This window comes from Actinomycetospora aeridis (genome assembly GCF_037400275.1).
Classification (GTDB): Bacteria; Actinomycetota; Actinomycetes; order Mycobacteriales; family Pseudonocardiaceae; genus Actinomycetospora; species Actinomycetospora aeridis.
The window spans coordinates 725983-783653 of sequence record NZ_JBBEGL010000002.1 but is presented as its reverse complement, the minus strand read 5'-3'; the positions used below and the strand labels follow the sequence as shown (position 1 = coordinate 783653).

At 73.1% G+C, this 57671-nt stretch carries 56 protein-coding genes (2 of these 56 only partly in view); 38 read left to right on the top strand and 18 right to left on the bottom strand.

All coding sequences use genetic code 11. The features are described from left to right. The 14 genes from nhaA to WCD41_RS09280 all read left to right on the top strand — a co-directional run. Positions 1-647: the end of a Na+/H+ antiporter NhaA gene (nhaA, locus tag WCD41_RS09345; protein WP_337713123.1), read on the top strand. It extends 649 nt beyond the left edge of the window; the window shows 647 of its 1296 coding nt (coding positions 650-1296); its start codon lies off the left edge, out of view; it ends in the stop codon at positions 645-647. Positions 648-774: 127 nt separating this feature from the next. Next, positions 775-1821, top strand: a complete 1047-nt coding sequence (locus WCD41_RS09340; RefSeq protein ID WP_337713122.1) for a ParA family protein — start codon at positions 775-777, stop codon at positions 1819-1821. Continuing rightward, the gene (locus WCD41_RS09335; protein ID WP_337713121.1) at positions 1818-2555 is read left to right on the top strand and encodes a PadR family transcriptional regulator; all 738 of its coding nucleotides are present in this window, start codon (positions 1818-1820) and stop codon (positions 2553-2555) included. The genes WCD41_RS09340 and WCD41_RS09335 overlap by 4 nt, the downstream gene beginning before the upstream one ends. A gap of 503 nt (positions 2556-3058) precedes the next feature. Further along, positions 3059-3904: a hypothetical protein gene (locus WCD41_RS09330; protein WP_337713120.1), complete on the top strand. Its 846-nt coding sequence runs from the start codon at positions 3059-3061 to the stop codon at positions 3902-3904. Beyond that, positions 3897-5183: an SRPBCC family protein gene (locus tag WCD41_RS09325; RefSeq protein ID WP_337713119.1), complete on the top strand. Its 1287-nt coding sequence runs from the start codon at positions 3897-3899 to the stop codon at positions 5181-5183. Before WCD41_RS09330 ends, WCD41_RS09325 begins: the two co-directional genes overlap by 8 nt. A gap of 148 nt (positions 5184-5331) precedes the next feature. Beyond that, on the top strand, positions 5332-5682 hold the full coding sequence (gene gvpJ, locus WCD41_RS09320; RefSeq protein ID WP_373695093.1) for a gas vesicle protein GvpJ: 351 nt from the start codon (positions 5332-5334) through the stop codon (positions 5680-5682). Positions 5683-5693: 11 nt separating this feature from the next. Continuing rightward, positions 5694-6503 carry a GvpL/GvpF family gas vesicle protein gene (locus WCD41_RS09315; protein ID WP_337713118.1) on the top strand — a complete coding sequence of 270 codons (810 nt, stop codon included), beginning with the start codon at positions 5694-5696 and terminating at the stop codon, positions 6501-6503. Positions 6504-6513: 10 nt separating this feature from the next. Further along, positions 6514-6750: a gas vesicle protein GvpG gene (locus WCD41_RS09310; protein ID WP_337713117.1), complete on the top strand. Its 237-nt coding sequence runs from the start codon at positions 6514-6516 to the stop codon at positions 6748-6750. Next, positions 6747-7901, top strand: a complete 1155-nt coding sequence (gene gvpO, locus WCD41_RS09305; RefSeq protein ID WP_337713116.1) for a gas vesicle protein GvpO — start codon at positions 6747-6749, stop codon at positions 7899-7901. Before WCD41_RS09310 ends, gvpO begins: the two co-directional genes overlap by 4 nt. 37 nt (positions 7902-7938) lie before the next feature. Further along, positions 7939-8502 carry a gas vesicle protein gene (locus WCD41_RS31110; protein ID WP_373695092.1) on the top strand — a complete coding sequence of 188 codons (564 nt, stop codon included), beginning with the start codon at positions 7939-7941 and terminating at the stop codon, positions 8500-8502. Further along, positions 8499-9266 carry a GvpL/GvpF family gas vesicle protein gene (locus tag WCD41_RS09295; RefSeq protein ID WP_337713115.1) on the top strand — a complete coding sequence of 256 codons (768 nt, stop codon included), beginning with the start codon at positions 8499-8501 and terminating at the stop codon, positions 9264-9266. Before WCD41_RS31110 ends, WCD41_RS09295 begins: the two co-directional genes overlap by 4 nt. Further along, complete coding sequence (locus WCD41_RS09290; RefSeq protein WP_373695091.1) at positions 9263-9532, top strand: gas vesicle protein; 270 nt, start codon at positions 9263-9265, stop codon at positions 9530-9532. Before WCD41_RS09295 ends, WCD41_RS09290 begins: the two co-directional genes overlap by 4 nt. Next, entirely contained in the window at positions 9525-9827 is a 303-nt protein-coding gene (locus WCD41_RS09285; RefSeq protein ID WP_337713114.1) for a gas vesicle protein K, read from the top strand. Before WCD41_RS09290 ends, WCD41_RS09285 begins: the two co-directional genes overlap by 8 nt. Before the next feature lie 65 nt (positions 9828-9892). Then, complete coding sequence (locus WCD41_RS09280; RefSeq protein ID WP_337713113.1) at positions 9893-10378, top strand: Asp23/Gls24 family envelope stress response protein; 486 nt, start codon at positions 9893-9895, stop codon at positions 10376-10378. Between the two features lie 106 nt (positions 10379-10484). On the opposite strand, the gene WCD41_RS09275 is transcribed toward WCD41_RS09280, so the two are convergent. Then, on the bottom strand, positions 10485-11096 hold the full coding sequence (locus tag WCD41_RS09275) for a dTDP-4-dehydrorhamnose 3,5-epimerase family protein (protein ID WP_337713112.1): 612 nt from the start codon (positions 11094-11096) through the stop codon (positions 10485-10487). Positions 11097-11156: 60 nt separating this feature from the next. Between WCD41_RS09275 and rfbB the strand changes: the two genes are divergently transcribed. Both rfbB and rfbA read left to right on the top strand, forming a co-directional pair. Next, positions 11157-12152, top strand: a complete 996-nt coding sequence (rfbB, locus tag WCD41_RS09270) for a dTDP-glucose 4,6-dehydratase (RefSeq protein WP_337713111.1) — start codon at positions 11157-11159, stop codon at positions 12150-12152. Continuing rightward, positions 12149-13045, top strand: coding sequence for a glucose-1-phosphate thymidylyltransferase RfbA (gene rfbA, locus WCD41_RS09265; protein WP_337713110.1), 897 nt, complete (start codon positions 12149-12151; stop codon positions 13043-13045). The genes rfbB and rfbA overlap by 4 nt, the downstream gene beginning before the upstream one ends. On the opposite strand, the gene WCD41_RS09260 is transcribed toward rfbA, so the two are convergent. The 3 genes from WCD41_RS09260 to WCD41_RS09250 all read right to left on the bottom strand — a co-directional run bounded on the left by WCD41_RS09260 (position 13042) and on the right by WCD41_RS09250 (position 14050). After that, positions 13042-13437 (bottom strand): DUF2267 domain-containing protein, encoded by a 396-nt coding sequence (locus WCD41_RS09260; protein WP_337713109.1) that lies wholly within the window; start codon positions 13435-13437, stop codon positions 13042-13044. The genes rfbA and WCD41_RS09260 overlap by 4 nt on opposite strands. Positions 13438-13525: 88 nt before the next feature. Then, complete coding sequence (locus tag WCD41_RS09255; RefSeq protein WP_337713108.1) at positions 13526-13678, bottom strand: hypothetical protein; 153 nt, start codon at positions 13676-13678, stop codon at positions 13526-13528. 126 nt (positions 13679-13804) lie between these two features. Next, complete coding sequence (locus tag WCD41_RS09250) at positions 13805-14050, bottom strand: hypothetical protein (RefSeq protein WP_337713107.1); 246 nt, start codon at positions 14048-14050, stop codon at positions 13805-13807. Positions 14051-14199: 149 nt separating this feature from the next. Here WCD41_RS09250 and WCD41_RS09245 point away from each other — a divergent pair, with 149 nt between their 5' ends. The 4 genes from WCD41_RS09245 (at position 14200) to WCD41_RS09230 (ending at position 18529) form a co-directional block, all read left to right on the top strand. Next, positions 14200-14460, top strand: a complete 261-nt coding sequence (locus tag WCD41_RS09245; protein WP_337713106.1) for a hypothetical protein — start codon at positions 14200-14202, stop codon at positions 14458-14460. Between the two features lie 78 nt (positions 14461-14538). Then, the gene (locus WCD41_RS09240) at positions 14539-16491 is read left to right on the top strand and encodes an aconitate hydratase (protein ID WP_337713105.1); all 1953 of its coding nucleotides are present in this window, start codon (positions 14539-14541) and stop codon (positions 16489-16491) included. A gap of 173 nt (positions 16492-16664) precedes the next feature. After that, a complete protein-coding gene (locus tag WCD41_RS09235; RefSeq protein ID WP_337713104.1) occupies positions 16665-17837 on the top strand; it encodes a lipopolysaccharide biosynthesis protein in 1173 nt (390 codons plus the stop codon). Continuing rightward, positions 17834-18529, top strand: a complete 696-nt coding sequence (locus WCD41_RS09230; protein ID WP_337713103.1) for a class I SAM-dependent methyltransferase — start codon at positions 17834-17836, stop codon at positions 18527-18529. Before WCD41_RS09235 ends, WCD41_RS09230 begins: the two co-directional genes overlap by 4 nt. A 4-nt stretch (positions 18530-18533) precedes the next feature. Here WCD41_RS09230 and WCD41_RS09225 read toward each other — a convergent pair whose 3' ends face one another. After that, the gene (locus WCD41_RS09225) at positions 18534-21827 is read right to left on the bottom strand and encodes an arabinosyltransferase domain-containing protein (RefSeq protein ID WP_337713102.1); all 3294 of its coding nucleotides are present in this window, start codon (positions 21825-21827) and stop codon (positions 18534-18536) included. 133 nt (positions 21828-21960) lie between these two features. On the opposite strand from WCD41_RS09225, the gene WCD41_RS09220 reads away from it, so the two are divergent. From WCD41_RS09220 to WCD41_RS09200, 5 genes are all read left to right on the top strand, one after another. Next, complete coding sequence (locus WCD41_RS09220; RefSeq protein WP_337713101.1) at positions 21961-23106, top strand: glycosyltransferase family 4 protein; 1146 nt, start codon at positions 21961-21963, stop codon at positions 23104-23106. 26 nt (positions 23107-23132) lie between these two features. Then, positions 23133-23855, top strand: coding sequence for a class I SAM-dependent methyltransferase (locus WCD41_RS09215; protein ID WP_337713100.1), 723 nt, complete (start codon positions 23133-23135; stop codon positions 23853-23855). Positions 23856-23962: 107 nt separating this feature from the next. Continuing rightward, entirely contained in the window at positions 23963-24577 is a 615-nt protein-coding gene (locus WCD41_RS09210) for a methyltransferase domain-containing protein (RefSeq protein ID WP_337713099.1), read from the top strand. Next, positions 24574-25350, top strand: a complete 777-nt coding sequence (locus WCD41_RS09205; protein ID WP_337713098.1) for a glycosyltransferase family 2 protein — start codon at positions 24574-24576, stop codon at positions 25348-25350. Before WCD41_RS09210 ends, WCD41_RS09205 begins: the two co-directional genes overlap by 4 nt. Beyond that, complete coding sequence (locus WCD41_RS09200; protein ID WP_337713097.1) at positions 25350-25742, top strand: DUF2304 domain-containing protein; 393 nt, start codon at positions 25350-25352, stop codon at positions 25740-25742. Before WCD41_RS09205 ends, WCD41_RS09200 begins: the two co-directional genes overlap by 1 nt. Before the next feature lie 6 nt (positions 25743-25748). On the opposite strand, the gene WCD41_RS09195 is transcribed toward WCD41_RS09200, so the two are convergent. Genes WCD41_RS09195 through wsfD form a run of 4 tightly spaced genes read right to left on the bottom strand, consistent with a single transcriptional unit; the run spans position 25749 to position 31493 of the window. Continuing rightward, on the bottom strand, positions 25749-26768 hold the full coding sequence (locus WCD41_RS09195; protein ID WP_337713348.1) for a glycosyltransferase: 1020 nt from the start codon (positions 26766-26768) through the stop codon (positions 25749-25751). Then, a complete protein-coding gene (locus WCD41_RS09190) occupies positions 26765-28027 on the bottom strand; it encodes a hypothetical protein (RefSeq protein WP_337713096.1) in 1263 nt (420 codons plus the stop codon). Before WCD41_RS09190 ends, WCD41_RS09195 begins: the two co-directional genes overlap by 4 nt. Then, on the bottom strand, positions 28024-29961 hold the full coding sequence (locus tag WCD41_RS09185; protein ID WP_337713095.1) for a DUF6541 family protein: 1938 nt from the start codon (positions 29959-29961) through the stop codon (positions 28024-28026). The genes WCD41_RS09190 and WCD41_RS09185 overlap by 4 nt, the downstream gene beginning before the upstream one ends. Before the next feature lie 2 nt (positions 29962-29963). Further along, complete coding sequence (gene wsfD / locus WCD41_RS09180) at positions 29964-31493, bottom strand: glycan biosynthesis hexose transferase WsfD (RefSeq protein WP_337713094.1); 1530 nt, start codon at positions 31491-31493, stop codon at positions 29964-29966. Between the two features lie 177 nt (positions 31494-31670). Here wsfD and WCD41_RS09175 point away from each other — a divergent pair, with 177 nt between their 5' ends. Further along, positions 31671-32306 carry a class I SAM-dependent methyltransferase gene (locus tag WCD41_RS09175; RefSeq protein WP_337713093.1) on the top strand — a complete coding sequence of 212 codons (636 nt, stop codon included), beginning with the start codon at positions 31671-31673 and terminating at the stop codon, positions 32304-32306. A gap of 4 nt (positions 32307-32310) precedes the next feature. Here the strand turns inward: WCD41_RS09175 and WCD41_RS09170 are convergent, their stop codons facing one another. From WCD41_RS09170 to WCD41_RS09150, 5 genes are all read right to left on the bottom strand, one after another. After that, positions 32311-34386 (bottom strand): acyltransferase family protein, encoded by a 2076-nt coding sequence (locus tag WCD41_RS09170; protein WP_337713092.1) that lies wholly within the window; start codon positions 34384-34386, stop codon positions 32311-32313. A 60-nt stretch (positions 34387-34446) separates the two neighbouring features. After that, on the bottom strand, positions 34447-36042 hold the full coding sequence (locus tag WCD41_RS09165; protein ID WP_337713091.1) for an SGNH hydrolase domain-containing protein: 1596 nt from the start codon (positions 36040-36042) through the stop codon (positions 34447-34449). Positions 36043-36308: 266 nt separating this feature from the next. Beyond that, entirely contained in the window at positions 36309-38186 is a 1878-nt protein-coding gene (locus WCD41_RS09160; protein ID WP_337713090.1) for a glycosyltransferase, read from the bottom strand. A gap of 91 nt (positions 38187-38277) precedes the next feature. Next, positions 38278-39198, bottom strand: coding sequence for a class I SAM-dependent methyltransferase (locus tag WCD41_RS09155; protein ID WP_373695090.1), 921 nt, complete (start codon positions 39196-39198; stop codon positions 38278-38280). Between the two features lie 79 nt (positions 39199-39277). Next, positions 39278-39934: a hypothetical protein gene (locus tag WCD41_RS09150; protein ID WP_337713088.1), complete on the bottom strand. Its 657-nt coding sequence runs from the start codon at positions 39932-39934 to the stop codon at positions 39278-39280. 177 nt (positions 39935-40111) lie between these two features. Between WCD41_RS09150 and WCD41_RS09145 the strand changes: the two genes are divergently transcribed. From WCD41_RS09145 to WCD41_RS09120, 6 genes are read left to right on the top strand one after another with little or no spacing between them, the layout of a single operon-like run. Next, complete coding sequence (locus WCD41_RS09145) at positions 40112-40999, top strand: DMT family transporter (protein WP_337713087.1); 888 nt, start codon at positions 40112-40114, stop codon at positions 40997-40999. Beyond that, on the top strand, positions 40996-41784 hold the full coding sequence (locus WCD41_RS09140; RefSeq protein WP_337713086.1) for a hypothetical protein: 789 nt from the start codon (positions 40996-40998) through the stop codon (positions 41782-41784). Before WCD41_RS09145 ends, WCD41_RS09140 begins: the two co-directional genes overlap by 4 nt. A gap of 1 nt (position 41785) precedes the next feature. After that, positions 41786-45265, top strand: coding sequence for a lysine--tRNA ligase (gene lysS / locus WCD41_RS09135; protein ID WP_337713085.1), 3480 nt, complete (start codon positions 41786-41788; stop codon positions 45263-45265). Continuing rightward, positions 45262-45765: a hypothetical protein gene (locus WCD41_RS09130; RefSeq protein WP_337713084.1), complete on the top strand. Its 504-nt coding sequence runs from the start codon at positions 45262-45264 to the stop codon at positions 45763-45765. The genes lysS and WCD41_RS09130 overlap by 4 nt, the downstream gene beginning before the upstream one ends. Then, positions 45762-47183 (top strand): APC family permease, encoded by a 1422-nt coding sequence (locus tag WCD41_RS09125; protein WP_337713083.1) that lies wholly within the window; start codon positions 45762-45764, stop codon positions 47181-47183. Before WCD41_RS09130 ends, WCD41_RS09125 begins: the two co-directional genes overlap by 4 nt. Next, positions 47180-48307, top strand: coding sequence for an alpha/beta hydrolase (locus tag WCD41_RS09120; protein WP_337713082.1), 1128 nt, complete (start codon positions 47180-47182; stop codon positions 48305-48307). The genes WCD41_RS09125 and WCD41_RS09120 overlap by 4 nt, the downstream gene beginning before the upstream one ends. Before the next feature lie 32 nt (positions 48308-48339). Here WCD41_RS09120 and WCD41_RS09115 read toward each other — a convergent pair whose 3' ends face one another. Further along, entirely contained in the window at positions 48340-49308 is a 969-nt protein-coding gene (locus tag WCD41_RS09115) for a helix-turn-helix transcriptional regulator (RefSeq protein WP_337713081.1), read from the bottom strand. 94 nt (positions 49309-49402) lie between these two features. Between WCD41_RS09115 and WCD41_RS09110 the strand changes: the two genes are divergently transcribed. Further along, positions 49403-50839: an amidase gene (locus WCD41_RS09110; protein ID WP_337713080.1), complete on the top strand. Its 1437-nt coding sequence runs from the start codon at positions 49403-49405 to the stop codon at positions 50837-50839. Positions 50840-50890: 51 nt separating this feature from the next. On the opposite strand, the gene WCD41_RS09105 is transcribed toward WCD41_RS09110, so the two are convergent. After that, the gene (locus WCD41_RS09105; protein WP_337713079.1) at positions 50891-51331 is read right to left on the bottom strand and encodes an SRPBCC family protein; all 441 of its coding nucleotides are present in this window, start codon (positions 51329-51331) and stop codon (positions 50891-50893) included. A 55-nt stretch (positions 51332-51386) separates the two neighbouring features. Here WCD41_RS09105 and glf point away from each other — a divergent pair, with 55 nt between their 5' ends. Next, complete coding sequence (glf, locus tag WCD41_RS09100; protein WP_337713078.1) at positions 51387-52583, top strand: UDP-galactopyranose mutase; 1197 nt, start codon at positions 51387-51389, stop codon at positions 52581-52583. Between the two features lie 74 nt (positions 52584-52657). Beyond that, the gene (locus WCD41_RS09095; protein ID WP_337713077.1) at positions 52658-52909 is read left to right on the top strand and encodes a hypothetical protein; all 252 of its coding nucleotides are present in this window, start codon (positions 52658-52660) and stop codon (positions 52907-52909) included. A 16-nt stretch (positions 52910-52925) separates the two neighbouring features. Here the strand turns inward: WCD41_RS09095 and WCD41_RS09090 are convergent, their stop codons facing one another. Then, the gene (locus WCD41_RS09090; protein ID WP_337713076.1) at positions 52926-53537 is read right to left on the bottom strand and encodes a mycothiol-dependent nitroreductase Rv2466c family protein; all 612 of its coding nucleotides are present in this window, start codon (positions 53535-53537) and stop codon (positions 52926-52928) included. A gap of 91 nt (positions 53538-53628) precedes the next feature. On the opposite strand from WCD41_RS09090, the gene WCD41_RS09085 reads away from it, so the two are divergent. The 3 genes from WCD41_RS09085 to WCD41_RS09075 all read left to right on the top strand — a co-directional run bounded on the left by WCD41_RS09085 (position 53629) and on the right by WCD41_RS09075 (position 57190). Continuing rightward, entirely contained in the window at positions 53629-55668 is a 2040-nt protein-coding gene (locus WCD41_RS09085) for a glycosyltransferase (protein ID WP_337713075.1), read from the top strand. 179 nt (positions 55669-55847) lie between these two features. Then, the gene (locus WCD41_RS09080; RefSeq protein WP_337713074.1) at positions 55848-56447 is read left to right on the top strand and encodes a DinB family protein; all 600 of its coding nucleotides are present in this window, start codon (positions 55848-55850) and stop codon (positions 56445-56447) included. 50 nt (positions 56448-56497) lie between these two features. Next, positions 56498-57190 carry a hypothetical protein gene (locus WCD41_RS09075; protein WP_337713073.1) on the top strand — a complete coding sequence of 231 codons (693 nt, stop codon included), beginning with the start codon at positions 56498-56500 and terminating at the stop codon, positions 57188-57190. Positions 57191-57194: 4 nt separating this feature from the next. On the opposite strand, the gene WCD41_RS09070 is transcribed toward WCD41_RS09075, so the two are convergent. After that, a protein-coding gene (locus WCD41_RS09070) for an MFS transporter (RefSeq protein WP_337713072.1) crosses the window boundary here: on the bottom strand, positions 57195-57671 show its final stretch. Its footprint extends 855 nt past the window's final position; 477 of the gene's 1332 nt are visible here — the last part of the coding sequence; the start codon falls outside the window, past its right edge — the gene reads right to left on this strand; the stop codon is at positions 57195-57197.

Below are 57671 nucleotides of genomic sequence, written 5' to 3'. Positions count from 1 at the left end.
GGTGGCTGCTGCTGCCGCTCGCCGTGCTGACCTGGGTGCTCGTCCACGAGTCCGGGGTGCACGCGACGGTGGCCGGCGTCCTGCTGGGCTTCGCCGTGCCCGTGATCCGGCGCAAGGAGGGCCCCGGCCCGGGCCTCGCCGAGCACTTCGAGCACCGCTGGCGCCCGCTGTCGGCGGGGGTGGCGGTGCCGATCTTCGCGTTCTTCGCCTCCGGCGTGACGATCGTCGGCGGCGGGCTGGCCGCGGCGTTCGCGGACCCGATCACCCTCGGGATCGTCGCGGGCCTGGTGGGCGGCAAGGTCGTCGGCATCATGGGCGCCACCTGGCTCGTCCAGCGCGTCACCCGCGCCCAGCTCTCGGAGGACCTGGCGTGGACCGACGTCCTCGGCCTCTCGCTGCTCGCGGGCATCGGCTTCACGGTCTCCCTGCTCATCGGTGAGCTCGCCTTCGGCACCGGTTCGGCCGCCGACGACCACGTCAAGATCGGGGTCCTGACGGCGTCGCTGCTCGCCGCGCTGCTCGCGACGATCGTGCTGCGCTACCGCAACCGGGTGCACCGTCAGATCCACGAACGGGAGCGGGTCGACCTCGACCGCGACGACATCCCCGACGTCTACGAGCAGGAGGGACGCGAGCACGGCCCGTGACGCCCGCGCCGTCCGCCGCAACGCATTGCGCCGACGGCGTCGCAGGGCTGCGGCCGTGCAGAGCCAAGCGGGTGGCGTGGCGGGTGTCGGCCTTGCCGGGGAGGGAGCCGGGCCGCACCCTCGCCGCATGACCGGACCGGCGGGTCGCGCCGCCCGCAGCTCTTCCGGCCGGCGTCGGGGGACGCGGGCCGTCCGTCCGGTGGAAGCGGTGCCCCCGCCGCCACCGGAGGAACCGCCCCCGGGCGCCGACCGCGAGGCCCTCGCGCGGACCATCGCGATGGTCAACGACAAGGGCGGCGTCGGGAAGACGTCGCTCGTCGCCAACCTCGCCGGCCAGTTCGCCGCCGCCGGGTACCGCTGCCTGCTCGTCGACCTCAACCGTCAGGCCAACCTCGCCGACGACCTCGGTTTCCGCGACGGGCCCGCCGACGACCGCGGCGCCGGCCTGCTCGTGTCGATGGTCGCCGGGACGCCGCTGCGCCCGGTCGAGGGTGTGCGGCCCGGGCTCGACGTCGTGGCGGGGGGCGCGCGCCTGGTGGACCTGGTGCCGCTGATGGTCTCCCGGGTGCAGGAGCAGGGCCGCGACGCGTTCCTGGCCCTGGCCGAGGTCCTCGCGCCCGTCGCCGGCGACTACGACCTGACGTTCGTCGACTGCCCGCCCGAGACCACGATCCTCACCGACCTCGCGCTCGCGGCGGCCCGGTGGGTGCTCATGCCGACGAAGTCGGACGGCGGCGGCCTGGTGGGGATGCGCCTGGTCGGTGAGCGCTTCGCGCTGGCCCGCGAGCTCAACCCCGACCTCGGGCTGCTCGGTGCCGTGCTGTTCGCGACGGGGTCGCGCTCCCGCGTCGTGCACGCCGAGGTCCGCGAGGCCGTCGAGCGGGCGTTCGGCGGACACTCGCCGCTGTTCACCACCTCGATCCGCCACGCCGAGCGCACCGCCCAGGACGCGCGCCGGCTCGGCAGGCTCGCCCACGAGCTCGAGCAGGAGGTCGCGGCCCAGCCCGCCTGGTGGGCGGCCCTGCGCGACGGCGGGACCAACCCCCGACGTCTCTCGCCGACCGCCGCGAGCGTGGCCGGCGACTACCGCGACCTCGGCGTCGAGCTGCTCACGCTCCTGCGCACCACCGAGGAAGCCCCGCCCGCCCGCCCCGAGCAGGAGGCCACGCCGTGACCGCCGAGCCCAGCTTCACCGCCGACCGGTCCGAGGGCTCCGACCGCAGCTCCGACCTCAGCTCGGCCTTCGGGCGTCCCGCGACGTCGAGCCTGCGCGGGCTCCTGCCGCCCCGTCCCCGGCGGAGCCTCGAGCAGGCGCCGGAGGACGAGCCGGTCACCGACGAGCCGGTCATCGACGAGCCGGCCACCGACGGGCCGACCGACGACCCGGCGACGGACGAGGGGACCGACGACCGGATGGCCGGCGCCGTCGCGGCCGGCGAGGGCACCGCCGACGAACCCCACGCCCCGGTCGACGACGCGCCGTCCGCAGCGGCCGCCCGGGTCCCCCGGCCCCGCTCGGGACGCCGCGCGCCGGCACCGACAGGGACAGCGACAGCGACCGGGACGTCCGGCGCGAACCGCCGCTGGGGCACCGCCCGGGTGGCCTCGCGCGAGCACGTCGAGCTGCTCGTGCTCGTCGCCCTGCAGCGCGGACCCGCGGACGGCCGCGAGCTCGCCGCCCGGCTGCGCGCCGACAGCGGCGGCGACCTCGCCCCGCCGCCGACGACGGTGCAGCGGACCCTGCACCACCTCGCGCGCCACGCCCTCGTCGACCACGTCGACGACACCACCCGGCGCCGCTATCGATTGACCCCGCAGGGCGTCCGGACCGCCCGCGCACGGGTGCGTGCCTGGCGGGCGATGCGGCGCGCGGTGGACGCCGTCGTCCACGCCGCCGAGGAGAACTGACCCCTCCTTCACGCCCGGCAACCGGTCCATGGCCGGTTGCACCGTTCCGCCCAGGCGTGGTGCGGTGGGTCGGCCTCCCGAGGAGCGCCGGTCGACGCAACCCGTCGCGTACGGTCGCCGACCGCGGGTGGGGCCGCTCCGTCGCGGAGCGAGCGCGGGCGGTACGAACATGGCGCGTTCGGCTCAGCCACCCGTCGCGTTGCGTCCAACCCAACCACGGCATTCGGGTGCTGTGTTTTGAGCATTCGAATGACGACCGAATGCGTGACCTTGCTTCGTTCCTCGGTGATCGACAATTGCGTCGAACGGACCATGAAGAATTTGATCTTAGCGGTCTAGCGCTTTCCGGAACGACGCGATGTAATGTCCGGCTCGGATGGCGGCGGGCAGTGGTCCACCGCACAGGTGAGACCAAATCCGTTCGGAGGTGCACGGTGCCCGGAACCGGCCTGAAATTGGCCCTGGCGGTCATCGGCGGCTATCTGTTGGGCCGTACGAAGAAAATGAAGCTCGCCATCATGCTGGGTGGTGCGCTCGCGGGCAAGAAGATCTCCACGGACCCGGCGGCGATCCTCGGCCAGGTGTCCAAGCTCGTCTCGGCGTCGCCGGAGCTCCAGAAGCTCGACAGCGCGGTGCGCGGGCGGCTGATGGAGGCCGGGAAGGACGCGGCGCTCGCCGTCGCGAGCTCCCGCATGGAGGCGCTCACCGACAACCTCGTCAACCGCGTCGAGAACCTCGGCAAGCCCGCCACGGAGGCTGCGGGCGCCGCCGGGCAGGCGGTGGGCGAGACGGCCGGTGCGGCCGGGGACGCCGTCGGCCAGGCCGGCGGTGCCGTCGGGGACGCGGCGTCGACCGCCGGTGGCGCGGTCGGCGGCGCCGTGGGCGACACGGCGCGCGGTCTCTCGGGCCGCGGGCGCCGCAAGGGCTCGGCCGACCAGGCCGACGACACCTCGGGCGACGAGGGCGTCGACGTCGCGGAGGAGACCGCGGACGACGAGGACGAGGCCGACGACGTCGACACCGCGCCCGAGCCGGAGCGGGCCGCGGCGAGCTCGTCGAGCTCCTCGGGCTCCTCGGGCCGTCGTCGCTCGACCAAGTCGTCGTCGGGCAGCTCGTCGGGCAGCTCGTCGGGCAGCTCGTCGGGCGGGGAACGCCGCCGGCGCAGCACGACGTCGGAGGACGGCAGCTCCTCCTCGGGGTCCTCGGGCTCGCGGACGGGCAACGGCTCGACGCGCAAGAGCTCGGGCGGACGGGCCAAGTCGGCCTCGTCCTCCACCGAGGGCGGCAGCTCGCGCAGCCGCGCGACCGCCGGTTCCGGCGCGCGTCGGACGGCGAAGCGCGATGACTGAGGCCGCGACGGACGTCGCCTCGAACGGGCACCGTCCGGACACCGACGCGTCGGAGGGCTCCTCGTCGGGCTCGCTCACCGACATGCTGCCGACCGACCGGCTCAAGCAGGCGGCGCAGACGCTGCTGAAGGTGGCCACCGACAAGGCGGTGTCCGCGGCGCTCGACCAGGTCGAGGGCCTGACGAACAAGCTCACCGACGTCGCCGAGAACCCGAGTGTCGGCCTGCAGTCGGCGCTCGGCGCCGGTTCGTCGATGCTCGGCGGCGGCAGCGGCGTGGGCGGCGCGCTCAAGGGTGGGCTCTCGGCCGTCAAGGACAAGGCCATGGGAGCGCTCGGTATGGGCGGCGACGACGACGACGGCGACAGCGACGAGAGCGGCGGCAGCGGTGGGGGCGGCGGCTCCGACACCGGCCGCGGCAAGTTCAAGTTCATGAACATCTACGAGGTCCAGGACGTCGGGGTGCCGCTGCGCGTCGCCTACGACCAGTGGACCCAGATGGCCGACTTCCCGAGCTTCATGAAGAAGGTCGAGACGGTCAACCAGGAGTCCGACGAGAAGGTCACCTGGACCGCGAAGGTGTTCTGGTCGCGCCGTTCCTGGCAGACCACGATCCGGGAGCAGGTGCCGGACAGCCACATCCTGTGGGTCTCGTCGGGCGCCAAGGGCTCCGCGGACGGGATCGTCACGTTCAGCGAGCTCGCGCCGAACCTGACGCGCATCGTCCTGATCATGGAGTACTACCCCAAGGGCTTCTTCGAGAAGACGGGGAACATCTGGCGGGCCGTCGGACGCCGCGCGCGGCTGGAGTTCAAGCACTTCTGCCGCCACGTCATGATGGACACGCTGATCAACCGCGAGGAGCTCGAGGGCTGGCGCGGCGAGATCCGCGACAGCGAGGTCGTCAAGACCCACGAGGAAGCCCTCGAGGAGGAGCAGCGCGCCGCCGAGGAGGACGGCTCCTACGACGACGAGCTCGAGGGTGCCGACGAGGACGCCTACGACGACGAGGACGAGCTCGCCGACGAGGACGACGACCTGGTCGCCGAGGACGACGACTACGACGACGAGCTCGACGACGAGCTCGACGACGGGGAGTACGACGAGGACGCCGACGGCGCGCTCGACGAGGACCTCGACGACGACGACCTCGACGAGGTCGACGACGAGCTCGAGGACGACTCCGCCGACGACTCCGCCGACGACGAGGCCGCCGACGAGGAGCCGGCCGAGGACGAGCGTCCGCGGCGTCGCTCGCGCCGGCAGCGCACGCCGGCCTGATCAGGGCCCGATCACCAGGCTCCCGGTTGAGACCACAGCCGGGTCGACCACCACACGACCGATCGCGGCGCCGGCACCAGGCCGGCGCCGCACCCCGTCGTCGTAGAGAGGGGGCACGGTGACCGTCAGCCAGCGACAAGGCGGAGGCGTGCAGAAGGAGCCCCAGGGTGGGCTCGCCGAGGTCCTCGACCTGATCCTGGACAAGGGCCTGGTCATCGATGCGTTCGTCAAGGTGTCGCTGGTGGGGATCGAGATCCTCACCATCGACGCCCGCATCGTCGTGGCCAGCGTCGACACCTACTTGCGGTTCGCCGAGGCGACCAACCGGCTCGACCTGCACGCCAAGGGCGGCAAGGACCTCGGGCAGGTCGTCGGCGGCATGACCGAGGGCGCCACGCAGGGTGGGGCGAAGGGCAAGACCAAGGGCGTGCTCGACGCCGGCAAGGAGAAGTGGGACGAGGTGCGCGGAGAGCGCCAGAGCCGTCGCGAGCAGGCGTGAAGGAGGCCGGCGTGACCACCACCGAGGACTCCGCGAAGGGCTCGCAGGGCACCGCCCGCGCGTCCTACATCTACGGCATCGTGCCCGCCGGGGTGCGCATCCCCGACGGGCTCGACCCCATCCCCTACGGCGAGGACGGCAACCAGCTCGGCCTCGTCACCGAGGGGCGGCTGGCCGCGGTCGTCAGTGACGTCGCGGCCGACCGCGCGCTGGGGACGCGCAAGGACCTCATGGCCCACGAGGCCGTGCTCAACGCGATCGCGCAGGACACCCCGGTGCTCCCGATGCGGTTCGGGGCCGTCGTCACCGACGACGACGCCGTCGCCGAGGAGCTGCTCGCTCCGCACCAGGACTACTTCGTCCGCGCGCTCGAGCAGCTGAAGGGCCACCTGGAGTTCCGCCTGCGCGGCGACTACGACCAGGACGCGGTGCTGGAGCGGATCATCGAGGCCGACCCGCGCATCCAGCAGATGCGGGAGAAGATCGCCGGGGTCGACGAGGACGCGAGCTACTACGACCGCATCCGTCTCGGCGAGGCCATCTCCAAGGCCATGGACCAGCTCCGCGCCGACGACGCCCAGGCGAGCGTCGACGCGCTGTCGAAGTTCGCGGTGGCGACCGAGGTCAAGGAGGCGGGCGGCGAGAACGGCGCCGTGCACCTCGCGTTCCTCGTCCGCACCGATCACCGCAGCGACTTCGAGCGGGCGGTCGACGAGCTCGGCGACGCCTGGTCGGGACGGATCGAGCTCCGTCTCATCGGCCCGACCGCGGCGTTCGACTTCCTGCCCGAGTTCGACGCGCCCGACGAGGCGCAGGCCTGAGGGCGACGACGTGGGTTTCTTCACCGAGCTGCTGCTCCTGCCCCTGGCGCCCGTCCGCGGGGTGGCCTGGGTGGGCGAGAAGATCGCCGACCAGGTCGACCACCAGATGAACGACCCCGCGGTCATCCGCGCCCAGATCGACGAGCTCGACGCGGCCTTCGAGCGTGGAGAGATCACCGAGGCCGACCGTGACGAGCAGCAGGAGGTCCTGCTGCAGCGCCTCGTGGGTGGCGGGGGTGGCGGGTGACGCGCTCCGCTGACCGCGAGGCGGCGCCCGACGACACCGACGAGCCGGACACCCCTCCGCTCACCGACCAGGAACGGCCCCGCCGCCGCCGCTCGAACGGCAGCTCGAACGGCACGGGCGCTGACGCTCCGGAGTCCGGCGGCGAGGAGCCGCGCCGCCGACGCAGGCCCGCGCAGGGTGGGTCGGAGGAGAAGCCGCGGCGTCGTCGTCGGTCGGCGGACGAGGGGTCGGACGGTGCGGCGGAGAGGCCGCGGCGTCGCCGTCGCCCCGAGAGCGAGGGCTCGGAGGGTGCCGCGGAGGAGAAGCCGCGGCGCCGCCGTCGCCCCGCGGACGAGGGCTCGGAGGACGCGGCGGAGGAGAAGCCGCGGCGCCGGCGTCGGGCGCCGGACGAGGGGTCGGACGGTGCGGCGGAGAGGCCGCGGCGTCGCCGGCCGCCGGAGGACGCCGAGAGCGACGGTGACGAGCGACCCCGCCGCCGTCGGGCGGCGGACACCGGGGACTCGGCGGACGGTGACCGCCCGCGCCGGCGTCGACCGGCGCAGGACGCGCCGGCGGAGGAGCGCCCGCGCCGCCGTCGCCGCCCGGCCGAGGATGCCGAGCCGGCTGAGTCGTCCGAGGCCCCCGAGCCGTCGAAGCAGGAGCGCCCGCGCCGCCGCCGTCGGTCCGCGGACGGTGAGGCGACCGCGGAGCAGGAACGGCCGCGTCGTCGTCGCCGACGCGAGGAGCCGGAGCCGGAACCCGAGGACGTCGACGAGCCCGAGGACGACGAGCTCGAGGACAGCGAGGACCAGGACGACCAGGACGACGAGGACGAGCTCGAGGACGACGACGAGCTGGACGACGACGTGGCCGACGAACCCGAGCCGGAACCCGAGCCCGAGCCAGAGCCGAAGAAGATCCCCGCCCGCAAGATCGCCCGCTGGGCGGCCGAGCAGGTGCAGGAGATGAGCGGCAAGGAGACCGAGACGATCACCTCGGTGCGGCGCACGGACGACGGCTTCGTCGTGGGGCTCGAGGTGGTCGAGAGCCGCAAGATCCCCGAGACTGCGGACATCCTCGCGACCTACGAGGCCGAGATGGACTCCGACGGCGAGCTCATCAGCTACCACCGGGTCAGGCGCTACACCCGGGGTCGCGGCGACGACGAGTGACGGTGGGGGACGCGGGGGACACGAGAGGAAGCAACCCATGAACGACCCGGTGCGCTGGACCGGGCAGATGCCGTCGACCCCGAACCAGGCGGCAGGCGGGTCGCCCGCCCGGCAGGGCGGCGGTGGCGACGGCACGAACCTCGCCGACATCCTCGAACGGGTCCTGGACAAGGGCATCGTCATCGCGGGCGACGTCCAGATCAACCTGCTCGACATCGAGCTGCTGACCATCAAGCTGCGGCTGGTCGTCGCGTCGGTCGACCGTGCCAAGGAGATGGGCATCGACTGGTGGGAGCGCGACCCCACCCTCTCCTCCGGCCACCAGGAGCTCGAGGAGGAGAACCGGCGGCTGCGCGAGCGCCTCGAGGCGCTGGAGGGCCGCAACGGCCACGCACCCGCACTCGAGGGCGGCGAGGAGGAGCTCGAGGGCGAGGAGCTCGACGACGATCCCGACGACCTCGAGGACGCCGAGATCGTGGACGACGACACCGACGCCCCCGAGCAGGACGAGCCCGAGCCCGCACCGCAACCGGTACGCCGCAAGCGCTCGAGCGCGCCGAAGCAGGGACAGGGCCAGCGGCGCCGGCGGGCCGACGGGTGAGCGACACGCTGACCTACGTCTACGCGCTCGCCCGTGACGTCGACCCCGCGGCGGTCGGTGTCCTCACCGGCGTGGGCGGCGGTCCTGCGCGCGTGCTGGCGACCGACGGCGTCGCGGCGATCGTGAGCGACGTCGATCGCGCCGAGTTCGAGGAGCGGGCGCTCGAGGAGCGCCTGGAGGACCTCGAGTGGCTGGCGGCGACCGCCCGGGCCCACCACCACGTCGTCGACACCCTCGGGCGTGACCACCTCGTCGCCCCGTTGGCGCTCGCGACCGTGTACTTCGACGACGACCGGGTGCGCACCGTGCTGACCGAGGGCCGGGAGGCGTTCGGCGTGGTGCTCGACCAGCTCGCCGGCCGTGCCGAGTGGGGCCTCAAGGTCTGGGCCCGCCAGGGTGGCGCCGCCGCGGCGGCGGGCGAGGTCGCGAAGCCGCGCTCGGGCGCCGACTACCTGCGGCAGCGGCGCAAGGCGCTCCGTGACAGCGAGACCTCCCTCGACGACGCCCGGGAGGCCGCGGGGGAGGTGGACGCCGCCGCCACGGCCCTCGCCGCCGCGACGCGCGCCCACCGCCTGCAGGACGCGCAGCTGTCCGGGCGCACCGAGCCGATGGTCCTCAACCAGGCCTACCTGCTGCCGGTCGAGCGGGCCGACGACCTGCGCGCGCTCGTCGCGTCCCTCGCCGACCACCCCCGCATCCGCGTCGAGCTCACCGGTCCCTGGGTGCCGTACTCCTTCGCCCAGGCGGCGCAGGGCGCCTCGTGACGGGCCCGGGCTCGGGTGAGCTCGAGCCGCGGGCGACGTCGCTGTTCGGGGACGAGGAGGTCGCGCTCGTCGACCTGCTCGACCGTCTCCTCGCCGGCGGTGTGGTGCTCGCGGGCGACCTGACGATCTCGCTCGCCGGGGTCGACCTCGTGCGCATCTCGCTGCGCGCGCTGATCGTGTCGATCGCGCCGGTGGAACGCCCGGGGACGCTCGCGGCCCGGGCCGAGCGGGCCGAACAGGCCGAGCTGGAGGCCGGGCGTGGCTGACCAGGAACCGGGCCCGAGGGCCAATCGGATCGAGATCGACAAGGACGCCGTCCGCCGCGACCTCATGAAGCTCGTCCTGACGATCGTGGAGCTCCTCCGCCAGCTCATGGAACGCCAGGCGATCCGCCGGGTCGAGCAGGGTGACCTCACCGAGCAGGAGGAGGAGGACCTCGGCACGTCGCTGATGCACCTCGCTGACGCGATGGACGAGCTCACCGAGGAGTTCGGGCTGACCGCGGCGGATCTCAACATCGACCTCGGACCGCTCGGGCCGTTGCTGCCGCGCGACCGCTGAGGCACGGGCGCCGACGCACCGAACGAGGCGGACTCCGTGACGTCCCGGCGGGGTACTCGGCTCGCATGACCAGCGCTCAGCGTCCGGGCAGCACCCCGTCCAGCCCGACCCCCACCGCCACCTCCGTGCCCGGCGCCGCCGGCGACCCGACCACCGTCGAGGGCACCACCGAGGTGCTGCCCTCGGTGATCCAGAAGGTGACGGCGTTCTCCGCTCGGGAGATCCCCGGTGTCGTGGCGCTCGGCGGGAGCACGTCGCGCGCCGTCGGCGCCGTGCGTCAGACGCTGACCGGCAACACCGAGAACACCGCGGGCGTGCGGGTCGAGCTCGCCGACCAGAAGGCCCACATCGGCCTCGACGTCGAGATCGAGTACGGCGTCGGCGCCCGCGAGCTGGTCCGTGCGCTGCGTCGGCACGTGCCGAAGGCCGTCGAGGAGATCGCCGGCGTCACCGTCGTCGAGCTCAACATCGTGATCACCGACGTCCACCTCCCCGGCGCGGACGTCGACGCCGACGCCGACCCGGTCGCGCCGCCGGCGGCCACGATCTGAACCGGCCGCCTCAGGGCGTCCGACGCCTCGTCGCCGCTCGATCGCCGGTCTGGTGACGACCGATGTCAGATGTGACACCGATCGTCACCGAGACCGCGATCTCGACCTAACGGCCGCGCAGGCCCTCCACCCACGCCCGGCAGGCCTCCGCCGTCGGCAGGGCACCCGCCGCGCCGGCCGCCGCGAGCGACGGCGCGGCGCGGTCCTTGGCGGAGAGCACGAGCTCGTCGGCCGGCAGGTGCTCCGTCCACGGCAGGCCGAGCGCGGGATCGAGCGGGTCGATGCCGTGCTCGGCGCCGGGGTCGTACGGCGTCGAGTTGAGGTAGCTGGTGACGGTGTCGTCCTCGAGGGCGAGGAACGCGTGCCCCAGCCCCTCGGAGAGGTAGACCGCGGACATCGTCGCGGGCTCGAGCCGCACGGCGTCCCAGCGGCCGAAGGTCGCCGAGCCGACGCGGAGGTCGACGACGACGTCGAGCACGGCCCCCGCGACGCAGTGCACGTACTTGGCCTGCCCCGGCGGGACGTCGGCGTAGTGGACCCCGCGCAGGACCCCGCGGCGGGAGACGCTGGTGTTCGCCTGCGCCACCGCGAACGCGTGTCCGACGGCGGCCCGCACGTGCTCGCCCTGGAACGGCGCCGCGAAGAACCCCCGCTCGTCGGGGAACACCGGCGGCGTGAACTTCCAGGCCCCGGGGACGGCCAGCTCCTCGGTCTCCACGGCCGTGGAGCCTAGGCAGGCGCGTGGCAGGATCGCCGTCACGCCCGGCCGAGGGAGACGATGAGTACGGTTCTGGTGACCGGTGCCGCGGGGTTCATCGGGTCGAACTTCGTGCGGCACTGGCGTGCGGCCCACCCCGGGGATCGGGTCGTCGGGCTGGACGCGCTGACCTACGCCGGGGTGCGCGGGAACGTCGAGGGTCTCGATGGTGTGGAGTTCGTGCACGGCTCGATCGCGAACACCGAGCTGGTCGAGCACCTGCTGCGGACCCACCGGGTGGACGTGGTGGTGAACTTCGCGGCGGAGTCGCACAACAGCCTGGCGATCCTGCGCCCCGGCGACTTCTTCGCGACCAACGTGATGGGCACCCAGGGCCTGCTGGAGGCCGTCCGCCGGGTGGGGGTCTCGCGGTTCCACCACATCTCGACCTGCGAGGTCTACGGCGACCTCCCCCTCGACGTCGACGACGCCTTCACCGAGGACTCGCCCTACCTGCCGCGGACGCCGTACAACGCCGCCAAGGCCGGCGGGGACCACGTGGTGCGGGCCTACGGGCTGACCTACGACGTCCCGGTGACGATCACGAACTGCAGCAACAACTACGGGCCCTTCCAGTTCCCGGAGAAGGTCATCCCGCTGTTCACCACCCGGGCGCTGGCCGGGGAGCCGCTGCCGCTGTACGCCTCGACAAAGAACCGCCGCGAGTGGTTGCACGTCGACGACCACGCGGCGGCGATCGACGCGGTGATCCACCACGGCACGGTCGGGGAGACCTACAACGTCGGGTCGGGGGTGGAGGTCGACATCGAGGGGATCGCGGACTCGGTTCTCGGCGCCCTGGGTCTCGGTCCCGAGTTCAAGACGATCGTCCCGGACCGGCCGTCGCACGACCGTCGCTACCTGCTCGACTCCACCAAGCTCCGCCGCGAACTCGGCTGGGCCCCGCGGGTCGGGTGGGACGAGGGCATCGCCGCCACGGTCGACTGGTACCGCGCCAACGAGGCGTGGTGGCGGCCGCTGATCGGCCGGAGCCCCGTGGTCGAGGGGGACTGGTGAAGGGCATCGTGCTGGCGGGCGGGAGCGGCACCCGCCTGCACCCGGTGACGCGGGCGGTGTCGAAGCAGCTGCTGCCGGTCTACGACAAGCCGATGATCTACTACCCGATCTCGGTGCTGATGCTGGCCGGGGTCCGCGACATCCTGGTCATCTCGACGCCGGTGGACCTGCCGGCGTTCCGGCGGCTGCTCGGTGACGGGAGCGAGCTGGGGGTCGAGTTCTCCTACGCCGAGCAGGCCGCGCCCAACGGGCTGGCGGAAGCGTTCGTGATCGGCGCCGGGCACGTCGGCGACGACACCGCGGCGCTCGTGCTGGGCGACAACATCTTCCACGGCCAGGGCTTCGGGCGGCTGCTCGGCGACGCGGTGGGCACGCTGGAGGCCGAGAAGGGCTGCGTGCTGTTCGGCTACCCGGTGCGCGACCCGGGCCGCTACGGCGTCGGGGAGGCCGACGAGACCGGCCGGCTGCTCTCGATCGAGGAGAAGCCGGCGAGGCCCCGGAGCAACCGGGCGATCACCGGGCTGTACTTCTACGACAACGACGTGCTCGACATCGCCGCCGGACTGAGCCCGTCGGCGCGCGGCGAGCTGGAGATCACCGACGTCAACCGCGCCTACGTCGAGCGCGGCGACGCCCGCCTGGTCGACCTCGGCCGCGGCTTCGCCTGGCTCGACACCGGCACCCACGAATCGCTCATCGAGGCCAGCCAGTACGTCCAGGTCCTCGAGCACCGCCAAGGGGTGCGGTTCGCCTGTCTCGAGGAGATCGCGCTGGTGAAGCGCTGGATCACCCCCGAGCAGGCCTACGCGCTCGGCGAGCGGCAGGCCAGCTCCGGCTACGGCGACTACGTCATGGACGTCGCCCGCCGCGCCGGAGCAGCCGCGACCGGTTAGTGCTTCTCGACCGGCTCCGTGCCCAGGAAGTCCTGGAAGTCCTTCGGGAGCTGGCTCGTGAAGTTCCGCCACTCGCCGTCGGTGAGCGCGGTCTCGAGCCCCTTGGCGATCGCCCGCGCGTGCTGCCGGGCCTGGGCGACGGTCACGCCCTCGCCCTCCTGCTCGGCGATCCGCTGGTAGAAGGTGTCGACGTCGAACCGCTCGCCGGCACCCTGGTCGGGCAGCGCCTCGGCGAGGCCGCCGGGCAGCTGGGAGGCCAGATCCTTGGCCTCGCCGCCCTCGAGCCGCTGCCCGAGCACGGTCAGCGTGGCGCGCACCGCGCGCTCGGCGCTGCGGTTGTCGGGGAGATCGAGGCTCTCCTTGACCGCGCTGACGAATTCCTGCTGCTGCATCGTTCTCCTCTCGTGACGGTGTCGGGCGCGGGCTGCCCGGAGGGGCGCGGCGTTCACACGTCGCCGCGCCCGGACGAGGAGGAGAGGGTCAGACGAGGGCGCTGAAGAACGTGACGATCGACTGCGCGAAGCTCGCGAGGATCGCCAGGATGCTGGTCACCGTGTTGGCGGCGCTGGTGGGTGCGTCGATGATCCAGAACAGCACGAGGGCCAGAGCGATGAGCCCTACCACCCGTTGCATGTGTCAGACGGTAACCGGCGCGGTCGTGTCCGTCACGCTCCGGTCGCCCGGCGGGCCCCGACTTCGTCGCGACGGGGCAGCCCGGTGCTCCGGACGTCGCAGATCCGGTGCGGTCAGCTGCCGGGGCTAGTCGTCGAGTCGGGCGCTCAGCCCGCGATTGAGCTCGGAGACCTCGAGGGTGCGGGGCCCCTCCGAGAACGTCACCGAGGCGATGACGCCGTAGTTGACGAGGACGGCCTGGTTGTCGGTGAGCACGTAGCGGTGCACCTCGCCGTTGGTGATGAGCTCGTGGAACCGTTCCATCACCGCGTCGAGGGGCTCCTCGAACTTGAGCGTCAACGGGATCTGCGGCAACGACACGTAGACGGTCACATTTCCTCCACGTCGATCCGTCCGGCGGCGGCACATTCGGCCGGGCGCCGCACCGAAAATGCTCCGAGTGCCGCGCGTAGGGAGGACGGCGGCCACCGATCCTAGATCGGAAGGCGCATGTCGGGGGCTCGACGGGGAGGCGGTTCGTCATGGAGATCGACGGGGTCGAGGTCTTCGAACAGGCGGAGGACTACGGCTATTCGTGGCACTGGGACGACCCGCGCGGATTCCAGTCGGAAATCCTCTGGCACCGCGAGGTCGGTCATCTCAGCCTCGGTACCCGGCTGCTGCCGGGCGGCTGGACCCACAACCGCCTCGACGCGAACGCCTGGGGCAGCGCCCGCACGATCTACGAGGCCCGCCAGGTCGTGGAGAACTACGTGACGCAGGCGGCGGCGAAGCCGGGCTGATCGCACGGGTGATCACGCGTGCCACCCCGGGCCGGGCGGGTACCACTCCCGTCATCACGGCCCCGGGGGAGGCACCTCATGGCGCACGGCGTCGCACACCAGCTCATCGCGTCCCACCTGGTCGACGGCGAGATGACACCGGGCGAGGAGATCGCCCTGCGGATCGACCAGACCCTCACACAGGACGCCACCGGCACGCTGGTCATGCAGGAGCTGGAGGCGCTCGGGCTCGACCGGGTGCAGACCGAGGTGTCGGTCCAGTACGTCGACCACAACCTCCTGCAGGCCGACGAGAAGAACGCGGAGGACCACGCCTACCTGCGCTCGGCCGCCCGCCGCTTCGGGCTCTGGTACTCCCAGCCGGGCAACGGCGTCTCGCACCCGACGCACATGCAGCGCTTCGGGAAGCCGGGCAAGACGATGATCGGCTCGGACTCGCACACCCCGGCCTGCGGATCGCTGGGGATGCTCGCGATCGGCGTCGGCGGCCTCGAGGTGGCGATGGCCATCACCGGCAAGCCGTTGAGCATCCGGATGCCGGAGATCTGGGGCGTCGAGCTGACCGGCGAGCTGCCCCCGTGGTGCTCGGCCAAGGACGTCATCCTCGAGATGCTGCGCCGTCACGGGACGAAGGGCGGCACCAACCGCATCATCGAGTACCACGGCGCGGGCCTGGCGAACCTGACGGCGATGGACCGGCACGTCATCACGAACATGGGCGCCGAGCTCGGGGCGACGACGAGTGTGTTCCCCGCGGACGAGGAGGTCCGCCGTTTCCTCGCCGGCGAGGGTCGCGAGGAGGACTTCACGGAGCTCGTCGCCGAGGACGGCGCCTCCTACGACGTCACCGAGCACATCGACCTCTCCGAGCTCGAGCCGCTGATCGCACAGCCGTCCTCACCCGGCAACGTCGTGCCGGTCCGCGAGGTCGCGGGCACGCCGGTGGGCCAGGTCGTCATCGGGTCGTCGGCCAACCCGGGCCTGCGGGACTTCGCGATCGCCGCCCGGATCGTCGCGGGCCGCCAGACCCATCCCGGCGTCAGCTTCGACGTCAACCCGACCTCGCGGCCGATCCTCGCCGACCTCACCCGCTGGGGCGGGACGACGTCGTTGATCGCCGCCGGCGCCCGCCTCCACCAGTCCGGCTGCCTCGGCTGCATCGGCATGGGCCAGGCCCCGGCCCCGGGCACGAACTCGTTGCGCACCTTCCCGCGCAACTTCCCCGGCCGCTCCGGCGGCGGGCCCGACGACCAGGTGTGGCTGTGCTCGCCGGAGACGGCGGCCGCGAGCGCGCTGCGCGGGGAGATCACCGACCCGCGGACCCTCGCCGAGGAGCTCGACCTCACCTGGGGCGACCTCGAGCTCCCGGAGCCGACCGTGATCCCGGGCATGCTCGAGGAACCGCCGCCGGCGGACGAGGCGCGGCACGAGGAGCTGGTCAAGGGCCCGAACATCTCCGGGCTGCCGGACTTCGAGCCGTTCCCCGACGCCTTCGAGGTGCCGGTGCTGCTCGCCGTCGGCGACGACATCTCCACCGACGACATCTCGCCCGCGGGCGCCGAGGCGCTGCCCTTCCGCTCGAACGTCCCGGCGCTGGCCCGTTTCGCCTTCACGCGGATCGACCCCGACTACCCGGCGAACGCCGAGGAGATCAAGGACACGACCGGTCACGCCATCGTCGGCGGCTCGAACTACGGGCAGGGCTCCTCGCGCGAGCACGCCGCGATCTGCCCGCGCTGGCTCGGCCTGCGTGTCGTCGTCGCCGAGTCGTTCGCGCGCATCCACTGGCAGAACCTGGCCAATTTCGGAATCCTCGCGCTCGAGTTCACCGGCGAGGACGACCGCGAGAAGGTGGCCCAGGGCGCGACGCTGTCGTTCTCCGACCTCCACGACCAGCTGCAGCAGGGCAGCGAGATCGTGGGGCAGGTCGACGGGACGGAGTTCACCTTCCGCCACCAGCTCTCCGAGCGTCAGGTCCGCATGGTCCTCGACGGCGGCCTGATCCGGCAGCTGGCCGAGGACAAGGCCTGAGCCCGCGTCCTCGGCGCGCCCCGGCGCCCGGATAGTGTGCGGGCATCCGGATCACCAGTGAGGAGCGCCGCGTCCGACCGCCCCGGGGCCGTCCGAGCGCGCGGCGACTGATCGGCAGCGCCGGCGTCGGCGTCGTCGTCTCCGGCCTCGTCGTCAACGTCTACCTGGCGGTGGTGGCCCGGATCCTCCCGCCCGCCGAGTACGCCACCTTCGGGGCGTTCTGGGCGCTCGCGATGGTGCTCGGCTTCGGGGCCTTCCTGCCGCTCGAGCAGGAGCTGGCGCGCCGGCTGCCGCAGCTCGGCGACCGGCGCTCGGTGCTGCGGGCCGGGGCCGGGGCGGCCGGTGTCCTGGCGCTCGTCGCGCTCGGGGTCCTCGCGCTCGCGAGCCCGCTGGTGCTGCGCTCCTTCGACGGCAACGTGTCGTCGTTCGTCGCGCTGGCCGCGCTGTGCGTGGTGTCCGCGGGGCAGTTCCTCGTGCGCGGCGCCGTCATCGGCACCGACCGGCTTGTGCGGCACGGCGGCATCATGGTGCTGGACGCGCTGCTGCGGCTGGGCCTCGCCGTCCTCGTGTTCCTGCTCGGGGGCGCCGACAGCGCCGCGCTCTGCTGGGCCCTCGTCCTCGCCGTCGCCCTCGCGCACCTCCCGCAGCTGCCGGCGGTCTGGCGCCGTGCCGTGGCCGACTCGCCGCCGTCGGCCCCCGACGAGGGCGTCTCCCCCCGCCGGTTCGTGGCCGCCTGCCTGCCGCTGCTGCTCGGCTCGGTCTGCGCGCAGCTGCTCCTGAACGGCCTGCCGGTGCTGGTGGTCGCGCAGTCACCCGAGACGGCGGAGGCCGCCGCCGGCGCGTTCGTCGCCGCGTTCACCCTGGTCAAGGCGCCGCTCGCGATGGTGGTGCCGCTCCAGTCGGCGATCGTCCCGACCCTGACCCGCCTGATCGTCGCGGGCCGGCGTCCCGAGGTGCTGGCGCTGCTGTTCAAGGGCGGCGCGGCCCTGCTCGGGCTGATCGCGGTGGCGGTGCCCGTGATGGTCTGGCTCGGCCCGCCGGTGATCGCCCTGGTGTTCGGGGACGACTACGCGATCGGCGGGGGCGACCTGGCCCTCATGGCGGCCGGCGTGCTCGCCCACGTCGGGCTGGTGGTGGTCACCCAGGTGCACGTCGCCCGCGGCCGGCACGGCGTCGTGGCCCTGAGCTGGGCCGCGGCCCTCGCGACCGCCGGCCTCACCTGGGCGCTGGTCCCCGCACCGGTGCTCGGCGCGGAGCTCGCCTTCCTCGCCGGGTCGGTGGCCGGCGCGGTGGTGAGCGGCGCGGCCCTCATGATGCGTCCCGAGCGACCGGGAAGGACCCCGTGAACCCCGAGCACACCACGTACGACGAGGAGTACTACCGCTCCAACGGGCAGGCCGACGACCGCCCGGCCCTGCGGTTCTACACCCGTCTCGTGCGCCGCTACGCCGACGCCGGCCCGTACCTCGACTTCGGGTGCGGCACCGGACACCTCGTGCGGCGGCTCTCGGGGCTGGGCGCGGCGTCGGGCTTCGAGGTGTCCGGGTACTCGGCCGCGACGGCGCGGCGCCACGCCCCCGGCTGCGCGGTGTACACCGACACGGCCGACCTGCCCTCGGCGTCCTTCGGGGCCCTGACCGCCATCCACGTGCTCGAGCACCTCACCGACGAGGTCGCCGCGGACACGATGGCGACCTGGCGGCGCGTGCTGCGGCCCGGCGGGCACGCCCTGGTCGTCATGCCGGACCCCGCCGGGCGCGGCCGGCGGCTCGCGGGCGAGGCCTGGATGGGGTTCGCCGACCCCACCCACATCAACCTCAAGCCCCACGCCGACTGGCGCGCGTTCCTCACCGACCACGGCTTCACCGTCGAGCGGGAGGGCAGCGACGGCCTGTGGGACGTGCCCTACTCGCGCCTGCCGAAGCTCCTCGACGCGGGCCTGCACGCCGTGCCCGCGTTCGTCCAGTTCCTCGCCGGCCGCATGCTGCTGCGCCCCGGCAGCGGGGAGTCCTCGCTGTTCGTGATCCGACGCCCGTAGCGCGTCAGGGCCGGCCGGACACGGTCTCGCGGTTCCGGATCAGCGCGTAGCCGTCGGACGGGTAGGGCTCGCGGTACTGCCAGACGTGCACGTCGTCGACCTGCTCGCCGACGTCGCGCACGCGGGTGATGAGCAGCGAGACCTCGGCCTCGCGCTGCGCGTGGCCGAGCAGCCCGCCGCGCTCGGGGCTGAACGTCCAGTCCGCGAGCGCCGCCTCCGGGGTGACACCGAACCCGATCGCCGCCACGGCAGGCTCGGTGATCCCGGCCTGCTGGACGGGCTGGCGCTGGCAGGGGAACAGCGACTTGATCTGCCACGCGACGCCGACGGCGCCACCGGGCGGCAGGAACTCCTGCAGGGGCACCCACCGGCGTTCGACGGGCGCGCTGAACGCCAGCCACCCACCGGTGTCGGTCGCCCGGTCGTCGGCGACGAGGCGCACGGCGTCCGCACCGTCCGGGGGCTCCGCCTCGTCGACCAGGGGGACGGTCCGCCACTCGACGGTGTTCTCCTCGTCCCCGATCGACCGGCTCCCCAGCGGGGCGAACCCGCCCGGGGTCTCGCGCCCGTACTCGACGCGCAACGAGACGTCGTCCTCCCGCAGCCGACCCGAGACGGCGACGGCGAGCCCCTGATCGGCCGCCGAGGGGTTCAGCCGGTACCAGTCCGTCGTGGACGTGCCGGTGCGCGCGTCGGCGTCCGCACCGAGCCGGGGCACGAGGAAGCTGCCGAACACCGGCACGTCGGGGGGCAGGTCGTCCGGCGGCGGGCTGTCCGGGAGGAACGCTCCGGGGACGAACGCCTCGGGACGGTCCTCGGGCGCCGGCGCGTCCGGCGCGTCGACGCCCACCAGGGGCGGCGGGGGAGCGGCACCGGGGAGGACCGCCGGGGCCAGGGCACGCGCGCCGCGGTCGTCGAGGACGTCGATCTGCCCGGCCAGCCCGCACCGCGTGCCGGTCGGGTCCCGCCAGGCGTCCACCTGCGGCGACCACGTCGTCGCCGTCCGGTCCGCGGCGCGCACGAAGTCGCCGACGGTCCACACCGTGATCGCGAGCAGGAGGACGACGACCGTGACCGGGACGGCGCCGGCGAGGGCGAGACGGCGGCGGTCCGGGGCGAGCAGGTGCAGGCCGAGGACGACCAGCCCCGTGACGACGGCGAGCACCAGCAGCCACCACAGCGGCTGGTCGAGCTCCACGCCGCCCACCGACGGGTAGTTCCCGTCCGCGGGCTGACCGAGCCCCCACCCGTGGGGCCACATCGCCCGCCCGTGCCAGGCCAGCGCTGCGACGAGCACCGTCGCCACCCCGGCCCCGACCAGCGCGGCCTGGGGCACACGCCGGGCGCGGTCGAGGGCGGCGAGCAGCTGCGGGCCGAGGACGAGGAGCAGCGCGAGGAAGACCGCGCCGAGGCCCGCGAACGCGCCGAAGTGGTGGGTCGGCTTGCTCGGCGTCGGCAGCAGCAGGGCGAACGCCAGGAGCGTCGACCAGCCGGCGAGGGGGAGCCGGGCGGGCACGCGCAGGTCGCGCGCCCGGGCGGCGACGAGCAGCACGAGGAACCAGACGAGGGCGAGCAGGCAGACCACCACCGCGGCCCGCCGCGCGTACGACCCGAAGTGGTTGTCGGTGCTCAGGAGGACGGCGTAGCGGCCGAGCTCCTCGTACCAGGTGGTGGCCCGCTGGATCGGGGCGAAGATGTCCTGGCTGCGGACGAAGTCGCGGTAGGCGCCGTCGGAGAACCCGAGCAGGCTCCCGACCGCCCCCGGCGCGATGATCACCACCCACCGTCCGGCGACGGCGAGCCAGGTGGCCGAGCCCTCCCGCACCAGCCGCCACGCCGCGGGGGCGGCGACGAGCAGCGGGGCCAGCGTGATGAACCCGGTGGGCGCGGCCATCAGCCCGGCCGTGCCCAGACCCACCGCGAGCCCGAGCAGGGCGAGCCGGCGACGTTCGAGACCCACGGCGACGGCCAGCAGCGTCGCGACCGTGAAGAACGCGACCACCGGCTCGGGGCGCGTGCCCATGTCGTAGGGCAGCCACCAGGAGAGGTAGGCCACGGCGAGGACCAGCAGCGCGACCGTCGGCAGCCACCGGCGCCCGCCCGCCACGGCGCGGTGCACGAACGCCCGCGCCACGAACCACGTCGCGATCCCGAGGACCAGCGCGGGGATGCGCAGGGTCACCGATCCGACGCCATTGGTCTCCTGCCACCACGACAGCGCGTAGTACGGCCAGGAGAACGGCGTGAAGCCCTGGTTGTAGAGCTGGTAGACGTTCGGCACGTAGCCGGAGAACGGGACGTTCGCCGCCATCGCGCTGTAGTAGCCGTCGTCGTCGGTGATCGGCGCCAGGTACAGCCAGGCCACCAGCACCCCGACCACCACGAGGTCGAGCAGCAGCGGCGGCAGGGCCCAGGGCGTCAGGCGGGGCCGGAGCCACGCGACGACCCGCGCCCCCGGGGGCCCCCGCTCGCGGTCGGTCCACCGGGGGTACGCCGCTGCCAGCGCCAGGACGGTCATCGCGACGGCCCCGACGACGAGGGCCAGCACGATCACCACGATGAGCGCGGACTTCACCCCCGACGGGGAGTGGTCGAACGCGTCGTCCGCCGTGAGGCGCACCGAGAGGTCGTCGGCGGTCAGGTCCGGGCCCGGCGGCACCGAGCTGCGCAGGGCGTCGACGTCCGGCAGCGGCGTCAGCAGCTCGGCCTCGGGCTCGGCCTCGGGCAGCAGCTCGTCGCGCTCCTCCGGCGTGATCTCGTCGGCCGGGATCGGCTCGGGCAGGCGGCTGCGGACCTCCGAGACCACCGCGCCGTCGAGCGCGACCCGCATCGCCGCAGCGTCGCCGGACACCACGAACCGGCAGTCGCCCTCCGGCAGCGGGCCGGCCCACAGGTCGTCGCCACCGCTGCGGACGGTCAGGCCGTCGGGCCGCGAGCGGATCGTCAGCGCGTCCGTGCGGGCGTCGCGGGAGTCCGGGCCCATCGTCGAGAGGACGACCCCGTCCGGCGTGGCCGCGGCGGCCCGCGCGGCCCGGCAGCTGAACCGGACCTCGAGGTCGGCCGGCTCGTAGGCCGTGAGCATGAGCATCGTGGGGGCCGGGTCGCGGGGGTCGACCGGCCAGCGGACCTCGGGGGTGCTCACCTCGACGGGGGCGAACGGCAGGACGAGCGCGCCCACGATCGCGACCAGCCCGGCGATCACCGCCACCGTGCGGCACGCCGACCGGAGACGGTCCCGCGGGGGCCGGGGGAGATCGTCGTCGACGGCCTGCCACTGCGGCCGTACGTCCGTGCTCACGCCTCCCGCTCCCACCTCATCGCCGGATCCGCCACGCTAACCGCCCCCCGCCGGGGCGCCGCCCGGCCCCCCGTACGGTCGTCGGAGGGGGATGGAACGGGACGCATCGGACGAGGTGAACGGGAGGCGATCGGTGCCGGAGGGGCTCCCGCCCGACACGAGCGATGACGCCAACGACGTCCTCATCGTCCTGACCTACTACTGGCCCTACGTCTCCGGTCTCACCAACGTCGCCCGCGACGTCGCCGAGGGCCTGGCCGCCCGCGGCTGGCGCGTGTGCGTCGTGACGAGCAAGCACGACCCGGCGCTGCCAACCCACGACGAGCGGAACGGTGTGCGGATCGTGCGCGCCCCGGTGCTGGCCCGTGTCGGCAAGGGCACGATCGGGATCAACCTGACCCGCATGGCCGTGCGGGAGATGCGGCGCTCGCGGGTGGTCAACCTGCACCTGCCCCTCATCGAGGCCGGGGTGCTGAGCCGCCTGTCGCCGGTGCCGGTGGTCTCCACCTACCACTGCGACGTCACGCTGCCGCCCGGCGTCGTCAACGACCTGCAGCGGCGCGCGATCGACCGGGCGAGCGCCGGGGCGCTGCGCCGCTCGGTGACCACGGTGGTCAGCAGCGAGGACTACGCCCGGCACAGCCGGCTGTGGCCGGTGATCCACCCGACGATGGCCGCGATTCCCCCGCCCTGCCTGCCGCGCGGTGCGGGACGGCCGACCTTCCGCGACGGGAGCGGCTTCCACGTCGGTTTCCTCGGGCGGCTGGTGGAGGAGAAGGGTGTCGAGCACCTCGTCGACGCCTTCCGCGCGCTCGACGACCCCGACGCCCGGCTGCTCGTGGGCGGCGACTACCTCGGCGTCGCGGGCGGCAGCGTCGTCGACCGGATCCGCCGCCACGCCGGCGACGACCCGCGGATCTCGCTGCTCGGCTTCCTGCCCGACGAGGACCTCGACGACTTCTACGCCTCGCTCGACGCCTTCGCGCTGCCGTCGGTGAACGCGTTCGAGGCGTTCGGCATCGTGCAGGTCGTCGCCATGCGCGCCGGCGTGCCCGCGCTCGTCAGCGACCTCCCCGGGGTGCGCACGGTGGTGAGCACGACCGGGTTCGGCGAGGTCGTGCCGCCGGGCGACGTCGTGGAGCTCACCGCGGCGCTGCGGCGCACGCGCGACGCACCGCCCGACGCCGACGCCGGTCGGGCGGCCGCCGACGAGCACTACGGCGTCGACGCGGTGCTCGACGCCTACGAGGCCGTGTTCACCAAGGCCGCCGACCGGTGAGCCGACCGCACCGGGAGGAGCGTCCGTTGGGTACCGAGGGCATCGACGAGGTCTCGAGGACCTGGACCCGCCTCGGCGAGGAGGACCCGATGTGGGCGGTCCTCACCGACGCGGACAAGGCGGGCGGCCGCTGGAGCGCCGCGGACTTCCTCGCCACCGGCGTCGAGGAGATCGCGGCGGTGCTCGCCCGGCTCGCCGAGCTGGGACTCGAGCCCGGCCGCGACCGCGCCCTCGACTTCGGCTGCGGCGCCGGGCGGCTGAGCCACGGCCTCGCGCAGGCGGGTTTCGCCGACGTGGTCGGGCTGGACATCTCCCCGACGATGCTCGCGGCGGCCCGCCGCACCGTCGAGGCGCCGGCCTGCCGGTTCGAGCAGGTGACCGGCGCCGACCTCGCCGCCGTGCCGAGCGACTCGGTCGACCTCGTCTACTCCTGCCGGGTCCTGCAGCACATGCCGCCGCCGCTGGCCCACGGCTACGTCCGCGAGTTCCACCGCGTGGTCCGCCCGGGCGGTGTCGTCGTGTTCCAGATGCCCACCGCGCCGGCCCGCACCCCTGCCGGCCTGGTGCTGCGTCTCCTGCCGCAACCGGTCGCGGTCCGCCTGCGCCGGGGCATGGAGATGCACGGGACGCCGGAGCGCGACGTCCGGGCGCTCGTCGCGTCGCTGGGGGCGCGGGTCGTCACGGCCGATCCGGACACCAGCGCCGGGGAGCGGTGGCAGAGCCGGCTCTACGTGACCACGGGGCGCTGAGCGGGATCTCTCCACTCGACGCGCCTCGTCACGGTTCGGCGACGGCCCGCGACCACGGGCGGAGAGTCGACGCAGGGCCGCACACTGGAGCGGGCTACCCTCCCGGGGTGGCATCCGGCACCGGAAGCACCGAAGACCGGTCGTACACCGAGCGCCTGACACGGCTCGGCGGTGCGCGCTGGAAGCAGGTGCTCGACGTCCAGGCTCCCTATCGGTGGAATCTGCGCCGCCACCTCGGCGGTCGGACCGTCCTGGATGTGGGCTGCGGCATCGGTCGGAACCTCCAGCACCTGGACCCGAGCAGCGTCGGCGTCGACCACAACGCGGAGTCCGTGGGCCTGTGTCGGGAGGCCGGCCTGAGAGCGATCACCACCGACGAGCTGGAGAGCTCGGAGGAGATGATCCCGGGTCGTTTCGACGCACTCCTCGCTGCACACCTCCTGGAGCACCTACCCGAGGGCGCGGCGGCCGACGTGCTTCGCCCGTACCTCCGGTTCCTCGCTCCCGGCGCCCGTCTCGTCTTCATCTGCCCGCAGCAGCGGGGGTTCCGTTCCGACGCCACGCACACGGTCTACTTCGACGACGACCTCCTCGCACGCACGATGCGCGAGATCGGCGGGGAGGTCGTGGATCAGTCCTCGTTCCCGTTCCCCCGAGCTGCCGGGCCGTGGTTCACCTACAACGAGTTCGTCACGGTCGGGCGACTCGCCGATCGGCGATGATCGGCGCCGCGACCGCCGGGGTGCCCACGCTCCGTCCGGTGGCCGATCTCCTCGTGGTGCTCCCTGCCCTCAACGAAGAGGACTCGGTCGGCCGCGTGGTCGACGAGGTCCGTCGAGCTCGACCCGACGCCGATGTGCTGGTCATCGACGACGGCTCGACCGATGCCACGGCAGCACGGGCCAGGGACGCCGGCGCACGGGTGATGGTTCTGCCGTTCAATCTCGGTGTCGGTGGGGCGATGCGAGCGGCCTATCGCTATGCCCACGACCGTGGCTACCGCTATGTCGTCCAGGTCGATGCGGACGGTCAGCACGACCCCGCCGACCTGCGTCGGTTGCAGGAGCGGATGAGCGACACGGACGTCGTCGTCGGGGCTCGTTTCGCCGGCATCGGCGAGTACGAGGCGCGTGGGCCCCGTCGATGGGCGATGAGACTGCTCGCCGCCGTCCTGAGCCGCCTGACCAGCGTTCCGCTCACCGATCCGACCTCCGGCTTCCGCATGGTCAACCAGCGAGCCCTGTCCCTCTTCGCGGTCGAGTTCCCGGAGGAGTATCTCGGCGACACGGTGGAGGCCCTGGTGCTCGCGCACCGCGCCGGCCTCCGGATCGGGCAGGTGCCGGTGGCGATGCGGGAACGCACGACGGGCCAGGCAACCCAGAACGTCTTCCGTTCCTCCGCCTACCTTCTGCGGGTCGTCGCCGCGATCGGGCTCGCGGTGGCCCGTCGGGCCCCGGAGATCGTGAGCGCGCCGGAGCGTCACGAGGTGAAGTGATGGCCCGCCTCACGATCGTGACGATCGTGATCGCCGTCGTCGCGTTCGCCTTCGTGTTCGAACTGCTCCGTCGGCGTCGCCTCCGAGAGAAGTACGCGGTCCTGTGGGTCGTCGTGGCAGGGCTGACGGTGATCCTCTCGATCTTCCCGTCCCTGCTGGTGCGTTCGGCCGCCCTGATCGGCGTCGCGACTCCGAGCAACCTGCTCTTCCTCGTGTCGCTGTTGATTCTCTTCGCGGTGTCGCTCCAGTTGTCCGGAGAGGTCGGCGAACTGGAGGAACAGAGCCGTCGACTCGCTGAGCAGGTCGGAGCGCTCCAGCTGCGCCTCGAGGACCTCGAGGCGCAGGCGACGGACACCGGTGGAAGCGACGAGACGCGGGACACACCGGGCTGAGCCGGCCTACACGAGGCGGCGCACGAGCCTCCAGTAGGTCGTGACGACCGCGTTGACGACACGAGTGGCCGCCGCGGAACCGATGACGTGGTCGGCAAACCTGGTCGTCAGACGCTCCATCCACTCCTGCTGGGGCACGGCCCGCTCGGACTGGAGGATTCGTCGGCGCGCCCGGACATGAGCGGTGTTGCGGGCGAGCCAGAGCCACCCGGCGACCTTCTTCGGACCCCAGCCCTGGGCGAAGGCGAGCAGGGTGAGTGCGATCTCGAAGGCGATCAGAAGCGGTGCGAGCAGCAACAGAGCTCGCTTCGGCCACATCGTCGCGAGCAGCAGCAGGCGGTTGCGCTCGAGGAGGTACATCTTGGTGGGGTTCCGGGAGAACTCGTAGTGATGTCGAGCGATAGCGGTCGGGACGCATCGCGGAACGAGGCCCCACCGCCGGCAGCGCAGACTGAGCTCGGTGTCCTCGAGATACGCGAAGTAGAACTCGTCGAAGCCTGCGAGCCTCGACCACAGCTCGCGTCTCAGGACGAGGCAGGCGCCGCTGGCGCTCGACACGTCGTACGGCTCGGTGCGGTGCTCCGTCTCCTCCAGGCCTCCAGCCCAGCAGATTCCGAGGAGGTGAACCGGGTTCCCCGAGCTGTTCAGGACGTCCGGGCGCTCCGCGAACCGGATGCTGGCCATGACCGGGCCGGCGTCGGGCCGACGAGCTTCCGAGACGAGCTGGGCCAATGTTGTCGCGTCGAGGAGGCAGTCGGAGTTGACGAGGGCGAGGTACTCGCTCGTCAGGTGCTCCGCGCCGAGATTGCATCCGCCGGCGAAGCCGGTGTTCGTGCCGGGTTCCAGGACGACCAGGTCCTGACGGTGGCGCAATGGGCGGATGTCTTCCGGGGCGGCCGAGTTGTCCACCACGACGAGTTCGACCTCGACGCCCTCGGAGGCCAGCACGCTGTTCACGCACTCGGTGAGCCAGGGCTCCGCGCCGTGCGCCAGGACGATGACGCCGACCGATGTCCCCGCCGTCACGCGCGTCCCCGGCGCAGCAGCACGGCGATGGCGGTCAGCGCTGTTGCAGTGGCCCCCAGCTGACCGCAGGCGGCCGCCCACAGCGGGTCGATCGGGAGGACCGAGCCCGCCAGCAGCACACCCAGGGCCGCGGCCCACGTCAGGGCCACGGCCGCGGACCGACCTCGAGCCAGCAGTTCGGCCTGCCCGAGCTGTGCGATCGTGCCGAGGAGGATGGACGCAGCGAGCATCGCCACGATCCCGCGTGACGGCGTGCTGTCGATGGCGAAGAGCCAGGAGACGACGGGGTCGGCGAGGGCGACGGCCAGCACCATCCAGAGAGCCCCGCCCCCGACGGCCGCCACGATGTACCGGGCCTGCCGGCGGTGCGAGCCGGCGGCGCCGTGCCCACCGACCTGAGCGCGCGCGAGACGAGGCAGGAGGAGCGCCTGGATCGCCGGGAAGGCCATGACCGGAGCGCGGAGCAGGACCGCGACCGCCGCGAAGCCACCTGCCGCGGCGAGGAACGCGTCGGCCCGCGCGGTGGCGACGACCGGGGCCAGGTTCCAGACGCCCTGTGAGCAGAGGAAGAGGACCGAGCCCCACATCAGCGCGGGCACGGTGGTCGCCAGCTCGCCGGGTAGAGGCGCGTGCGACCGCGTGGCGCGGACTGCTGCCGCCGCGCCTCCGCCGACTCCCACGACGACGACTCCGGCGAGCGGGGAGAGGGCCAGGAGCCCGATCCACGCCAGGAGGGACGGGGTTCCCGTGAGGAGCAGGACCACGGCGCCGCCGAGCACCACGACGGCCTCGGCGGCCAGAGACGCGGCGAACAGGGCGTAGCGCCCGGCACCGGCGAGTGGGCCGCGCAGGAAGGACGACGCGGCGAGCCCGACCGCCGAGGCACCGAGCAGCAGGACCGCGCCGCCACCTCCCACCGCACGGGCGAGGAGAGGGCTCGTCGCCGCCAGGACGACGAGGACCGCGGCGAGGAGCAGCCCGGCCCGAGGTAGCGCCGAGCGGCACACCGCGAGCGTGCTGGTGCCCCGTTCGAGGGCGCGGGCGACGCCTCGCGTCAGTTCGAGCTCGAACGCCGCGAAGGTTCCCCGTCCCACGGTGTTCGCGAGGAGGTAGAAGGAGCTCAGACCGGCGAAGGAGGCCGCGGGGAGTGCGCGGCCCCCGGCGACGAGGGCCAGATAACCGGCTGCGGCGAGGCCGACGAGCGAGAGCGGAACCGCGAGCGCCGCGGCGCGGCCCCGGACGGACGTCGTGGCCGTCACGACGGAGCGAGCCGGTAGATCGTCATGTCCGGATTGCGGTACACCACCTGGAGGGCCCGCACCGTGTCGAGCTCCCGCAGCCCCGGCTGACGCACGGCGTCCTCGCGCAGGAAGCCCCGGTCGACGACGACCCAGCTCACGCCGAGCCGCTGCGCAGCGGCCCGGACCGCGGCGTCGGTGTCGTAGTCGTCGAAGCGCTCCTCGAGCAGGGTCGCGTCCGGCGTGACGCCGGCTCCGATGTAGTGCCCCGCCACGGGACGGACCCCGTCCAGCGCGTACATCCAGACCGAACCGTCCCCGCGGTCGTTCATCACCCGTTGGGTCGGACCCACGAGCGTGCTCAGGACGCGGAAGCCCTCGATCTCGGCGGCGGAGACCGCCGGTCCGTCGCCGACGTTGCTCTGCATCCTGATCTCGTTGCGAGCGAGGTAACTGCCTCCGGACACGAGGAGATACCCGCCGAGCACCGCCGCCGCCGTCGCGGCGGCCACAGGCAGCGCGAGGGGCCGCGACCGGGTCGCGGGGACGACGCGCCGGACCGCGTCCGCGAGCCCGCGTGCGCCGGTGGCGATGCCGTGACCGGCGACGACCGCCAGCGGGAGCGCAGCGATACCGATGAGGCGGTAGCGGTCGTTCCACCAGGGCCGGGTGACCGCCTCGACGAGCGGGGCGTCGGAGGCGGCCGCCAGGACGAACAACCCGGCGAACACCGCCGTGGGGACGATGATCCAGCGGAGCGGGCCCAGCCGCGTCAGGGCCAGCGCGCCCACCACGAGTGCGCCCGCCAGCCACAGCTGGCGGCTCTCAGCACTGTGGGAGAACAGCAGGACCCAGCCGACGGCGCCCTCCGGCGTCGACACCGCCGGCCAGTCCACCGACGCCTCGGCGGCGCTGGCCAGGGACCCGAGGACGTGGGGCACGACGACGGCGATGGCGAGGACGCCGCACGCCGCGAGGGCGAGCATCTCCGAGGCCAGACGGCGCGGCGTACCCCACCAGCGGGAGACGAGCATCGGCACGGCGAAGACGATGGCCGCGATGAGCGCGCCCGGGTGCAGGGCGAGGAGGCCGGCGGCGCCGAGCGCGAGAACGATCCCGCTCGGTACCCGGTCTCGCAGGGGGTCGGGCCGGAGGAACTCCTCGACCGTCACCAGCAGGGCCGGGATGAGGGCGATGCCCATCGCGAACGGGAGGAGCGGTCCGCGCCACAGCATGTCGTAGAAGGCCGTGATGCCGACCAGGACCACGGCGCTCGCTCCGGCCAGGATCGCCGATCCACCGACGACACGAACGAGTCCGGCCAGCCCCAACGCGGCCACACCGGCGATGAGCGCGGTGTTGGCGTTGAGGACCGACGGGATGTCCCGGCCTGTCACCTCGGTCACGGTCGACGCCAGCAGGTGATAAGCGTTCGGGTAGTACTGCGAGGTCGTCGTGCCGTACCAGTTGACCTGGCTCATCCCGCTCAAGCTGCCGTCGCCGGTCTCGACGATCCAACGGATGCCGTTGGCGTGGTAGGCGGCGTCCCAGTCCTGCGGGAGGGCGGTGAGGGTCTTGATGCCGACGAGGACCGCCAGGGCACCGATGGCTGCTGCGAGGGCGACACACGCCCCGACGGCCGCGTGTGCGGCCCGGTGCCACGGCGGCGGGGAAGGGATGGGCCCGGAGGTCGCGAGCCGGCGCGCGCCACCGACCACTGCGGCGACGACGATCGTGATCAGCGGCAGTGTCCACCAGCGCCACGGCATGCCGAGGGCGGCCACGATGGGTCCACCCGCTCCGGCGAGCCCGTAGGTGAGCAACGGGGACGCGACGGCCAGGAACCATCCCCGGGCGCCGGCAGCCGCCAGGACGAGTCCGCCGGGAACCCAGAGCACGACGCCGTAGAGGATTAGCAGTCCTGTGTCCGCCCACGTGAGCGCAGGTAGGACCATCGTTATCTCCTCGGTACCGGTCGAACCGGAACACTACTGCGCGAGTCGTCCTCGGCATCGTCCCCCTCGCGCCCGGGCACCGGGCGCCCGCGGCGGTGGAGGAGGCAGGCCGCGGCCGTGGCGACGCCTGCGAGCAGGCCCACGAGGCCGAGGTAGGAGGCGAGCCAGACGTGCTTGGCGATCTCGAAGTAGCCGTCCCCGGCGACGGCGGCGGCGACGACGAGCGCCCCGCCGGCGACGGCGGCGGCACCGGCGGCGGCCAGTGCCGTGGCCGCGCGGCCGCATCGTCGCCGCCCGCGGATCACGACCACCGTCTGGGCCACACCGGCCGCGAGGACGACGATCGAGGGGACGATCGATCGTTCGCCGAGCCAGCGCTCCAGCGTTGGGCGGTCGGCGCCCTGCTCGCCGACGGGGACCGTCGGGATCGGCGTCGGTCGGGCGGAGGGGTCGTCGGCCCGACCCGAGGGCAGATAGGCCAGCGAGGGGTCGGTGGCCGCGCGGAGTCCCGTGTCCGCGAGGGACGAGGCCGTGGCGGGGTGCGTCAGGACGTACCCGACGGCCTCCCCGCGCAGTCGGGGCCACTGCTCCCCGACGACGCCGTCCCAGTCCTCGAAGGCGGACGGCCCCGACGGGAAGTAGGCGGTGCCGAGGTACGCCCGGTACGACGCCGGCAGGCCGAGGTGCGCCAGTGCGTCACCCCCGCTCGCGGGCCCGACCGCCGTGAGCACGAGGTTGTGGGTGTTGACGGCCCCGTACGCCTCTTGCTGCCACTGCAGAGCCGCCCCGACCGGCCACGCGACCGCGGCGGTCACGGCAACGGCGATGGCGGCCCCGGCGAGCCGGGAGCGGGGAGCCCGCGTGAGGGCGCCGACGCCGAGAGCCACCAGGGCGAGCACGGCGTAACCCGGTTTCGCGGTCGCGGCGGTGGCTCCGCCGAGCAGCGTGAGGGCCAGGCCGGCGAGGCGCGGCCACGCCGGTCCGTCGGCCGCCGCGGCGACCGTCACCACGCCGCTGAGCAGGATGACCGCGCCCAGCAGCCCGGTCGGCTCGCTGTAGGTGGAGAGGAAGAACCGGGAGAACCACGGCAGCGCGAGCGGGACGACGATCGGGAGGAGCAGCAGCACCATACGGGGGCGGATGCGCGCGAGGGCGGCGGCCGCCGCCAGGAGGCCCACGGTGGTGAGCGCGACGTACAGCGTGGCGAGCGAGCTCAGGTCCCAGGGGCCGACCTGCCCGGCCACGGCCAGGCGCAGCGGTAGCAGCGCCGACGTCGGCAGGGGCGACGGGCACGGCTGGTCGGTCGCGACGAACGACGTGACGACCACGCCCTTCCAGGCCGCGCTGCCGTCGACGGTGTCCGGCGTGAGCCCGGCTCCGCAGTAGAGACGTGCACCGTCCCCGTTGTCACCCGCTCCTCGGCCGGCACCGGTTCCCAGACCGGTCCCGAGCAGCAGGCAGGCCACCGTCACGACGCCGAGCGCGGCGACGGCCGCCCATCGTCGCGCAGCCGAGGCTCCGGCGGGTGTCACCCGTGCCTCCCTCGCCTCGCGATCGGCGCGAGAGGGCTCACGCCGCGCCCTGCAGGCTAGAGAGCCGATCCGTCGACCCGTCCGAGGCGGGTGGCGTGGAGGCTCGACATCGGACATCGGGCATCATCGAGGACCGCCGTCCGGCGGTCGACGCCGGATCACGTTGAGGGGGACACCGTGGGACTCGGTGCAGCTGTTCGTCGTCGACTCGGGCCGCTCGAGTCGCCCGCCGCAGAGGCCTACCGCTCGATCTTCATCGACCTCCGCCGGTTCGCCGACCGTCTCGCGGCGCGACGCTCGGCCGAGCGCATCCTCGAGATCGGTTGCGGCGACGGATCGACCGCCGACCAGCTCTGCCGGGCGTTCCCGAACGCCGAATACGTGGGCATCGACGTCGCGCCCGATCCGGGCCGTCGATGCGGGGTGAGCCCCGAGAGGACCTCGTTCAGCGCCATCACCAGCAGCGACCTGCGACGCACCGGCCCTCAGCCCTTCTCCCTCGTCGTCCTCGTCGACGTGCTCCATCACATCCCCGACGATGCCGATCGCAGGACGGTGCTCGCCGACGCGGTCGCGATGACCGAGCCCGGCGGCACGCTCGTCATCAAGGAGTGGAGCGGTCACCGCTCCCTCGGCTACGGCCTGGCATACGCGGCGGACCGCTACGTCTCCGGCGATCGCGACGTCCGCTTCACCACCGAGGCCGAGCTCATGGCTCTCTTCGAGGACGCGCTGCCGGGGTGGACCGTCGCGTGGCGGGACGTCGTCCGACCGTGGGCCAACAACATCGTGCTCGCCCTCGAGCGGCGCTGACGCCTCACCACCCCAGGACGCGGACCGCCTCGGGGCCGACCGCGGGGGACATCGACCGCGCGTAGGTGGCGGTCAGATGGTTGTTGTCCAGGTACACGAGCGTGTTCCCGACGACGGGCGGGCAATCGGTCGGGGTGCAGAGCAGGTTGCTGACGTCGAGGAACGCGACGTTGGCGGGTACGTCAGGGACTCGCTCGTAGGACGGCGATGCGGGGTAGAGCTCGCTGCGGGGATGACTGCACGGAACGTCCGGGGAGAGCTGTCCCTCGACGCACGCCGGCGGCGAGTAGTCGAAGCGCGGGTTGTCGCGTACGGCGAGGACCTGCACACCTCGTGCCTCCAGCGCCTTCCACCCCTCGACGAACGATGCCGGCGTGTCCTCGGTGAGGCCCACCCGCACCTGGCGGGAGGCGAGGGTGACGACGGCGTCTGGCTGCTCTGCCTCTACCTCTCGCAGGGCCGCCTCGTTCCACTCCCCGCAGTTCGGGTCCTCCTCGGGTGGGAGCTGACCCAGACCGAACGAGCACGCGCCCTTGAGGATGGAGGTGACCCGCCACCGCTGCTCGGCTGCATAAGGCAGCAGCGCCGAGAGGTACTGCTGCATGTGGGAGTCGCCGATGACGAGCAGATGGCGTGCCGGCACCCCGTCGACGGCTGTCGAACAGACCTGCATCGACGACTCGAACGTCGACGTCCGGCATTGCGGCAGCGGCTGGGTCCAGTCCTGGCCGACGGTGGTGAAGGACGGGACCGGCGCCAGATCGGGTGTCGGTGCCGGGCCGCCCTCCACGAGCGCCATCGCACCCGGGTGGTCCGCGGCATCCGCGGTGGCATCGGACTGCTGCCCGAGGGCGACGATCGCCTGCCAGCTGAGGGCCAGGATCAGCACCGGAACGATGAGCATGACCGCGGCGCGGTGATTGCTCCATCGGCTGCGGCCCCCGAGGGAGGAGAGCGGCACCTCGATGAGGTGACGGGTCGCGACGGCGAGCACGACAGAGACCGCGATGACGAGGAGCCCTGCTTCGGGACCAAGGGCGCTCTCTCTCGTCAGCGCGAGCGTGAAGAGCAGGACCGGCCAGTGCCATAGGTACAGCGGAAAGCTGATGTTGCCGAGGTACTGCATCGTCGCCGAGGACAGGAAGCGGTCAGCCCCCCAGCGATGGTCGGTCCGGCCGGCGGCCAGGATCGCGAGAGCGCAGACGACGGGCCACAGCGCGAGGTAGCCGGGGAATCCGCCCTCGACGTCGAGAAGGACCCCGCAGAGCACGAGCGCGATGACGCCGAGCCAACCGGCGAAGAGTCTTGTGCCCCTGCCGAAGCGGAGCCGCTCGATGCCGAGGGCGAGGAGGCCACCGAGGGTGAACTCCCAGAGCCGGGTGGCCGAGTGGAAGTAGGCGTACTGCTGATCGAGCTGTGTCAGCACGATCGACCAGGTCAGGGAGCCGAGCGAGACGATCGTCAGGGTCGTGACGACGACACCCCGGACCGACCAGCCTGCGCGCCGGGCGAGAAGGGCGACTGCGGCGATGACAACCGGGAAGACGAGGTAGAACTGGCCCTGGATCGACAACGACCATAGGTGTTGCACCACGCTCGCGGTGTTGTGGGCGGCGTAGTAGTCGACCGAGTCGGCAGCGAGTTGCCAGTTCTGGAAGAAGAGGGCGGAGGCGAGGACCTCGCGCGATGTCTGCGCCCAGCGTGACTCCGGGAGGATCGCGAGGGATGCGACGACCACCCCGACGAGCACGACGGCGGTCGGAGCGAGGAGCCGCTTGGCGGTCTTGCCCCAGTAGGCGCTGAGATCGATCCCACCGCGCTCCGCAGCACGCGTCATCTGACCGGCGAGGAGGAACCCGGAGATGACGAAAAAGACGTCCACGCCGCCGGAGACGCGTCCGACCCAGACGTGATAGATCACGACCAGGCCGACGGCGAGAGCTCGCAACCCCTGGAGTTCGGGACGGAATCCGCTCCTCGTCGGTGGTGGATCGACCCGATGCCGCCCGGCGGACGGGGACGAGATCGGCGTCGTCACCGCGGCCGCACGGAACGGCCTGGTGGCTTCGCTCGCAGTCATCCGGCTCCCAAGCGTGTCGATCCGTACACCTGACGTTACGGCGCCAGACCAGTTGCTCAGTCAGTACCCCGGGCTTGTCCGTTCCACGGCACGCAGGAGTGCGGGCGCGACGAACGGGGCCAACGTTCCGCCGAACGTCGCACTGACGTGGTTCGAGTCCAGGTAGATCAGGACATTGCCGGTGACGGCGGGACAAACGTCGCCGGTGCAGTAGGCGTCGCTCAGGTCCAGGGTGACGACGTTCTGTGGGAGATCGCCCGCCCACGTCCACGGGAGACGTGTCGCCACGAGCGGGCCCCGCGGGGCTGCGCAGGTGTCCCCGTCGGCGGGACGGGCGTCGACGCACTCGGTCGGTGAGAAGGGAAGTCGCGGGTTGTCCCGGATGGCGAGTACCGGCACGCCGACCCGGTCGAGTGTTCGCCAGGCGTCGACGAACCCCTTCGGCGTCTCCTCGGTGAGGGCGGACCGCACATCGCGTGAGGCGAGGGTGACGACGACGGCAGGCCTCATCGCCACGATCTCCGCCATCGCAGCGCGGTTCCACTCGGTGCACCCGGCGTCTCCGAGCACCGTGTCCGAGGTGGTCGAGAACGGGCAGGCTCCGCGCAGCATGGTCACGACCTCGCCCCGACGCTCCCGGACGATCGGGCGCAACGCCGGCAGGAGCTGTTCGATGTGGGAGTCGCCGACGACGACCACGCGGAAGGCGGGATTCGCCATCTGCTCTCCGCAGAGTTGCAGAGCTGGATCGAGACCAGAGGTGGCGCACCGGGTGCCTCCGGGTGCCCAATCCGCGTCGCGGGCCATGGGTCCGGGCGTCACCCCGGACTCGGGGACGTCGCCGTATCCCGGCAGGCGTGCGACGGCACCAGGGTGCGCAGGGTCGGAGACGTCGACGAAAGCGCCGGGCCGCAGTGTCGCCGCGCCGTGCCACGCGACGGTGACCACCAGGAGCGTGGCAAGGGCGAGTCCGAGAACCCGCAACCTGTATGCGCTCTCAGACCGGCGGGCCGCGCGACCGCCGAGCGCCGAGGCGACCGCCAGGACGAGTGCCAGGCCGAGGACCGAGGCAGCACCGCGCAGGCCGACCTCGGGACGATCCCGCCACGCCAGATAGAACCCGAGGACCACGCCGGACCAGAGGTAGAACGGGAGGGCGAGCGCGGCCAGGAGCCGGAGGAGGACCTCGCCCGGGACCCGCGAAGGGCGTGAGCGCGCGGTAGCGAAGATCGCGATCAGGCCGCCGACCGCGAAAGGCCAGACTCGGGTGGCCGTGTCGAGTGCGGCGAGTGGCGCTGCATCGATCGATCGCGTCGCCGCCCATGCGGCGGAGGCTGCGGTGGCGAGCAGGAGCAGGGCGGCGAGCACGGTCGTGACGGTGCGCCCGGTTACCCGAGCGAGGCGGACCGCGGTACCCACGAGGAGGAGAGAGACGAGGCCGAGCTGACCCAGGATCGCTACGAGCCAGAGATGGGCGAGTGGCCCGGCGAGGACGCCGTTCGGCGCAGTAGCCGGGGCGACGGCGACCACGTACCAGTTCTGGACGAACAGAGCGGAGGTTACTGCCTCGGCCTGCAGCTGAGGCCACCACGAGGACGGCAGGGCGAAGGCTGCGGCCAGGAGAGCCACGGCGAGCACCAGGAGCGTCGTGGGCACGAGGGTCCGGGCGCCCCGGGCGAGCTCGCGGACGGCCGACCACGCGCGGTCGGAGACGTCGGCGAGCTGTGTGCCGAACGCCAGGAAGCCCGCGATGACGAGCAGGACGTCGACCAGGATCGACGCGGGAGCGACCTCGTCCACGCCCCACATCACGGTGAGAACGGTGAGGACGAGCCCGCCGAGGCCGCTCACGGCCGCGAATGGGTCGGATCGTCCGCTACCGTCCGCGATGACGACGCCGGCGTCCTCGCGGGTTGCCGAGCTCACGCCCCGTCGAGGCCGAAGAGACGCTTCCAGCTGTCGGCCGTGGTGAGGGCGGGACGCGCTGCACGCCACCGCTCGGCGGCGTCGCCGCCCTCCCGCGCCAGCCGCCACAGCGTCCGCGCGCCCTCCCGGGAGAGCGCGCGGAAGTGGTCCGGGTCGCGGCGGCGCAAGCGCACACCGTTCTCGCCCGCGTCGACGACCGCGACCCGATCGAACAGGGACGTGTGCCACCAGTGCGCCTCACCGGCGCCCACCAGCCCGCCGTGGTGGGGTACACGCCCGGTCACCTGCTGAACGAGTCGCTTGGCGCGGACGAGTCCGGGCCGTGACGGCTCGTGGCCGGCACGCACGATGGGCATCTCGACACTGTCCATACCAGGGACGTCGTGTACGGAGCGCAGGGGCGTTTCGGTGTAGGCGCGCCGGGCCTCCTGGACCGCGAACGTGGCGCTGACGCCGCCGTCGGCGAGCACGCCCGGACCATCGAGGAAGTCGTCGACGGCCTTGATCAGCGTCGCGGCGAGCCCGTAGTTCATCCCGACCAGGTAGCCGACCATGTTCTCCGTCAGCGTGCTGACGACCTTCCGTACCGGGAAGTCGGAGTGCAGCGCGGCCACGATCAGCGAATTCCGGTGGCTGAAGTACCGCCGCCAGTCGTCCCAGTCCTTCCACATGAAGTCCGCATGCCACAGCCCGGCACCCGGCAGCGTGACGGAGGGGAAGCCGTGGGCCCGCGCCCGGTAGCTGTACTCCACGTCGTCCCACTGGAAAAAGAGCGGGAGCGGGTACCCGGCCCCTCGGACGACCTCGGCCGGGATGATGCACGACCACCAGCCGGTGTACCCGGCGTCGACACGGCGGTCCTGAACGTTCTTGGTGCCGTCCGGGAAGTAGCCGGTCACGTCGGATTCGCCGACGGCGCCCTCGGGGATGCGCCCGGCCGCCAGGTTGTGGAAGTCGGCGTACTCGGCGCCCGCGATCACCTGCGTGGGGTGGAGCAGGTTGAGCATCTGCCCACCGACCAGTGTCGGCACCGCGGTATGCCGCGCAAAGGCGGAGAGGCGGACCACCACCTCGGGCTCGCAGCGGACATCGTCGTCCATGAGCAGCACGTCCGTCTCCGGCACCGTGCCGTTCTCGACGACCTCGTAGAGACCTCGGGTGAAGCCGCCGGCACCACCGAGGTTGCTCTGGGTCAGATATGTCAGGCGGTCGCCGAGTTCCGCGACGAGGTCGGCGTAGCCGGGCTGTTCCTCGACGCGGTCGGAGCCCTGGTCGACCACTACGATCCGGTCCAGGAAGTCGAGCGCTTCCCCGTCGTCGACGATCACCTTCAGCGTCGTGAGGCAGTCGACGGGCCGGTTGTGGGTGCAGACGACCATGGAGGTCTGCCGATCGCTCACCGGCGCCGAGATCGTCCACCGGCTTGCGGAGAGCACCAGCTCGTCCTCGTCGGTCAGCACCTCCACCCACAGGCCGCCACCGTCGAGGAAACGGTCGAGCGGGGCCTCGAGCGAGACGTCCTCGGATTCGACGTCGTGCACGGCGAGCGTGCGAGGAACACCATTGGTGTCCGAGGCGCGCAGGAGGATGCGGCCGTGCCCGCGGATACGCCCCTCGAAGCGGACCGCGGTCGCGGTCGCCCAGCGCTGCCAGTAGCTCGCGGGGAACCGTCCGAAGTACGTGTTCGTGCTGACGTGGCTGAACTCGCCGACACGGATGTGGTGTCGCCGGCGTTCCGCCTGTCCTCGGACGACCTCGGCGTACAGGTCGTCGGGGGTGTCGGATGTCGGGCCGGAGTACAGGCCTCGGGCGACCACCATCCGTCCCGCGCCCGTCGTGGGCGCCGTGGTGCGGACGGCTTGGACGTCGGTCATGTGCGTGCTCCCCCGCGAGGTGTGGTCGGGCGGTCTCACCGTGCAACCACGCTCAGGGTAGGAGACGGCCTCTCCCGCTCCTGTCAACCCGTCAGGGACGCGTCGTGTCGCTCAGATCGCGGAACGCCTCGACCGGCACCGAGCGCTGTGCGGGCGCCGTGGGCACCGGGACGGAGGTGACGACCACGACGACCTGTTCGTTGTCGTAAGTGAAGGCCTCGTAGGTGAAGTCGATGCCGGTGCGGGCCACGTACTCGGTCCAGGCGAGGTGCTCGCCGTCCTCCCACCCGGGGTGGTTGAGGTACTCGTCAAAGACGATCACCGAGCCCGGCCGCAGGCGGGGGCCGACGTTCTCGAGCACCGTGGCCGTCGACGAGTACAGGTCCGCGTCGAGGTGCAGGAGGTCGACGGGGCCGGGGTTCTCCTCGAGGAACGCCGGCAGCGTGTCGGCGAACCAGCCGACGACGAGCTCCGCACCGGGCACGGCGGGCGGCTCGGCGTCGGCGAAGGTGCCGGCAGCGAACCCCGCTCGCCAATGTTCGGGAAGGCCTTGGAACGAGTCGAAGCCGAACACCTGACCGTCATCGCGGGTCTCGGCGATGATTCGCAGGGTCGTGCCGGTATACACGCCGAACTCGAGGGCCATGCCGCCGTGGGGGGCGAGTTCGAGCCCGTGGCGGAGGGTCGTGTGCGGGTGCGGGAAGTGGCGAGCGCCCGGCATCGCCTCGCGCACGAAGTCGGCGCTCGACGTCACCGCCTCACGGTCGCCGGCCGAGACGATGTCCCGTCGGTCCCGGATTTCCCGCTCCACGACCTCGCGGCGGAGCGCGGAGAGCTCCTCGCGGGCCGCGACGAGCTCCGCGCCCTGCTCGCGCACCAGCGCGTCGAGCGCCTCCAGCCGCGACAGGACCCGGTGGTCGACGACGGTGGTCACGCCGTTCTCCACGGCGCGGACCAGCCGCACGTTCAGGGCGTGACGGAGGCGGGCGAGGCGGGAGAACACCCGAGCCATGGAAACGGACATGTCGCGCCGCGTCGAGGGACGGTCGAGGACCGGTCGACCGGAGCCGACGAGGGGTCACCCGATCCGGTCACCGGGCCTCGACCGGTGACGCCGGGTCGCCCGCGTCGGGCGCCGCACGGTGGCGCGGCGCCGCCGGGCGTCGGGTCACCGCGACGGCCATCGCGGTGTGCCCGATCGCGAGCATGACCATCGTCGCGACGCCGTAGGGCCAGTAGATGTGGCTGGTCAGGAACGACCAGGCGCCGACGACGGCGAAGAGGGCGCCGACCCCGGCGAGCAGCCGCCACGCCCCGGGCGCCGCGACGAGCGCGAGCACGGCGGCGAGCACGGTGGCCGCGAGGTAGGCGTACGAGCCGTTGATGCCGAGCGCGTCGGCGATCTCGAACAGCGCCGCGACCCACGGCCCCGGGCCGACGCGCATCGTCTCGTGGCCGCCGCCGACTCCGGCGAGCGCGTCGAGCGCGCCGTAGAAGGCGGCGTAGACGAGGCCGAGGACGACGGCGAGGCCCTCGAGCACCCACCCGACCGGTCCCGCCGGCTTCGCCGCACGCACCACCGCCCACGGTCCGAGCGCGAGCAGCGGGAAGAGCACGAGCCCGATGATGTGCAGGTCGCGCCACCACAGCGCCGACTCCGGCGTCAGCACCGCGGGGTGGGAGCTGCCGAGCACGGCCAGGGCCAGGGCCGGCAGGGCGGTGGCGAGCACGGCCGTCGTGGGGCGCATCCCGGGCATCCTCGCAAACGCGGCATCCCGCTCCGGTGAGCCGATCAGCGCCCACCCCCTGTCACCTCGGCGACAGAATGATCGTCTGGTGATCGACCGATAGGGTGACGACGCGAAGATCCTGTCGCTTTGCGTGCCCGGACGATGCTCCACTGAGCGGGTGACAGGAGCCCACCGATGACGCTCCTCGCGGGCGCTCTCGCGGTGCTGGCCGCCCTCCTCTTCGCGATCGCCTCCGTCGCCCAGCGCGGCGCCGCCGCCGACGTCCCCGACGACGACGCCCGGGGCGGGCGGCTGATCCTCCGCCTCGTGCGCTCCCCGCGCTGGTGGGCCGGCACGGTCGGCGACACCGGCGGGTTCGTCGTGCAGGCCGCCGCCCTCGGCGTGGGCTCGCTGCTGCTCGTGCAGCCGCTGCTCGTCACCACCGTGCTGTTCGCGCTCCCCCTCGAGGCGCGCCTGACCGGGCGCCGCATCGGGCGCAGCGAGATCCGGTGGGCGCTCGTGCTCGTCGCCGCCCTCGCCCTGTTCGTCGTGATCGGTGAGCCCACCGCCGGGGTCGATCGCGCGCCGTTCGCGGCCTGGTTCCCGTCGCTCGCGGTCCTGGTGGTCGTCCTGCTCCTGTGCGTGCTGCTCGCCGGCCGCAAGCGAGGCCCGCGCCGCGCGGCCCTGCTCGCGGTGGCCACCGGGCTGGCCTACGGCCTGGTCGCGGCGCTGACCAAGTCGGTCGTCGACGCGCTCGGCGACGGCGTGCTCGCCCTGCTGACCTCGTGGGAGACGTGGGCGCTCGTCGCCGCCGTGCTCGGCGGGACGCTGCTGCAGCAGTCGGCCTTCGGGGCCGGGCCGCTCGCGGCGTCGCTGCCCGCGGTCACCGTCGGCGAGCCCGTCGTCGCGGCGGTGCTCGGGATCGTGGTGCTCGGCGAGCAGGTCCGCGCCGACGGCCTCGAGTGGGCGCTCATCGGCGTCCTCGTGGTGCTCATGATCGCGGCCACCGCCGCCCTCTCGCGTTCGTCGGCCGCCGCCGCGCCGACGCCGGACCCGGCCGATCGCGAGGTGGCGACGCCATGACCCTCAACCTGTCGCTGGACATCGAGGCCCGCGCCGCCGCGGCCTGGATGCTCGGCTCCTTCGTCGTGGTCTTCCTCGGGACCCGGGTGATCGTGCGCCTGATCCGCGCCGGCAAGGGCCCGTTCCGCAACCAGGCCATCGGCGGGGTCCACCTGCACCACCTGGTCTGGGGCATCTTCCTCATGCTGCTCGCCGGGGTCGGGGAGTTCACCTACCAGCCCGACCCGCCCTGGCTCTACGTGCTCGCCGCCGCGTTCGGGGCGGGCGCGGCGCTGACCCTCGACGAGTTCGCGCTCTGGCTGCACCTCTCCGACGTCTACTGGGAGCGCGAGGGCCGCGTCTCCGTCGACGCCGTGCTGATCGTCGGCGCGCTCATGGCCCTGCTCGTGGTCGGCGCCAACCCCTTCGACGGGACGACCAACGACGGCGTCGTCGCCCTCGTCGTGACGATCGTGGTCAACGGGCTGATCTCGGTGATCGCGCTGTTCAAGGGCCGGCCCCTGCTCGGGCTGCTCGGGTTGCTGGTGCCGGTGGTCGCGCTGGTCGGTGCCGTGCGCCTGGCCCGCCCGACCTCGCCGTGGGCGCGCTGGCGCTACCCCGAGGGGTCGAAGAAGGCGCTGCGCAGCAGGCGCCGGTTCCCCGAGCGCGAGCGGCGGCGCTGGGACGCGGTCGTGGAGGCCATCGCGGGCCGGCCCAACGCCCCGGCCGCGGTCGAGCCGGCCCCCACCGACGTCCCGGCCGCACCCGCCGACGCCCCGCCGCGAGAGCAAGAAGGAGCACGCTGACATGGACGCCCCGACGGACGCCCATCAGGACACCGAGCAGGACCCCGGCGACGACGGTGTCGACCACGGTGTCGACCACGGTGCCGACCACGGCGTGCACCTCGGCCAGCAGGACTTCCGTGCCGCGAAGCTCGCCGCCCGCCGCGCGGCGGGGGAGACCGAGCCCTACCGCTGGCCCGTCGACCACTCGCTCGCCGACATCCGCGCCGCCCACGCCGACCTCGCCCCGGACACCGTCACCGACGAGGAGGTCTGGGTCGCCGGACGTCTCACCGGCCTGCGCCGTCAGGGCGGCCTGAGCTTCGGCGAGCTGCGCGACCGCACCGGCGCGCTGCAGCTCTTCGTCGACACCGCGGTGGTCGGCCACGACGCCCACGTCGCGATCGACGACCTCGACCGCGGCGACTGGGTCGGCGTCCACGGCCGGGTCATGACCACCCGCCGGGGCGAGCTGTCGATCCGGGTCGAGGAGTGCACGCTGCTGGCGAAGGCGCTGCGCCCGCCGGCGGGCGGCCACCACGGCCTCGCCGACGTCGAGACGCGCTACCGCCAGCGCTACGCCGACCTGCAGGTCAACGAGCGCACCCGCGAGATCTTCCGGGTCCGCCACGCGGCGGTCCGCGCGATCCGCAACCACCTCGCCGAGCAGGGCTTCACCGAGGTCGAGGGCCCGGTGCTGCAGAGCATCCAGGGCGGGGCGTCGGCGCGGCCGTTCGTCACCCACCACAACGCGCTCGACCTCGACATGTACCTGCGGATCGCCCTCGAGCTGCACCTCAAGCGGCTGATCGTCGGCGGGATGGAGCGCGTCTTCGAGCTCGGGCGGGTGTTCCGCAACGAGGGCGTCGACACCCGGCACAACCCCGAGTTCACGATGCTCGAGGCCTACCAGGCCTTCGCCGACTACCACGACATGATGGACCTGACCGAGGGCATGGTCGTCGCCGCCGCGCACGCCGCCCTCGGGGACGACCTCACGGTCCGCTACCAGGGCCAGGAGATCGACGTGCGCCCGCCGTGGCCGCGGCAGCGCTTGGCCGACATGATCGCCGAGAAGACCGGCGAGGTGATGCACCCGGAGATGCCGATCGCCGACGCCCGGGCCGCCCTCGACCGGCTCGGCATCGCCTGGGAGCAGGGCTGGGGCGCCGGCCGGCTGATGAAGGAGGTCTACGACGAGCGCGTCCAGCACGACGTCGTGGGCCCCGTCTTCTGCATCGACTACCCGCGCGAGGTCTCGCCCCTGGCCCGCGCCCACCGCGAGGACCCGGCCTACAGCGAGCGCTTCGAGCTGATCGTCGCCGGCTTCGAGCTGTGCAACGCCTACTCCGAGCAGAACGACCCCGTCGAGCAGATGGCGGCCTTCGAGGAGGAGGCGCAGGCCAAGCGCAACGGCGACCCCGAGGCCGGCGACATCGACCTCGACTACGTGCGCGCCCTCGAGTACGGCATGCCGCCCACCGGCGGGCTCGGCATCGGCATCGACCGCCTCGTCATGCTGCTCGCCAGCGTCGACTCGATCCGCGAGGTCATCCTCTTCCCGACCCTGCGTCCCGAGTTCGCGCCCCCGCCCGGCGGCGGTCCCGGCGGCGCCCACCGGCCGGTGCTGCCGCCGACGCCGATGCCGGCCGCCGCGCTCACGGCGGCGACACCACAGACACCGGTGGTCGTGGCGAGCGCCGCCGGGCATGGGGAGCCCCCGGACGAACCCGCCGGCCGGCCCTGGACGGTCACCCTCGTCGCGGGGCTGACCGCACTCGCCGGCCTGCTGCACCTGCTGGTGCACATGCCGATCGTCCACGAGCGCCTCGGCGACCGGGTCAGCGTCGACCTCGTCCCGCCGTGGTTCGCCGTCACCGGCCACGTGCTCTCGGCCGCGATCGGCCTGCTGCTGATCCTGCTCGCCGACCAGCTCGCCAAGCGCAAACGGGCCGCCTGGCGGGTGGCCGTCGTGCTCTCGGCGCTGGCCGTGCTCGCGCACATCCTCAAGGGGCCGCACCAGGTCGGACTCGGGATCAGCGTCGCGCTGCTCGTGCTGCTGGTCGTGGCCCGCGGGCAGTTCCGGGCGCCCGCCGACCCGCCGTCGCTGCTGCGCCTGGTGCGGTTCGTGCCGATCTACCTGGCCTGCGTGCTCGCGTTCGGCTTCGTCTCGCTCGGCCTGCAGAGCGGCCGGATGACGCCCTCGCTGACCTTCCCCGGCGGTCTCGAGACGATCGTCGGAGGGCTCGTCGGCCTCGACGGCCCGTACACCTTCGACCGCCGCGTGTTCGCCGAGACCTTCCCGGCCGCGCTGCTCGCGCTCGGCGTCGTCGGGCTCGTCGTGTTCCTCGTCCTGCTCTTCCGCCCGCTCACGGCCCGCGACCCGCACACCCGGGACGACTGGACGCGCGCGGAGACGCTCGTGCACACCTACGGCTGGGACACCCTCGCGGCGTTCGCCCTGCGCGACGACAAGAGCTTCTTCTTCGGGTCCGACGGGCGCGCGATGATCGCGTACACCTACCTCGGCGGCTACGCCCTCGCCGCCGGCGACCCGATCGGCGACGAGGCCTCGCTGCCCGCCGTCGTCGACGAGTTCCTCGCCATGTGCGCCGAGCGCGCCTGGACCCCGGCGTTCCTCGCCGCCCGCGAGGAGGACACCCGCGAGGGCGGGCTGCTCGCCTCGCGGGGCTTCCGGTCGTTCTACCTGGGCGACGAGGCGATCATCGACTGCCCGTCGTTCACGCTCGAGGGTCGCGAGCGCAAGAGCGTGCGCGCCGCGGTGCGCCGCGTCGAGCGCACGCACCGCTTCCAGATGATCGCCGAGTCGGCGGCGTCGCCGAAGCTGGTCGAGGCGCTCAACGCGATCTCGGAGAAGTGGCGCGGGAAGGACCCCGAGCGCGGCTTCACGATGTCGCTCTCGCAGGACATCACCGGCTCGGCGGCCAACAGCGACTTCCTGCTGTGCGTCGCGCTGGACGCCGACGGTGTGCCGGGCGGGTTCCTGCGCCTCGTGCCGGCCTACGGCGGCCCGGCCACCGGGACGAGCTTCGGCTACACGCTCGACCTCATGCGCCACGACCCCGGCGCACCCAACGGCATGACCGAGTTCCTCATCGCGAAGAGCGCGCTGGCGCTGGCCGAGCGGGGCGTGACGCGGCTGTCGATGAACTTCGCGATGTGGGGCCGCCTGTTCGCCGAGGACGTGCCGTTCACCGCCACGCAGAAGCTCGCGCGGCGCGCGGTCGGCGTGCTCAACCCGTTCTTCCAGGTCCGCTCGCTGCACGACTTCAACGCGAAGTTCGGGCCGCAGTGGCTGCCCCGGGTGCTGGCCTACCGCAGCCCCGCCGACCTGCCGCGCGTCGGTCTGCTCTACGCCGGCGCCGAGGGCTTCCTCGCCGTGCCGGGCCTCGGGCCGATGTTCGTGCCGGTCGCGGTCGGGGGCGCGCCGTCGCCGTCGGCGGTGCCACCGACAGCCACGGCGACAGCCACCGCGGCATGAGCGTCATCGAGCGCCGGCCCCGTCGCACGCGCAACAACGGGTTCGGCGACGTCGTGCTCGTCGTCGTGCTCATCGCGATGGCCCTGGCCGTCGTCGTGACGGTCGTCGTCATCGCCTCGGCGAGCAGGCCGACGGCGCCGCAGGGCCCGCGCGGGCCCGGCGCGCTGGACGCGCTGCAGGCCGACATCACCGCCGTGGGCCTCGTCGTCTGCTCGCGCACCGACCTGCCCGACCCCCTCGCGACCGACGCCGTCGCCGCCCGCACCCTCGTCGTCGCGGTGCAGTGCCGTGACGGGCAGACGGCGACCGTGCAGGCCGACGCCTTCGCCGACGACGCCGACCGCGACGCCGCGGCCCGCAGCATCTCCGGGGTGGGACGCCCGCGGGCGTCGGCGACCGTGCGCACCTACGGCGACCTTGTCGTCGTGGTGCAGGGCGGGGCGGAGGACGTCGTCGCCGACCGGATCGACGGGATGCTGCTCGTGAAGGGTGCGGTGTGAAGCTCGGGGTCCTGGCCCTCGCGATGATCAACATCGCGGCCATCGTCAGCGTGCGCAACCTGCCGGTCATGGCCGAGTACGGCTGGTCGATGCTGGCGCTGTTCGCGCTCTCGATCGTCGTGTTCCTCGTGCCGATCGCGATGGTCGCCGCCGAGCTCGGCACGGGCTGGCCCCGCGACGGCGGCGTCTACGCCTGGGTGAAGGAGGCCTTCGGCGAGCGCGCCGGGTTCCTCGCGGTGTGGTGCGACTACGCCGAGAACGTCGCCTGGTTCCCCACCGTCCTGTCCTTCATGGCCGCGAGCCTTGCCTACGCGCTCGACCCGTCGCTCGCCACCGACAAGGTCTTCCTGGTCGTCGTCATGCTCGCCTTCTTCTGGGCCACGACGATCGTGAGCCTGCGCGGCGTGGGGACGTCGTCGTGGATCGGCTCGGTCGGCACGATCGCGGGCTCGATCGTCCCGGCGATCGGTGTCGTCGTCCTCGCCGCCGCCTACCTCGCGCAGGGCAACGCGAGCCAGATCCCGTTCTCCGCGGGCGCGCTGGTGCCCGACGTCGAGCTGAACAACCTCGCCTTCCTCGGCGGGATCATCCTGCTGTTCACCGGCATGGAGATGGCGGGCTTCCACGCACGCGAGACCCGCGACCCGGGTCGGACCGTGCCCCGCGCGATCGCGCTGTGCGTCGGGGTGGTCGTCGTGTTCTCGGTGGTGGGGTCGCTGTTCCTCGCGATGGTCGTGCCCGCGAGCGAGATCAGCCTGGTGTCCGGGACGATGGAGCTCTTCTCCCGGGTGCTCGACCGTCTCGGCATCGGCTGGGCTGTCGCCCCGCTCGCGCTGGTCGTCGCGTTCGGGGGCATCGCCCACCTCGCGCCCTGGATCCTCGGGCCGGCCAACGGGGTCGCGGCCGTCGCCGCGCAGGGCTCGGTGCCGGCGCGCCTCGGGCGCCGCAACGCCCGGGGCGTGCCGGTGGCGCTGCTGCTGATCCAGGGCGCGGCCGGCACGGTGTTCACCCTGCTGTTCCTGCTCGTGCCGAGCGTCAGCACGTCCTACTGGATGCTCTCCGCGGTCACCGCCCAGATCGTGATCGTCATGTACGCGCTGATGTTCGCGGCGGTCGTGCGGTTGCGCCACACCCGCCCCGACGTGCCGCGGCCCTACCGCATCCCCGGCGGCCTGCCCGGCGTGTACGCGGTCGGGGGCATCGGGCTGCTCGGGTGCCTCGTCGCCTTCGTGCTCGGGTTCGTGCCGCCCGGCCAGCTCGCCACGGGCAGCACCGTCACCTATGTGACCCTGCTCGCCGTCGCCGTGGCCGTGCTCTCGGCGCCGCCGTTCGTGTTCGCGGCGCTGGCCAGGCGGCGGGCCCGGCATCAGGGCAGTGACGACGACGCCGACGACGCCGACGTCCCGGTGCCGGCGTGACCGTCGAGAGCGTCGGCGAGATCGACATCACGACCGACTCGTTCCTGGTCGCGGGCGCGATCCTCGCGCTGGTCGTGGTGGTCGGGCTCGCGCTGATCCTGCGCACCCGGCTCGGTCGGCTCTCGGGGGTCGGCAAGATCGCGCTGGCCTCGCTGACGACGGTCCTGCTGCTGATCGGCTCCGGGGCGAGCGTCAACGCGCACTTCGACTACTTCCGCACCCTCGGCGACGTCCTCGGGCTCCCGCCGTCCGACGAGGTGGAGCTCGCGGCACTGCTCGCGCGCACCGACCGGCCCGACCGGGGGATCGTCACGACGATGGCGATCCCCGGGAGGGCGTCGGGCTTCGCCGGGCGCCCGGCGATGGTGTGGGTGCCGCCGGCGTGGTTCGCGCGGCCGCGCCCGTCGCTGCCGGTGGTGATGCTGCTGCACGGCACGCCGGGCACGCCGCAGGACTGGCTCGACGGCGGGCAGGCCGGGGCGACCGCCGACGCCTACGCCGCCGCGCACGGCGGTACCGCGCCGATCCTCGTGATGCCCGACGTCAACGGGACCATCGACGGCGACAGCGAATGCGTCGACGGGCCCGGCGGCCGGGTGGAGACCTACCTGACCGCCGACGTGCCGCGCTTCGTCACCGACGTCTTCCACGCCGCGGCGCCCGGCCGCGCCTGGGCCGTCGCGGGGCTGTCCGAGGGCGGGTCGTGCTCGCTGATGCTCGCGCTGCGCCACCCCGACCTCTTCGCGACGTTCGGCGACTACGCCGGCCTCGCGGGCCCGCGGGCGGGCGACACCAACGCCGACACGGCCTCCGCCGTGGCGCAGCTCTTCGGCGGCTCGCAGGCCGCGTTCCTCGCCCACGAGCCGGCGGCGCTGCTGGCCGCCCGCCGCTACCCCGAGCTGGGCGGCTGGTTCGAGGTCGGCGACGCCGACCCGGAGCCCTACGCCGCGGTCGGCACCGTCGTCCCCGCGGCCCGGCGGGCGGGGATCACGACGTGCGAGGTGGTCGTGCCCGGCGGGGGGCACACGTTCGCGGTGTTCTCCCAGGCGTTCTCCGACTCGTTGCCCTGGATCGCCGGACGCGTCGGGGCGGGGCCGCCGGCGGTGTGCACTTCGCGCATGTGAGCACTTTCGCGTGCTGGAGCACGCGAAAGTGCTCACATGCGCGAAGCGCACATCAGTCCCCACCGCGCGGCGCACCGGGCGGCCTGGGCGCGGTTGCGGGCCCCGGTCTTGGCCAGCACGTGCTCGACGTGCGTGGCGACGGTGCGGGGCCGGATGCCGAGGCGCGCGCCGATCTCCGGGTTGCTCAGGCCGTGGCCGACGCCGTCGAGCACCTCCAGCTCGCGCACCGTCAGGCCCGCGGGCGCGTCCGCCGCGCGGTGCAGGACGAGCACGCCCCGGGCGGTGGCGTGCAGCTCCACCCCCACGACCTCGCCGGACGCCACCACGAGCAGGAGCGGGCCGGGTGGGGGCGCACCGGCGAGCACCGCGTCCACGAGCCCGGCGAGCGAGCGCACCCGGAGCAGTTCGGGCCGCGCCCCGGCCGACAGCGGGACGGCGCGCCCGTTGCCCTCCACGAGCAGCCCGTGGGTGCCGTCGGTCCCGAGGGTCGCCGTCCGGGGCGCGGGCACCGGGACGGGGTCGAGCGCGGCGGCGAGGTCGGGGCCCAGCAGCTCGAGCAGCGCCACGGTGTCGTCGTCGGGGTGCCGGGTGTCGAGCGTGCTGGCGTTGAGCATGCCGACGTAGCGGTCGTCGGCCGCGAAGAGGCACAGCGTGAGACCGTCGCGGAACCCGTGCGGGTCGATGATCCGCTCGAAGATCTCGCCGCGGCGGCGCGTCGGGGCGAGGTCGCGGACGCGCACCGCCTGCCGGCCCTCGCGGACCAGGGCGAACAGGCGGTCGGTGTGCATCCGCGTGTCGATGAGGCCGTCGACCATGGCCGGGTAGGACGACGCGACCGTCCGGTGCCCGCCGCTCGAGGCGTCCCACACCGAGAGCGCGACGCAGTCGGCGGGCACGACCTCGCCGAGACCGTCGAGCACGGCGCGGGCGGCGCCCGGGGAACGGCTCCCGTGGCGCCGGAGGAACGACCGCAGCTCGCGGGCCGCCGCGACCGCGGACATGCTCACCGAAGCTACGCGCGTGACGGGGCCGCGACCAGCGGATCCGTCATCCGACCGATGTGCACCGGGTCCGGCGGGCCGAGCATCTCCCGGCATGACACCGGACGAGTACGCCGAGCTCGACGCCACCGCCCTGGCCCAGCTCATCGCCAAGGGCGAGGTCACCGCCGACGAGGTGCAGGGCGCCGCGACCGCCGCGCTGGACGCTGTCGGTCCCCGGCTCAACGCCGTCGTCGGCGAGCGCTTCGACGCGCCGCTCGAGCACGCCGCCGACGGGCCGTTCGCGGGGGTGCCGTTCGCGATCAAGGACCTGATCGTGCACGCCGCCGGCGTGCCGCAGCGCGCCGGGACGCGCCTGCTCGGCGACGGCGTGCCGATGCCCGCCGACACCCACCTCATGACCCGCTTCCGCCGGGCGGGGCTCGCGACCCTCGCGCTGACCGCCACCCCCGAGCTGGGCTTCAACGCGACCACCGAGTCGGTCGCGACCGGGCCCGTCCGCAACCCCTGGGACACCACCCGCAGCCCCGGCGGCTCCTCGGGCGGCTCGGCGGCGCTCGTGGCGGCCCGCGCGCTGCCGGTCGCGCACGCCAACGACGGCGGTGGCTCGATCCGCATCCCCGCCGCCGCCTGCGGGCTGGTCGGCCTCAAGCCCAGCCAGGGACGCACCTCGCCGGGCCCCGACTACGCCGACCCCCTGCTCGGCATGGGCGTCGAGTTCGCCGTCACGCGGACCGTGCGCGACGCCGCGGGCCTGCTCGACGCGGTGCACGGGTACGAGCCGGGCGACCGCTACCTGCTGCCCGACCCCCCGCGGCCCTACGCCGACGAGGTGAGCGCCGGGAGCCGTCCGTTGCGGGTCGCGCTGTGGACCACCCCGTTCTCCGGCAACGGCTCCGTCGACCCCCGCTGCACCGAGGCCACCGAGGCGGCCGCCCGCACGCTCGAGGGCCTCGGGCACACCGTGGAGGTCGCCGGGCCGGAGCTCGACGCCGCGGCGTTCGACGACGCCAACCTCGTGGCCTGGACGAGCTTCCTTGCCGACGGCGTCGACGTGCTGGCCGGCGCGCTCGGCGTCGAGCCGGGCCCGGAGCACCTCGAGGCGGCGACGCTCGCGTGCGCCGACCACGGCCGCGCCCTGCGCGCCGGGGACCTCTACGCCGCCGATCGCGTCTTCAACGCGACCCGTCGCGCGGTGGCGGCCTTCCACCAGCGCTACGACGTGCTCCTCACGCCGACGATGAACGTGCCCAACACCCCGCTCGGCCACCTCGACCAGAACGACCCCTCGCGCGACGCCCGCGGCTGGTACGACCACATCTTCGCGACGGCGGGCTTCACGGCGGTCTCCAACATGACCGGCAACCCGGCGATCTCGCTGCCGCTGGGCCGCACCGAGGAGGGCTGGCCGGTCGGCGTGCAGGTCGTCGCCCCCTACGGCGGCGAGTCCACGCTGATCGCGCTGGCCGCGGACCTCGAGCGCGCGCTGCCGTGGGCGCAGCACCGCCCGCCGGGTGGCTCCGCCACGTGAGCACTATGGAGTGCTGGAGCACTCCATAGTGCTCACCTGCGCGCAGCGCACCTAGCCCACGGGCAGCTTCTCCAGCGCCGCCTGCAGCGTCTTCTGGGCCTCGTCGCCGAGGCTCCCGAGGGCGGGGACCAGCAGCGGGGTGGCGAGCTTCGCGACGCCGTGGAAGGTGAACGTCGCGGTGTAGGTCAGCGTGGTGCCGGGGCCGTCGTCGGTGAGGACCAGGTCGTCCTCGCTGGTGACCGTCTTGTTCCGGCCGACGATGCGCAGGTGCCCGGGATCGTCGCGCTCCAGGGTGTAGGTCAGCGTGGTCTCGCGCCCGCGGAACTCCGAGACGTTGCGCCACTGCTTGCCCACCGCGATCGGTGAGTCGTCGACGGGGGTGCAGGAGATCGTCCCGGCGTCCCATTCCTCGGCGTTGGTGAAGTCGCGCAGGTAGGCCTGGACGGTGCCGGCGGGCGCGGGGGAGTGCACGGTGCGGGTGACGGTCGGCATGTCGCCGGATACCCGGCCCCGCTCCGGCCCACCGCTCCGTCTACCGTCGCGGAGCATGGGTGCGGAACCGGACCTCGTCGTCGTCGGCTCGGGCTTCTTCGGGCTGACCGTGGCCGAGCGGGCCGCGACCGAGCTCGACAAGCGCGTCCTGGTGGTCGAGCGGCGCTCCCACCTCGGCGGCAACGCCTACTCCGAGCCGGACCCGGAGACGGGCATCGAGGTGCACCGCTACGGGGCGCACCTGTTCCACACGTCGAACAAGCGCGTGTGGGACTACGTCAACCGCTTCACCGACTTCACCGGCTACCAGCACCGCGTCTTCACGATCTACCAGGGCCGCGTCTACCCGATGCCGGTCAACCTGGCGACGATCTGCGAGTACGCCGGCCGGTCGATGAGCCCGGACGAGGCGCGGGCGTGGGTCGCCGAGCACGCCGCCGAGATCGACGTGGCGGACGCCGAGAACTTCGAGGAGAAGGGCGTCGCGCTGGTCGGGCGCCCCCTCTACGAGGCGTTCTTCGAGGGCTACACCGCCAAGCAGTGGCAGACCGACCCGAAGAACCTCCCGGCGTCGATCGTGTCGCGCCTGCCGGTGCGCTACACGTTCGACAACCGCTACTTCTCCGACACCTACGAGGGCCTGCCGGTCGACGGCTACACCGCGTGGCTCGAGCGCATGGCCGACCACCCGAACATCGAGATCCGCCTCGACACGGACTGGTTCGACCTGCGCGACCAGCTGCCGGCCGACGTCCCGACCGTCTACACCGGCCCGCTCGACCGCTACTTCGACTTCAGCGAGGGCGAGCTCGGCTGGCGCACGCTCGACTTCGAGCCCGAGGTCCTCACCACCACCGGCGACTACCAGGGCACGCCGGTCATGAACTACGCCGACCGCGACGTCCCGTTCACGCGCATCCACGAGTTCCGGCACTTCCACCCGGAGCGCACGTCCTACCCCAAGGACAAGACGATCATCGTGCGCGAGTACTCGCGCTTCGCCCAGCACGGCGACGAGCCGTACTACCCGATCAACACCCCCGAGGACCGCGCCAAGCTCGAGCGCTACCGGGAGCTCGCCCGCAAGGAGGCGACCAACCGCCGGGTGCTCTTCGGCGGGCGTCTCGGGACGTACAAGTACCTGGACATGCACATGGCGATCGGGTCGGCGCTCACCCTGTTCGACAACCAGATCGCCCCGTGGTTCACCGAGGGTGCGTCGTTCGAGGGTGCCGACCTCGCCGAGGCCTGAGCGCGTCACTCTTCTGGCCGCTTCGTCCGGACTGATCACTGCGTAGCGTGACGCACTCCGTCTGGAGGTCCACCGTGTCCGCTCCCCGCTCTCCCGTCCGGCGTCGTTCAGCCGCCGGCCTGCTCGCGATGCTCTCCTGCATCGCGGTGCTCACACTGTCGGCCTGCGACACGAGCAGCGGGTCCGCGCCGTCCGGCGGCGCGGAGCACGGGGGCGGGCACGCCGAGCACAGCGGGACGCAGCACCCGTCGACCCACCACACGGCGCCGTCCTCGCGCCCCTCGGAGTACAACCCGTCGAACTGCCCGACCGGCCTGGTCTGCTGAGGCATCGGCGGGGCGCTCAGGAGAAGTCGAGCTCTCCGCTGCGCGTGCGCTTGAGCTCGGTGAACCCGGGGGTGGCGGCCAGGAGGACCGCGCCGTCGAAGGCGTCGAGGGCCGCCTGCCCGCGGGGCACCGCCTCGAGGACGGGTCCGAAGAACGCCACCCGGCCGCGGTCGGTGGTGACGTGCAGGGTCGGCGTGCCGACGTCGAGGCCGACGGGTGCCATGCCCTCGTCGTGACGGGCGCGCACGTCGTCGTCGAGGTCGGTGACGTCGGCGGCCCGGTACAGCGACGGCCCGTCGCCCAGCTCGTCGCAGACCTCCCGCAGCACGCGATCGCGTCCGCGCAGCCCGTGGTCGTGGAACCGGGTGCCGAACGCCTCGACGAACGTCGCCCAGGCCGCCTCCCCGCGGTCGGCGACGAGACGGGCGCCCACCCGCGCCGGCCGCCAGGCGCTGTCCTCGCCGCGCTCGGGGGCGACCGGGTCCTCGCCGTTCAGCACAGCGAGGCTCATCCGGCACACCGAGAGCTCGAGCGGGCGGTGCCGGGCGACCTCCCGCAGCCAGCGCAGCGCGAGCCACGCGAACGGGCAGACCGGGTCGACGTAGACGTCCACGCGCTGCGGGGGCACGCCCGCACGGTAGGCCCCGTCGGGATGGTGCCGTCACGACCCGCCGGGGGCCTCCCCGGTCCGCGACCAGCCCGCCGTTACCGTCGAGGGCGTGACGAGCACGGTCGGCAGGACAGGGCGCGGCGCCCCCGGGACGGTGGAGATGACGGCACGCCCAGCGGGTACGGCGCTGCTCCAGCGCATCATCCTGCCCCGGCCGGCCGATCCGACGTCGGTGCGCGCCCTCTATCTCGACGAGGGCACCGCCACGTCCGTGGACACCACGGCGCCGACGGCCTATCGCCCGGGCACCTTCGACGACACCGCCGACGAGTACGTCATGCACGTGCGCAGCGCCGGCCGGCGGGTGGCCGACGTCGTGTCCCGCACCGGTGTGCGGCTGCCCGAGCGCACCGAGGTCTCGTTCGCCGCCTACTTCAACGCCTTCCCCGCCGCGTACTGGCGCCGCTGGTCGGTGCTCGAGGCGGTGAGCCTGCGCCTGCGGCTGCGCGGTCAGGGTCGTGTCGACGTGTACCGCTCGACCGCGAAGGGCGTGGCGGTCCACCTCGCGGGCGAGGTCGTCGACACGTCGCCGACCGGCACCGAGCACGAGGTCGTGGTCCCGGTGTCGCTGACGCCGTTCGGCGACGGCGGCTGGGTGTGGTTCGACCTGGCCAGCGAGCACGACGACCTGGAGCTCGTCTCCGGCGGCTGGTTCGCCGACCAGGAGGCGCCGGGCCGCGCCGCGATCGCCGTCGGGATGCCGACGTTCAACCGCCCGTCGGACTGCGTGGCGACGCTCCGCGCGCTCGGCGAGGACCCGCTGGTCAGCGACACCCTCACCGCGGTGATCATCCCGGACCAGGGCTCGTCGAAGGTGCGCGACCAGCCGGGCTTCGAGGAGGCCGCCGCCGCGCTGGGCGACCGGCTGCGGATCATCGACCAGCCCAACCTCGGCGGCTCGGGCGGCTACGCGAGGATCATGTACGAGGCGCTGGAGACCACCGACTGCGAGCAGATCCTGTTCATGGACGACGACGTCGTCCTCGAGCCGGACTCCGTGCTGCGCGCGCTCGCCTTCTCGCGGTTCGCGCGCGAGGACATGCTCGTCGGCGGCCAGATGCTCTCGCTGCAGGCGCGCTCGCACCTGCACGCGATGGGTGAGGTCGTCGATCGCGGCCAGTTCTTCTGGCAGATCGCCCCGCACACCGAGGACGACCACGACTTCGCGGTCGACTCGCTGCGCGAGACGCTGTGGATGCATCGGCGCACCGACGTCGACTACAACGCCTGGTGGATGTGCCTGATCCCGCGCACGGTCGCCGAGCGGATCGGGCTCCCGCTGCCGCTGTTCATCAAGTGGGACGACTGCGAGTACGGCCTGCGCGCCGGCAGCCACGGCATCCCGACGGCCACCGTGCCCGGGGTCGCGATCTGGCACATGTCGTTCGTCGAGAAGGACGACACGTCCGACTGGCAGGCGTACTTCCACGTGCGCAACCGCCTCGTGGTCGGCGCCCTGCACGGGCCCGACGACCCGAAGGCGATGCTCGCCGACTCGCTCAAGCGCACCCTGCGCCACCTGTTCCTGCTGGAGTACTCGACGATCGCGCTGCACCACATGGCGATGCGCGACTTCCTCTCCGGCCCGAAGGCGCTGTTCGGGGCGCTGCCGACCGCGCTCGGCGCCGTGCGCGCCACCCGCGCGGAGTTCCCCGACGGCACCGTGCACCGGGGCGCCGCCGACCTCCCGCGCCCTGCCCTCGGTGCCCGCGAGGCCCAGCTGTGGCCGAAGCCGCCGGTCGGGCGGATCGCGCAGGTGGCCGCGCTGGCCCGCGGTCTCGTGCACCAGCTGCGCCCCGTCGACCCGGCCGCCCACGAGCGCCCCCAGCGCGACGTGCCCGCCGAGCACAGCCAGTGGTTCCTGCTCTCCACGCTCGACGGGGCCGCGGTGACGACCTCCGACGGCTCCGGCGTGACGTTCCGCAAACGTGATCGCGAGATGTTCTGGGCGATGCTGCGCGAGTCGGTCCGGCTGCACGCCGAGGTGGCGAAGGCCTGGCCGGCCCTGCGGCGCCGGTACCAGGAGGACATGGGCGAGCTGGTGAGTCGCCAGGCCTGGCGCGAGCAGGTCTTCGACCGCTTCCGCTGAGCGCCTCCCGGGACGCCGGCGAGGTCCCGGGGTGTTCCAGCCTGGCGGCCACGCTGACGTTCAACGTCAGGAAATCCGCCGGCTCGATTTTCGCCGGTGAGGCGGGAAGTAGGACCGAAGGTGTCCGCCTCCCTCCGTAGCTTTCTGGTCATCAGGGACGACGAGGAAGGCAGACCCCGATGACCACGATCGCCGCGCAGGAGACCCCCATGACCACCACCGACGCCGACGAGCGCGCCGACCTCCTCGCCGAGCTGGCCCAGGCCCGCCACTGGCTCGTCTTCCCCACCCGCGACCTCACCGACGAGCAGGCCGGGTCGCAGCCGACCGCGTCCCAGCTCACGCTCGGTGGGCTCATCAAGCACGTGGCCAAGGTCGAGGAGGGCTGGATGCGCTTCGCGGTCGAGGGCGACAACGGCGAGGAGGGCTTCGAGCTCCCCGAGGGCATGACGCTCGACGACTTCGAGGGCTGGATCGCGAGCCTCGACGAGAAGCCGGAGTGGCTGGTCGAGCGCGAGAACGAGTTCAAGCTCCTGCCCGACGAGACGCTCGCCGGCGTGATCGCGCAGTACCACGAGGTCGCGGCGCGCACCGAGCAGACGCTGGCGTCGCTCCCGGACCTCAACCTGCGCCACGAGCTCCCCAAGGCACCGTGGCACGAGCCCGGCACCTCGTGGTCGGTGCGCCGCGTGATGCTCCACATCATCGCGGAGACGACCCAGCACGCCGGCCACGCCGACATGCTGCGCGAGCACATCGACGGCGCCACCTCCATGTGAGTGGTGGACCCGCTCTGCTCCGTCACGGCGCCGGTGCCAAGATGCCGGGCGTGACGGAGCAGGCGGGCGCGCAGCGCACCGAGGGTGGGGCCGGAGCCGAGGGGTCGACGGAGACCGGGTCGGGGTCGGGAGCAGCCGAGGAGACGTCGTCGGAGGCGACCTCGGGCTCGGAGTCGTCGGCGTCGGGGTCGGACGCGACCTCGAACTCGGAGTCGACGACCTCTGAGTCGTCCGGGGACTCGTCCGGGGAGGCGGCGTCGTCGTCCGCCACGACGACCCAGACCAGGGCGCGACCGGCGGAGTCGGCGGAGTCGTCGGAGTCGTCGGAGTCCTCCGATCAGCCCCCGCCCAGCGAGGCCCCGACCACGCAGACCCGCACGCCGGACGTGGGCGGTGACTCGCCCCGGGGCCGGGAGCAGCGGGCCCCCCTGGACGTCGGCGAGCTGGTCTGGAAGATCGCGAAGGTCCTCGCCTCGGTGGTGCGGGTCGTCGCGTACGTGATCGCGATCGTGCTGTTCGCGTACGTCCTGCTGACGATCGTCGGGGTCAACCCCCAGAACGGCGTCGCCCAGGTGATCGGCGGGGTCGCCGACGCGACGGTGTTCGCGTTCCGCGACCTGTTCCTCCCCGCCGACCCGACGTTCGCGGTGATCGTGAACTACGGCCTCGCCGCCGTGTTCTGGGTGCTCGTCGCCGAGTTCGGCTCGCGGATCATCCGCTGGGCGGGCGCGCGCGCGTCCTGACCCGTCAGGTCCGCACCGCCGCCTGCCCGGCGGCGGCGTTGCCCGGCACGGCCCGGACGGGGATCAGCGTGGCGAGCCCGAGCACCAGCACGAGCCCGATCCCGAGGATCCCCCAGCGCTGCGCGCCGAAGATCGCGATGAACAGCGCGAACATCGCCGGTGCGAGGAAGCTGACCGCGCGCCCGGTCGTGGCGTAGAGGCCGAACAGCTCACCCTCCCGGCCCGGCGGGACGATCCGGGCGAGGTAGCTGCGCGAGCACGCCTGGGCGGGGCCGACGAACAGCGACAGGAACGTGCCGCCGATCCAGAACGCGGTGGGTCCGGACGCGAACAGCATGCCGCCGGCGGTGACGACCAGCGCCGCGAGGCAGACCATGATCACGATCTTGGGGCCGATGCGGTCGTCGAGCCAGCCGCCGAGGACGGCCCCGAGCGCCGAGACGACGTTGGCGACGATCGCGAAGATGATCACGTCGCCGGG

Bases quoted from the DNA above. Each gene is read 5' to 3' on its own strand.
- WCD41_RS09340 (WP_337713122.1), top strand. From the start codon at position 775: ATGACCGGACCGGCGGGTCGCGCCGCCCGCAGCTCTTCCGGCCGGCGT.
- WCD41_RS09330 (WP_337713120.1), top strand. From the start codon at position 3,059: ATGAAGCTCGCCATCATGCTGGGTGGTGCGCTCGCGGGCAAGAAGATC.
- WCD41_RS09325 (WP_337713119.1), top strand. From the start codon at position 3,897: ATGACTGAGGCCGCGACGGACGTCGCCTCGAACGGGCACCGTCCGGAC.
- WCD41_RS31110 (WP_373695092.1), top strand. From the start codon at position 7,939: ATGAACGACCCGGTGCGCTGGACCGGGCAGATGCCGTCGACCCCGAAC.
- WCD41_RS09280 (WP_337713113.1), top strand. From the start codon at position 9,893: ATGACCAGCGCTCAGCGTCCGGGCAGCACCCCGTCCAGCCCGACCCCC.
- rfbB (WP_337713111.1), top strand. From the start codon at position 11,157: ATGAGTACGGTTCTGGTGACCGGTGCCGCGGGGTTCATCGGGTCGAAC.
- WCD41_RS09260 (WP_337713109.1), bottom strand. From the start codon at position 13,437: ATGCAGCAGCAGGAATTCGTCAGCGCGGTCAAGGAGAGCCTCGATCTC.
- WCD41_RS09255 (WP_337713108.1), bottom strand. From the start codon at position 13,678: ATGCAACGGGTGGTAGGGCTCATCGCTCTGGCCCTCGTGCTGTTCTGG.
- WCD41_RS09245 (WP_337713106.1), top strand. From the start codon at position 14,200: ATGGAGATCGACGGGGTCGAGGTCTTCGAACAGGCGGAGGACTACGGC.
- WCD41_RS09240 (WP_337713105.1), top strand. From the start codon at position 14,539: ATGGCGCACGGCGTCGCACACCAGCTCATCGCGTCCCACCTGGTCGAC.
- WCD41_RS09205 (WP_337713098.1), top strand. From the start codon at position 24,574: ATGATCGGCGCCGCGACCGCCGGGGTGCCCACGCTCCGTCCGGTGGCC.
- WCD41_RS09200 (WP_337713097.1), top strand. From the start codon at position 25,350: ATGGCCCGCCTCACGATCGTGACGATCGTGATCGCCGTCGTCGCGTTC.
- WCD41_RS09185 (WP_337713095.1), bottom strand. From the start codon at position 29,961: ATGGTCCTACCTGCGCTCACGTGGGCGGACACAGGACTGCTAATCCTC.
- WCD41_RS09170 (WP_337713092.1), bottom strand. From the start codon at position 34,386: ATGACTGCGAGCGAAGCCACCAGGCCGTTCCGTGCGGCCGCGGTGACG.
- WCD41_RS09160 (WP_337713090.1), bottom strand. From the start codon at position 38,186: ATGACCGACGTCCAAGCCGTCCGCACCACGGCGCCCACGACGGGCGCG.
- WCD41_RS09155 (WP_373695090.1), bottom strand. From the start codon at position 39,198: ATGGCTCGGGTGTTCTCCCGCCTCGCCCGCCTCCGTCACGCCCTGAAC.
- WCD41_RS09150 (WP_337713088.1), bottom strand. From the start codon at position 39,934: ATGCGCCCCACGACGGCCGTGCTCGCCACCGCCCTGCCGGCCCTGGCC.
- WCD41_RS09145 (WP_337713087.1), top strand. From the start codon at position 40,112: ATGACGCTCCTCGCGGGCGCTCTCGCGGTGCTGGCCGCCCTCCTCTTC.
- WCD41_RS09140 (WP_337713086.1), top strand. From the start codon at position 40,996: ATGACCCTCAACCTGTCGCTGGACATCGAGGCCCGCGCCGCCGCGGCC.
- lysS (WP_337713085.1), top strand. From the start codon at position 41,786: ATGGACGCCCCGACGGACGCCCATCAGGACACCGAGCAGGACCCCGGC.
- WCD41_RS09130 (WP_337713084.1), top strand. From the start codon at position 45,262: ATGAGCGTCATCGAGCGCCGGCCCCGTCGCACGCGCAACAACGGGTTC.
- WCD41_RS09115 (WP_337713081.1), bottom strand. From the start codon at position 49,308: ATGTCCGCGGTCGCGGCGGCCCGCGAGCTGCGGTCGTTCCTCCGGCGC.
- WCD41_RS09110 (WP_337713080.1), top strand. From the start codon at position 49,403: ATGACACCGGACGAGTACGCCGAGCTCGACGCCACCGCCCTGGCCCAG.
- WCD41_RS09105 (WP_337713079.1), bottom strand. From the start codon at position 51,331: ATGCCGACCGTCACCCGCACCGTGCACTCCCCCGCGCCCGCCGGCACC.
- glf (WP_337713078.1), top strand. From the start codon at position 51,387: ATGGGTGCGGAACCGGACCTCGTCGTCGTCGGCTCGGGCTTCTTCGGG.
- WCD41_RS09080 (WP_337713074.1), top strand. From the start codon at position 55,848: ATGACCACGATCGCCGCGCAGGAGACCCCCATGACCACCACCGACGCC.